At 71.1% G+C, this 57,281-nt stretch carries 52 protein-coding genes and 1 riboswitch (1 of these 53 running past the window's edge); of the genes, 23 read left to right on the top strand and 29 right to left on the bottom strand.

Translation table 11 applies throughout. The annotated features are described in order from the left end of the window. Positions 1–1,342: the 3' portion of a Stk1 family PASTA domain-containing Ser/Thr kinase gene (gene pknB, locus ACZ4FV_RS30830; RefSeq protein WP_465323800.1), read on the top strand. The gene continues 695 nt to the left of window position 1, outside the view; the window shows 1,342 of its 2,037 coding nt (coding positions 696–2,037); the start codon falls outside the window, past its left edge; it ends in the stop codon at positions 1,340–1,342. 79 nt (positions 1,343–1,421) lie between these two features. On the opposite strand, the gene ACZ4FV_RS30825 is transcribed toward pknB, so the two are convergent. Beyond that, a complete protein-coding gene (locus ACZ4FV_RS30825; protein ID WP_395862375.1) occupies positions 1,422–2,066 on the bottom strand; it encodes a sulfite oxidase-like oxidoreductase in 645 nt (214 codons plus the stop codon). Positions 2,067–2,322: 256 nt separating this feature from the next. On the opposite strand from ACZ4FV_RS30825, the gene bfr reads away from it, so the two are divergent. Further along, complete coding sequence (gene bfr, locus ACZ4FV_RS30820) at positions 2,323–2,805, top strand: bacterioferritin (protein ID WP_395862373.1); 483 nt, start codon at positions 2,323–2,325, stop codon at positions 2,803–2,805. Positions 2,806–2,949: 144 nt separating this feature from the next. After that, entirely contained in the window at positions 2,950–3,261 is a 312-nt protein-coding gene (locus ACZ4FV_RS30815; protein ID WP_395862793.1) for a (2Fe-2S)-binding protein, read from the top strand. A 14-nt stretch (positions 3,262–3,275) separates the two neighbouring features. On the opposite strand, the gene ACZ4FV_RS30810 is transcribed toward ACZ4FV_RS30815, so the two are convergent. Together ACZ4FV_RS30810 and ACZ4FV_RS30805 are read right to left on the bottom strand one after the other, a co-directional pair. Then, positions 3,276–4,301 (bottom strand): threonine aldolase family protein, encoded by a 1,026-nt coding sequence (locus ACZ4FV_RS30810; RefSeq protein WP_395862370.1) that lies wholly within the window; start codon positions 4,299–4,301, stop codon positions 3,276–3,278. 78 nt (positions 4,302–4,379) lie between these two features. Continuing rightward, entirely contained in the window at positions 4,380–5,714 is a 1,335-nt protein-coding gene (locus tag ACZ4FV_RS30805) for a class II 3-deoxy-7-phosphoheptulonate synthase (RefSeq protein ID WP_395862368.1), read from the bottom strand. A 295-nt stretch (positions 5,715–6,009) separates the two neighbouring features. Here ACZ4FV_RS30805 and ACZ4FV_RS30800 point away from each other — a divergent pair, with 295 nt between their 5' ends. From ACZ4FV_RS30800 to ACZ4FV_RS30785, 4 genes are all read left to right on the top strand, one after another. Further along, a complete protein-coding gene (locus ACZ4FV_RS30800) occupies positions 6,010–7,872 on the top strand; it encodes an anthranilate synthase family protein (protein ID WP_402231780.1) in 1,863 nt (620 codons plus the stop codon). A 426-nt stretch (positions 7,873–8,298) separates the two neighbouring features. After that, the gene (locus tag ACZ4FV_RS30795) at positions 8,299–9,192 is read left to right on the top strand and encodes a phosphotransferase (RefSeq protein WP_402231781.1); all 894 of its coding nucleotides are present in this window, start codon (positions 8,299–8,301) and stop codon (positions 9,190–9,192) included. Positions 9,193–9,245: 53 nt separating this feature from the next. Beyond that, the gene (locus tag ACZ4FV_RS30790; RefSeq protein WP_395862363.1) at positions 9,246–9,695 is read left to right on the top strand and encodes a nitroreductase family deazaflavin-dependent oxidoreductase; all 450 of its coding nucleotides are present in this window, start codon (positions 9,246–9,248) and stop codon (positions 9,693–9,695) included. A gap of 228 nt (positions 9,696–9,923) precedes the next feature. After that, positions 9,924–11,192 carry a hypothetical protein gene (locus ACZ4FV_RS30785; protein WP_402231783.1) on the top strand — a complete coding sequence of 423 codons (1,269 nt, stop codon included), beginning with the start codon at positions 9,924–9,926 and terminating at the stop codon, positions 11,190–11,192. A 98-nt stretch (positions 11,193–11,290) separates the two neighbouring features. Here ACZ4FV_RS30785 and ACZ4FV_RS30780 read toward each other — a convergent pair whose 3' ends face one another. From ACZ4FV_RS30780 to ACZ4FV_RS30765, 4 genes are all read right to left on the bottom strand, one after another. Then, complete coding sequence (locus tag ACZ4FV_RS30780) at positions 11,291–12,316, bottom strand: 6-phosphofructokinase (protein WP_395862360.1); 1,026 nt, start codon at positions 12,314–12,316, stop codon at positions 11,291–11,293. Between the two features lie 137 nt (positions 12,317–12,453). Further along, complete coding sequence (locus tag ACZ4FV_RS30775; RefSeq protein WP_395862358.1) at positions 12,454–13,158, bottom strand: response regulator transcription factor; 705 nt, start codon at positions 13,156–13,158, stop codon at positions 12,454–12,456. Further along, positions 13,155–14,303 (bottom strand): MacS family sensor histidine kinase, encoded by a 1,149-nt coding sequence (gene macS, locus ACZ4FV_RS30770; RefSeq protein ID WP_395862356.1) that lies wholly within the window; start codon positions 14,301–14,303, stop codon positions 13,155–13,157. Before macS ends, ACZ4FV_RS30775 begins: the two co-directional genes overlap by 4 nt. 32 nt (positions 14,304–14,335) lie before the next feature. Then, a complete protein-coding gene (locus tag ACZ4FV_RS30765; protein WP_395862354.1) occupies positions 14,336–15,130 on the bottom strand; it encodes a lysophospholipid acyltransferase family protein in 795 nt (264 codons plus the stop codon). Positions 15,131–15,502: 372 nt separating this feature from the next. Between ACZ4FV_RS30765 and ACZ4FV_RS30760 the strand changes: the two genes are divergently transcribed. The 3 genes from ACZ4FV_RS30760 (at position 15,503) to ACZ4FV_RS30750 (ending at position 19,013) form a co-directional block, all read left to right on the top strand. Then, a complete protein-coding gene (locus ACZ4FV_RS30760) occupies positions 15,503–16,282 on the top strand; it encodes an alpha/beta hydrolase (RefSeq protein ID WP_465323799.1) in 780 nt (259 codons plus the stop codon). 7 nt (positions 16,283–16,289) lie between these two features. Then, complete coding sequence (locus tag ACZ4FV_RS30755; RefSeq protein WP_395862350.1) at positions 16,290–17,114, top strand: hypothetical protein; 825 nt, start codon at positions 16,290–16,292, stop codon at positions 17,112–17,114. A gap of 84 nt (positions 17,115–17,198) precedes the next feature. After that, entirely contained in the window at positions 17,199–19,013 is a 1,815-nt protein-coding gene (locus ACZ4FV_RS30750) for a serine/threonine-protein kinase (RefSeq protein ID WP_465323798.1), read from the top strand. Positions 19,014–19,067: 54 nt separating this feature from the next. Here ACZ4FV_RS30750 and ACZ4FV_RS30745 read toward each other — a convergent pair whose 3' ends face one another. From ACZ4FV_RS30745 to ACZ4FV_RS30730, 4 genes are all read right to left on the bottom strand, one after another. Then, positions 19,068–19,778, bottom strand: coding sequence for an endonuclease/exonuclease/phosphatase family protein (locus ACZ4FV_RS30745; protein WP_465323797.1), 711 nt, complete (start codon positions 19,776–19,778; stop codon positions 19,068–19,070). 131 nt (positions 19,779–19,909) lie between these two features. After that, the gene (locus ACZ4FV_RS30740) at positions 19,910–20,848 is read right to left on the bottom strand and encodes an ROK family glucokinase (RefSeq protein WP_395862344.1); all 939 of its coding nucleotides are present in this window, start codon (positions 20,846–20,848) and stop codon (positions 19,910–19,912) included. 165 nt (positions 20,849–21,013) lie between these two features. Further along, positions 21,014–21,469, bottom strand: a complete 456-nt coding sequence (locus tag ACZ4FV_RS30735) for a DUF5304 family protein (protein ID WP_465323796.1) — start codon at positions 21,467–21,469, stop codon at positions 21,014–21,016. 211 nt (positions 21,470–21,680) lie between these two features. Further along, positions 21,681–22,949 carry a glycosyltransferase 87 family protein gene (locus ACZ4FV_RS30730; protein ID WP_465323795.1) on the bottom strand — a complete coding sequence of 423 codons (1,269 nt, stop codon included), beginning with the start codon at positions 22,947–22,949 and terminating at the stop codon, positions 21,681–21,683. Positions 22,950–23,222: 273 nt separating this feature from the next. On the opposite strand from ACZ4FV_RS30730, the gene ACZ4FV_RS30725 reads away from it, so the two are divergent. Continuing rightward, positions 23,223–24,371, top strand: coding sequence for a glycosyltransferase family 4 protein (locus tag ACZ4FV_RS30725; RefSeq protein WP_402231793.1), 1,149 nt, complete (start codon positions 23,223–23,225; stop codon positions 24,369–24,371). Between the two features lie 95 nt (positions 24,372–24,466). Here ACZ4FV_RS30725 and ACZ4FV_RS30720 read toward each other — a convergent pair whose 3' ends face one another. Continuing rightward, positions 24,467–26,272, bottom strand: coding sequence for an AMP-dependent synthetase/ligase (locus ACZ4FV_RS30720; protein ID WP_395862336.1), 1,806 nt, complete (start codon positions 26,270–26,272; stop codon positions 24,467–24,469). A 449-nt stretch (positions 26,273–26,721) separates the two neighbouring features. Between ACZ4FV_RS30720 and ACZ4FV_RS30715 the strand changes: the two genes are divergently transcribed. From ACZ4FV_RS30715 to ACZ4FV_RS30705, 3 genes are all read left to right on the top strand, one after another. Continuing rightward, the gene (locus ACZ4FV_RS30715) at positions 26,722–27,489 is read left to right on the top strand and encodes a metallophosphoesterase family protein (protein WP_395862334.1); all 768 of its coding nucleotides are present in this window, start codon (positions 26,722–26,724) and stop codon (positions 27,487–27,489) included. Positions 27,490–27,615: 126 nt separating this feature from the next. Beyond that, positions 27,616–28,050, top strand: coding sequence for an SRPBCC family protein (locus ACZ4FV_RS30710; protein WP_395862333.1), 435 nt, complete (start codon positions 27,616–27,618; stop codon positions 28,048–28,050). A 7-nt stretch (positions 28,051–28,057) separates the two neighbouring features. Next, positions 28,058–29,242 carry an ArsA family ATPase gene (locus ACZ4FV_RS30705; protein ID WP_465323794.1) on the top strand — a complete coding sequence of 395 codons (1,185 nt, stop codon included), beginning with the start codon at positions 28,058–28,060 and terminating at the stop codon, positions 29,240–29,242. Between the two features lie 59 nt (positions 29,243–29,301). Here the strand turns inward: ACZ4FV_RS30705 and ACZ4FV_RS30700 are convergent, their stop codons facing one another. From ACZ4FV_RS30700 to ACZ4FV_RS30675, 6 genes are all read right to left on the bottom strand, one after another. Next, complete coding sequence (locus ACZ4FV_RS30700) at positions 29,302–30,570, bottom strand: M48 family metallopeptidase (protein WP_395862791.1); 1,269 nt, start codon at positions 30,568–30,570, stop codon at positions 29,302–29,304. 16 nt (positions 30,571–30,586) lie between these two features. Continuing rightward, positions 30,587–31,975: a hypothetical protein gene (locus ACZ4FV_RS30695; protein WP_465323793.1), complete on the bottom strand. Its 1,389-nt coding sequence runs from the start codon at positions 31,973–31,975 to the stop codon at positions 30,587–30,589. Positions 31,976–32,065: 90 nt separating this feature from the next. Further along, positions 32,066–33,145 (bottom strand): C40 family peptidase, encoded by a 1,080-nt coding sequence (locus ACZ4FV_RS30690; RefSeq protein ID WP_465323792.1) that lies wholly within the window; start codon positions 33,143–33,145, stop codon positions 32,066–32,068. A 166-nt stretch (positions 33,146–33,311) separates the two neighbouring features. Beyond that, a complete protein-coding gene (locus tag ACZ4FV_RS30685; protein ID WP_465323791.1) occupies positions 33,312–33,635 on the bottom strand; it encodes a hypothetical protein in 324 nt (107 codons plus the stop codon). 87 nt (positions 33,636–33,722) lie between these two features. Further along, a complete protein-coding gene (locus ACZ4FV_RS30680; RefSeq protein ID WP_402231805.1) occupies positions 33,723–35,396 on the bottom strand; it encodes an NYN domain-containing protein in 1,674 nt (557 codons plus the stop codon). 164 nt (positions 35,397–35,560) lie between these two features. Next, on the bottom strand, positions 35,561–35,797 hold the full coding sequence (locus ACZ4FV_RS30675) for a hypothetical protein (RefSeq protein ID WP_020552989.1): 237 nt from the start codon (positions 35,795–35,797) through the stop codon (positions 35,561–35,563). A 255-nt stretch (positions 35,798–36,052) separates the two neighbouring features. On the opposite strand from ACZ4FV_RS30675, the gene ACZ4FV_RS30670 reads away from it, so the two are divergent. Then, on the top strand, positions 36,053–36,691 hold the full coding sequence (locus ACZ4FV_RS30670; RefSeq protein ID WP_395862323.1) for an exonuclease domain-containing protein: 639 nt from the start codon (positions 36,053–36,055) through the stop codon (positions 36,689–36,691). Between the two features lie 86 nt (positions 36,692–36,777). Further along, a complete protein-coding gene (locus ACZ4FV_RS30665; RefSeq protein ID WP_020552991.1) occupies positions 36,778–37,056 on the top strand; it encodes an Lrp/AsnC ligand binding domain-containing protein in 279 nt (92 codons plus the stop codon). Between the two features lie 410 nt (positions 37,057–37,466). On the opposite strand, the gene ACZ4FV_RS30660 is transcribed toward ACZ4FV_RS30665, so the two are convergent. The 5 genes from ACZ4FV_RS30660 to ACZ4FV_RS30640 all read right to left on the bottom strand — a co-directional run bounded on the left by ACZ4FV_RS30660 (position 37,467) and on the right by ACZ4FV_RS30640 (position 42,675). Next, a complete protein-coding gene (locus tag ACZ4FV_RS30660; RefSeq protein ID WP_465323790.1) occupies positions 37,467–38,873 on the bottom strand; it encodes an aminotransferase class V-fold PLP-dependent enzyme in 1,407 nt (468 codons plus the stop codon). 234 nt (positions 38,874–39,107) lie between these two features. After that, a riboswitch (SAM riboswitch) is annotated at positions 39,108–39,224 on the bottom strand. Positions 39,225–39,353: 129 nt separating this feature from the next. Continuing rightward, positions 39,354–40,457, bottom strand: coding sequence for an anthranilate phosphoribosyltransferase (gene trpD / locus ACZ4FV_RS30655; RefSeq protein ID WP_395862319.1), 1,104 nt, complete (start codon positions 40,455–40,457; stop codon positions 39,354–39,356). A 64-nt stretch (positions 40,458–40,521) separates the two neighbouring features. Next, a complete protein-coding gene (locus tag ACZ4FV_RS30650) occupies positions 40,522–40,935 on the bottom strand; it encodes a response regulator (RefSeq protein WP_020552994.1) in 414 nt (137 codons plus the stop codon). A gap of 204 nt (positions 40,936–41,139) precedes the next feature. Next, complete coding sequence (locus ACZ4FV_RS30645) at positions 41,140–41,550, bottom strand: hypothetical protein (protein WP_395862317.1); 411 nt, start codon at positions 41,548–41,550, stop codon at positions 41,140–41,142. A gap of 9 nt (positions 41,551–41,559) precedes the next feature. Further along, positions 41,560–42,675: a cytochrome c oxidase assembly protein gene (locus ACZ4FV_RS30640; RefSeq protein ID WP_395862315.1), complete on the bottom strand. Its 1,116-nt coding sequence runs from the start codon at positions 42,673–42,675 to the stop codon at positions 41,560–41,562. Positions 42,676–42,750: 75 nt separating this feature from the next. Here ACZ4FV_RS30640 and ctaE point away from each other — a divergent pair, with 75 nt between their 5' ends. Genes ctaE through qcrB form a run of 4 tightly spaced genes read left to right on the top strand, consistent with a single transcriptional unit; the run spans position 42,751 to position 46,952 of the window. Continuing rightward, entirely contained in the window at positions 42,751–43,380 is a 630-nt protein-coding gene (gene ctaE / locus ACZ4FV_RS30635) for an aa3-type cytochrome oxidase subunit III (protein ID WP_360304941.1), read from the top strand. Between the two features lie 46 nt (positions 43,381–43,426). Beyond that, positions 43,427–44,227, top strand: a complete 801-nt coding sequence (gene qcrC / locus ACZ4FV_RS30630; protein WP_395862313.1) for a cytochrome bc1 complex diheme cytochrome c subunit — start codon at positions 43,427–43,429, stop codon at positions 44,225–44,227. Next, positions 44,224–45,309 carry a cytochrome bc1 complex Rieske iron-sulfur subunit gene (gene qcrA, locus ACZ4FV_RS30625; protein WP_395862311.1) on the top strand — a complete coding sequence of 362 codons (1,086 nt, stop codon included), beginning with the start codon at positions 44,224–44,226 and terminating at the stop codon, positions 45,307–45,309. The genes qcrC and qcrA overlap by 4 nt, the downstream gene beginning before the upstream one ends. Beyond that, on the top strand, positions 45,309–46,952 hold the full coding sequence (qcrB, locus tag ACZ4FV_RS30620; RefSeq protein ID WP_465323789.1) for a cytochrome bc1 complex cytochrome b subunit: 1,644 nt from the start codon (positions 45,309–45,311) through the stop codon (positions 46,950–46,952). Before qcrA ends, qcrB begins: the two co-directional genes overlap by 1 nt. Before the next feature lie 176 nt (positions 46,953–47,128). On the opposite strand, the gene ACZ4FV_RS30615 is transcribed toward qcrB, so the two are convergent. The 5 genes from ACZ4FV_RS30615 to ctaC all read right to left on the bottom strand — a co-directional run bounded on the left by ACZ4FV_RS30615 (position 47,129) and on the right by ctaC (position 53,024). Beyond that, positions 47,129–48,355, bottom strand: coding sequence for a L,D-transpeptidase (locus tag ACZ4FV_RS30615; RefSeq protein ID WP_395862308.1), 1,227 nt, complete (start codon positions 48,353–48,355; stop codon positions 47,129–47,131). 196 nt (positions 48,356–48,551) lie between these two features. Beyond that, entirely contained in the window at positions 48,552–49,835 is a 1,284-nt protein-coding gene (locus ACZ4FV_RS30610; protein ID WP_402231815.1) for a L,D-transpeptidase, read from the bottom strand. A gap of 208 nt (positions 49,836–50,043) precedes the next feature. Further along, positions 50,044–50,442, bottom strand: a complete 399-nt coding sequence (locus ACZ4FV_RS30605; protein WP_395862304.1) for a cytochrome c oxidase subunit 4 — start codon at positions 50,440–50,442, stop codon at positions 50,044–50,046. Next, positions 50,439–52,157 (bottom strand): aa3-type cytochrome oxidase subunit I, encoded by a 1,719-nt coding sequence (ctaD, locus tag ACZ4FV_RS30600; protein ID WP_395862302.1) that lies wholly within the window; start codon positions 52,155–52,157, stop codon positions 50,439–50,441. Before ctaD ends, ACZ4FV_RS30605 begins: the two co-directional genes overlap by 4 nt. 3 nt (positions 52,158–52,160) lie before the next feature. Then, on the bottom strand, positions 52,161–53,024 hold the full coding sequence (gene ctaC, locus ACZ4FV_RS30595) for an aa3-type cytochrome oxidase subunit II (RefSeq protein ID WP_395862300.1): 864 nt from the start codon (positions 53,022–53,024) through the stop codon (positions 52,161–52,163). A gap of 235 nt (positions 53,025–53,259) precedes the next feature. Between ctaC and ACZ4FV_RS30590 the strand changes: the two genes are divergently transcribed. Then, entirely contained in the window at positions 53,260–54,660 is a 1,401-nt protein-coding gene (locus tag ACZ4FV_RS30590) for an aminotransferase class V-fold PLP-dependent enzyme (RefSeq protein ID WP_465323788.1), read from the top strand. 409 nt (positions 54,661–55,069) lie between these two features. Here the strand turns inward: ACZ4FV_RS30590 and ACZ4FV_RS30585 are convergent, their stop codons facing one another. Next, positions 55,070–56,047 carry a carbohydrate kinase family protein gene (locus ACZ4FV_RS30585; RefSeq protein ID WP_395862296.1) on the bottom strand — a complete coding sequence of 326 codons (978 nt, stop codon included), beginning with the start codon at positions 56,045–56,047 and terminating at the stop codon, positions 55,070–55,072. Between the two features lie 180 nt (positions 56,048–56,227). Between ACZ4FV_RS30585 and ACZ4FV_RS30580 the strand changes: the two genes are divergently transcribed. Both ACZ4FV_RS30580 and ACZ4FV_RS30575 read left to right on the top strand, forming a co-directional pair. Continuing rightward, positions 56,228–56,440 (top strand): hypothetical protein, encoded by a 213-nt coding sequence (locus ACZ4FV_RS30580; RefSeq protein WP_395862294.1) that lies wholly within the window; start codon positions 56,228–56,230, stop codon positions 56,438–56,440. A 48-nt stretch (positions 56,441–56,488) separates the two neighbouring features. Further along, on the top strand, positions 56,489–57,157 hold the full coding sequence (locus ACZ4FV_RS30575) for a hypothetical protein (RefSeq protein WP_395862292.1): 669 nt from the start codon (positions 56,489–56,491) through the stop codon (positions 57,155–57,157). The last annotated feature ends 124 nt before the right edge of the window (positions 57,158–57,281 follow it).

Raw genomic sequence — 57,281 nt, 5'->3', positions numbered from 1 at the left:
CGCGGACGTGCCGGCGCCCTCGCTCGCGGTGCCGGGCCTGTCGCACGCGCTGGACACGCTGGTGCGCACCGCCACCGTGCGCGACCCGGAGCAGCGGCCGAACGACGCCGAGACCCTGCTGAGCCTGGTCCGCCGGACCCGGCACGCGATGCCGGACACGGAGCTGGACTTCGGCGCGGCGCTGCGTCTGCCGCCGCCGCCCGAGCCGATCCACGACAACGCCACGAGCGTGTTCCGGGCGGGCGAGGTGATGTTGCCGCCGCATCTGGCGCCGCTCGGACTGAGCGTGGACTCGATGGAGGACGAGCAGGCGCGCTACGGCGGCGGCGCGTACGACGAGCCCTATGCGGCGGAGCACCACGAGTACGCCCCGGCCACCGAGGCGCCCCCGACCGGCACCCCCGGCGGCGGCTATCCGCAGCAGCCCAAGCTGCCCGGTCGGCGCCGCCGGCGCGGGCCCTCGCGCGGGATGATCGTGCTCGCGGTGGTACTGCTCGTCGCCGCCGCGATCGGCGGCGGTGCGTGGTGGTACGGCGCGGGTCGCTACTCCGATGTGCCGGGTGTGCTGAACATGACCCAGGCCGACGCCGAGCGCAAACTCGAGTCCGCGGGCCTGAAGGTCGAGTACGTCGGCGACGGGGAGTTCAGCGAGATCACCGCCAAGGGCTCGGTGTTGTCCACCGACCCCGCCCCGGGCAAGAACGTGCTCAGCGGCTCGAAGGTCAAGGTCAAGCTGTCCAAGGGCCCGGAGCGGCACGTGGTGCCCGCGCTGGTGAACCTGAAGATCGAGGACGCCAAGAAGGCGCTCGCCGACGCGAGCCTGAAACCCGGCACCGAGACCAAGACCGCGAGCAACAAGCCGCCCGGCACCGTGGTCGGCAGCCAACCGGCCGCCGGCGAGCCGCTCCAGCGGGACAGCGTGGTGGCCCTGGTGGTCAGCCGCGGCCCGGACACCGTGGTCCCGGACCTGACCGGGCTCAGCGTGGACGAGGCCAAGGCCAGGTTCCAGCCGGCGACCGGGGTGAGCGTCGAGGTGGATCCGACCCAGCAGTTCTCGGACACCGTGCCGGTCGGCCGGATCATGTCCTTCGCCCCGGGAACGAACGCGACCGTGCCCTTCGGCACCCGGATCACCGTGGTGTTGTCCAAGGGACCGGACCTGGTCCAGGTGCCGCCGGTGACCGGGATGAACCCGGACGACGCGGCCCGGGCGCTGCAGGCCGTCGGGCTGCGGGTGAACAACCGAATGATCCCGCTGATCCCGGCCAACGTCGGCAAGCAGGATCCGGCGGCGGGTTCGATGGTCAAGCGCAACAGCGAGGTCTTCATCTCGAACTTCTAGGGCGGCACCGCGAAGGCCCCGCTCCCTCGACACGTCGTCGGGGAAGCGGGGCCTTCGGTCGTTCGCCCGCGGGCACGGCTCAGGTCAGCGCGGGGCCCTCGCCGCTCTCCTCCTGGTAGGAGTAGCGCTGCTCCCGCCACGGGTCACCGATGTTGTGGTAGCCCCGCTCCTCCCAGAAGCCGCGCTTGTCGGCCACCATGTACTCGATCCCGCGCACCCACTTGGGGCCCTTCCAGGCGTACAGGTGCGGCACGATCAGCCGGACCGGGAACCCGTGCTCGGCGGTGAGCGGCTCGCCGTTGTGATGGGTGGCCAGGATGGTCTGGTCGTTCGCGAAGTCGAACATGCGCAGGTTGGAGCTGAAGCCGTACTCCGCCCACACCATCGCGTGGGTGACCTCCGGCGCCGGCGGGGCGATCTCCAGGAGCTTGGCGACGGTCAGCCCGCTCCACTCGTTGCCGAGCATGCTGAACTTGGTCACGCAGTGGAAGTCGGCGACGACGGTGTCGTGCGGCAGCGCCGAGAACTCGTCGTAGTTCCAGCAGTGCTTGTCCCCCGAGGCGGTCGCGCCGAAGACGCGGAAGTCCCATATCTCGGGCTTGAACCGAGGGACCGGTCCGTAGTGCAGAACGGGCCATCCGCGCTGGATTCGCTGGCCCGGCGGAAGTCGCGGATCGCGGTCCGGAGCCTCGGTTCCACCTTGTGCCGCTTCCGTATGCCCCATACCTCACATGGTCCCAGACGCCCCGACCAACTCACGACCGCCCCCGCGCGCCCCGGACCCCGCGCGCGGCACCCGATCCGGTCCTGGGCCCGGGAATCCCGGGCCGACCGACCCTGGTGGGACATGTTCGACATTGCAAGGCAAGGCTGCCCTTCGTGGCGGATGAGCTACCAAAAGTGACAGGATTCGAGGGAAAACCGCCTCATGCGCGCTCGGGGTTCCCCCGTGTCCCACCCACACCGGAAGGTGCGTCGCGATGCACAGTGACCCGCAGATCATCGAGCTCCTGAACGAACAGCTCACGGCGGAGCTCACCGCGATCAACCAGTACTTCCTGCACGCGAAGATGCAGGAGCACCGGGGCTACATCAAGCTCGCGGCCTGGACCCGCCACGAGTCCATCGACGAGATGAAGCACGCCGAGAAGCTCACCGACCGCATCCTGATGCTCGAGGGACTGCCGAACTACCAGCGACTGAACGCGCTGCGCATCGGCCAGAACCTGGAGGAGATGTTCCGCGCCGACCTGGCGGTGGAGATGGAGGCCGTCGAGCGGCTGCGGCGCGGAATCCCGTTGATGCGCGAGAAGGGCGACGTGACCTCGGCCAACATCTTCGAGGAGATCCTGGCCGACGAGGAAGAGCACGTCGACTACCTGGAGACGCAGCTCGCCCTGCTCTCCGAGGTGGGCGAGCAGCTCTACATCGCGGGCCTGCTCAAGCAGCCGAACGAGAGCTGACCGGCGGCTCGGGACATTCCCGGATGCGATCGGGCAACCGCTCGGATTGTGTTACCGATCACCCGGTATTCCCCCCGGCGAACGCTGAGGTTACCCTTACCTAAGTAGCCTCGCCGCTGGGGGGAAATCTCCGTGTACGTCTGCATGTGTTTCGGTGTCACCGACAAACAGGTGAACGACCGGATTGCCGATGGCGCGCGCACCATGCGTGAGATAGCCCAGTCCTGCGGCGGTGCCGGCACCGACTGCGGGCGTTGCGTCAAGAGCATCACCGCGATGTTGCCGCGTGACGAGTCGCGCCGCCGCCGGCGCGAGTTGTGCGGCGAGACCGAGACGTGCGCGACCCCCTGCGGGACCGCCCCGGCCCCAGAGCCGGTCCCGCTGCCGATGCCCGCGGTCGCCGCGTCGGCGCTGCCCGACAACGTGGTCCCGCTGCGCCGGCACTCCGCCGCCTGACCGGCGCCCCCTGATCAGCCCTTCGCCGCCTGCGCGATCGCCGTCGCGGCACGCGCGCAACCGGCCGCGTCCACGTCCATGTGCGTGACCAGCCTGATCAGCCGAGGCCCGAACGGCGACACCAGTACACCCTCCACACGGCAGCGCTCCGCCACCGCCGCCGCGTCCGGCTGCCCCTCCCCCAGTTCGACCAGCACGATGTTGGTCTCCGGGTCGGGCACCGCGAAGCCCGCGTCGCGCAGCAGATCGGCCAACCCCCGCGCGTGCTCGTGGTCCTCGGCCAGCCGCTCGACGTGGTGCTCGAGCGCGTACAGGCCGCCCGCCGCGAGGATGCCCGCCTGGCGCAGCCCGCCGCCCATCCGGTGCCGCATCCGGCGCGCCTCGGCCTCGTACTCGGCGGGCAGCAGCAGCACCGAGCCGGCCGGCGCGCCCAGCCCCTTGGACAGACACACGCTGAGCGTGTCGAACAGCGCGCCGTAGGCCCGCAGCGGCGTACCGGTCGCCACGTGCGCGTTCCAGATCCGCGCTCCGTCGCAGTGCAGCGGCAGCTCGTACCCGTGCACCAGGTCGCGGATCGCGGTCAACCGCTCCAGCGGGTACACCGAGCCGCCGCCCCGGTTGTGCGTCTGCTCGACCGCGACCATGCGGGTGCCGACGGTGTACGCGTTGTCCACCCGGATCAGCCGGGCCAGGTCGGCGACCTCCAGCAGACCGCGCGGGCTGAGCGTGGTCCGGGTCTGCACACCGCCGTGCCAGGCCGCCGCGGCGTCCTCGTGCGCGACGATGTGCGCGTCGGCGTCCAGGACGAGTTCGCCACCCGGCGGCACGGCCAGCCGCACGGCGAGCTGGTTGGCCATCACCCCGGTCGGGGCGAACAGCGCGAAGGAGTGCCCGAACAGGTCGGCGACGTACTCCTCCAGCGCCCGCACGGTCGGATCCTCGGCGTAGACGTCGTCGCCGACCTCGGCGTTGGCCATCGCCGCGCGCATCGCGGGGCCGGGCTTGGTGACGGTGTCGCTGCGCAGGTCCGTGAAGGTCATACCGGCAGCATTACAGACGCGCCGAAGGGCGGACCCGGGGAGGGTCCGCCCTTCGGCGATCGTGGTGATCGCGCGCGGTCAGCTCTTGCGGTACATCTCCGCGACCAGGAACGCCAGGTCGAGCGACTGGCTGCGGTTCAGCCGCGGGTCGCACGCCGTCTCGTAGCGCTGGTGCAGGTCGTCGACGAAGATCTCGTCGCCGCCGCCCACGCACTCGGTGACGTCGTCACCGGTGAGCTCGACGTGGATGCCGCCCGGGTGGGTACCGAGCGCCCGGTGCACCTCGAAGAAGCCCTTGACCTCGTCGAGGACGTCGTCGAAGCGGCGGGTCTTGTGTCCGCTGGACGCCTCGAACGTGTTGCCGTGCATCGGATCGGACACCCACACCGGATGGGCGCCGGCCGCGGCCACCTTCTCCACCAGGGCCGGGAGGTTGTCCCGGACCTTGCCCGCGCCCATCCGGACGATGAAGGTCAGTCGGCCCGGCTCGCGGTTCGGGTCCAGCTTGTCGATCAGCGCGAGCGCGTCCTCGGGCGAGGTGGTCGGGCCGAGCTTGACGCCGATCGGGTTGCGGATCCGGGAGGCGAACTCGACGTGCGCGCCGTCGAGCTGCCGGGTCCGCTCGCCGATCCAGACCATGTGGCCGGAGACGTCGTACAGGTCGCCGGTGCGCGAGTCCACCCGGGTCAGCGCGTCCTCGTAGTCCAGGATCAGCGCCTCGTGGCTGGCGTAGAACTCCACGGTGCGGAATTCCTCGGGGTCGGTCCCGCACGCGTGCATGAACCGCATCGCGCCGTCGATCTCGGCCGCGAGCCGCTCGTAGCGCTCGCCCGAGGGCGAGAGCGCGACGAAGTCCTGGTTCCACGCGTGCACCTGGCGCAGGTCCGCGTAACCGCCCGTGGTGAACGCGCGGACCAGGTTCAGCGTCGCGGAGGACGAGTGGTACATGCGCTTGAGCCGCTCGGGGTCCGGCGTGCGCGCGGCCTCGGTGAAGGCCAGCTCGTTGACCGCGTCGCCCCGGTAGGACGGCAGGGTCACCCCGTCGCGGGTCTCCATGCCGCTGGAGCGCGGCTTGGAGTACTGACCGGCCATCCGGCCGACCTTGACCACCGGCACCGAGGCCGCGTAGGTCAGCACGACGGCCATCTGGAGCAGGGTCTTGAGCTTGTTCTTGATCGCGTCGGCGGTGTTGCCGGCGAAGGTCTCCGCGCAGTCGCCGCCCTGGAGCAGGAACGCTTCGCCCTTCGCCACCGACGCGAGCCGACCACGAAGCTGGTCGCACTCGCCGGCGAAGACGAGCGGCGGATAGGAACGGAGGTCCGCGAGGGCGGAGCCCAGGGCCTCGTTGTCCGGCCACTCGGGCTGTTGGGCCGCCGGGAGGGTACGCCAGGATTCGATGTCGTTCAGGGTCACCGCTCAAGACTAAGCGGAGAGGCAACCCGATTGAGTCCACCGCCCGGAGAGCGAGACGCCGACTCGGCCCGCCCGATATGGTGAGGCCGTGATCGCGATCAATCTCCATCGGAGCTCCTGGTGGCCCGTCCCTGCGGCGGCCCACTGACTTCGCGATCACCTTGACGATCCGACGGCCGCCCGGCAGGGCGGCCCTTTGTTTTTCCCGGACCGGGCGGACCTCCGCCCCGGCCGGGGCGGACAACCGGCGGATCGCCCGGTCGGGAGGGCGTCTCTTCCCCACCGAGGAGCACCCATGCGCACCGCCGACGCCCTGTCCCCGCTGTTCCGCGACGCCCCACCGCCCTTCGCGCTGATCCGGCGCGAACACTCGGCCGAGGTCGAACTGCTCACCGGCGAGATCGTCGACGTCCGAGACCTCGACGACCTGCCGCTGCCGGCCGCCGGCGGACCCGGCCACGAACTGCTCGCCCTGGTGCCCTACGCGCAGATCCGCGAGCGCGGGTTCGAGCATCACCAGGACGGCACACCGCTGCGCTGCCTGAAGGTCACCGAGCAGCGCCTGCTGCCCCTGGACGAGGTGCTGGCGGCGTTGCCGCAGGTGCCGGTCGAACTGCGCGGCGGCGACTTCGACGTGGACGACGAGACGTACGCCACCATCGTCAAGCGGGTGATCGAGGACGAGATCGGCCGCGGCGAGGGCGCCAACTTCGTCATCCGGCGCGACTACCGCGATCACATCGAGGGGTACACGCCGGCCGCCGCGGGCACCCTGCTGCACCGGCTGCTGACCCGGGAGAGCGGCGCGTACTGGACCTACCTGATCCACACCGGTGACCTCACCCTGGTCGGCGCCAGCCCGGAGCGGCACGTCAGCTCGGTGGGCGGCGAGGTGGTGATGAACCCGATCAGCGGGACCTACCGGCACCCGGCCGAGGGGCCCTCCCGCGAGGGGCTGATGGCGTTCCTGCGCGATCCCAAGGAGATCGACGAGCTGTTCATGGTCGTCGACGAGGAACTCAAGATGATGAGCGCGGTCTGCGACCTCGGCGGCGCGGTCGAGGGCCCGTTCCTCAAGCCGATGGGCCACCTCACGCACACCGAGTACCTGCTGCGCGGGATCACCTCGCACGACGTCGCCGCGGTGCTGCGCGGCACCATGTTCGCGCCGACGGTGACCGGGAGCCCGCTGGAGAACGCGTGCCGGGTGATCCGCCGACACGAGCCGACCGGGCGCGGCTACTACTCCGGAGTGCTCGCGCTGATCGGGCGCGACGACCAGGGGCGGCGCACGCTGGACGCGCCGATCCTGATCCGGACCGCGTACATCACCCCCGACGGCGGCCTGCGGGTGCCCGCCGGCGCCACGCTGGTCCGGCACTCCAGGCCCGAGGACGAGGTCGCCGAGACGCACGCCAAGGCGGCCGGGGTGCTGGCCGCGCTCGGTGTGGTGCCGGCCGCCGAGCGGACGGCGGGCCCGGCGCTCGCGGCCGATCCCGAGGTGGCCGCGCTGTTGGCCGCGCGCAACACCGCGCTCGCGCCATTCTGGCTCCGGCCACGGGACGAGAGCGCGCTGCGCGCCCCGGAACTGGCCGGCCGCCGGGTGCTGGTGGTGGACGGCGAGGACACCTTCACCGCGATGCTCGCGCACGTGCTGCGCACCCTCGGCCTGCACGTGGAGCTGCGCTCGTACGACGACGTCACCTCGCGTCGGGTGCGCGCCGCGGAACTGGTCGTGCTCGGCCCGGGTCCGGGCGACCCCAGGGACACCGCGCACCGCAAGATCCGGCTGATGGGCGCGCTGCTGCGCACCCGCCTGGACGCGGGCGGACCGCTGCTCGCGGTCTGCCTGGGCCATCAGCTCCTGGCGCACGAGCTGGGTCTGGACCTGGTCCGCAAGCCGCGGCCGTATCAGGGCAAGCAGGTCGAGATCGACCTGTTCGGTCGGCCGGAGCGGGTCGGCTTCTACAACGCGTTCGCGGCCGTGCGGACGGCCGGCGTCGTACCCAACGTCGAGTTCGCCGCGGACCCGGAGAGCGGACAGGTGCACGCGCTGCGGTCGAGCCGGATGCGGCTCGCGGGCGTGCAGTTCCACCCGGAGTCGGTGCTCACCCACAACGGCCTGGGCATCGTGCGGGAGTTGCTCGCCGGGCTGTGAGGTCCGCCGCGCGTGCGCGCACGCACCCGCCCGAGGCGCCCGGCCCGCGACGGCCGGGCGCACGGGGGACGCGGCCGAACCCGGCGGTCGAAAATGGTCCCAGGCGATCCGAGGCGATTCGAGGCGATATGAGGCGATATGAGGCGATATGAGGCGATCGGTCCCAGGCGCGCCCGCGGGGGTCGCCAACCGGCCGCACCGGCCCCTTCGTCGCACCGGCGTGCGACCATAATCGCGTTGCTCGCCGCGGTACGACGGAGGATGCTCGACCCCGTTCGTTGACCGGTTTTCCAGTGGAGGGGGTTCCCGTGGGCTCCGATTGTCCGCCGCACGACCCCGTCGACTGGAGCGGTCGCAAACGTTGCCGCAAATGCGGAGTGACCTTCGGCGGGCCGCGCCCGCTGCCACCGTCACCACCGGAAGCCGATGGCTGATCCGCCGCTTCCGCCGCCGAACTTCCATACGGCGCCGCGTACCCTGTGGGACGAGCTGCCCACGGACGCGCGCGCCGCGGTCGAGCGGTGTGCGGGACGCGTGCTGGCCGTCGCCACCGTGTGGGCCGGATTCAACTGCGAGTTCGCCGCGATCGTGACCACCGAGCACTCCCGCTACTTCGTCAAGGGCGTCCCGCGCGATCACCCGGCGGTGTCGCAACAGCGCGTCGAGGCCCGGATCGCGCCGCACGTGGGCGCCGTGTCGCCGAGGTTGCGCTGGGAGATCCGGCTCGACGACTGGGTACTCCTGGGCTTCGACCACATCATCGGCCGACACGCCGACTTCGCACCGGGCACGGCGGATCTGCCGCTCGTCGCGGACGCGTTGCGCCGACTCGGCCGGGTCGCCGTCCGCGATCTGCCGCTGCCGCGGATCGAGGAGCGCTGGCGTCCGCTGCTCACCAGTCGTCAGCTCGAACTCCTGCGCGGCGAGAGCTTGTTGCATACCGATCTGCACCCGCACAACGTGTTGATCAACGATCGCGGCCCCCGGGCCTACCTGGTCGACTGGGCCCAGCCCGCCCGGGGCCCCGCCTGGATCGAGGTCACCTTGGTGGCCAGCCGGCTGATGGACGAGGGGCACACGGCCGAACAGGCGGCCTCCTGGGCGGATCGGTTCGCCTGCTGGCGCACGGTCTCCCGGGAGGCGATGGAGACCTTCGTGTTCGCCGCCACCAACCAGTGCTCGCGCGGGATCGGCGCCGCCCACGCGGCCCCGTGGAACGCCCGGTTGACCGCGCTGGCCGAGGCCCGCGCGGCCCGCGCCCACCTGCGGGCCTGCCCACCGCGCACAACCCGCTCCCCCGCCCACCGCACGGCGGAGTGACTCGAATCCCCCGAACCACCCGAACCCACGCGCACTCACCCTCGGAGGTACGAATGCCCGAACTCGACGCAACGACCAGTCCCCGCAAGTGGGTTGCCGACCAGGCCCGGCGCTACGAGGAATCCGGCGGCACCAAGGGCATCACGATGCAAGGCGCGCCGTGCCTGCTCCTGGACACGCTGGGCCGCAAGAGCGGCGTCTGGCGCCGCACCGTGCTGATCTACGGGCGCGACGGCGAGGACTACCTGATCGTGGCCTCGCTCGGCGGCTCGGACCACCACCCGCTGTGGTACCTGAACCTGACCGCCGAACCCCGAGTCCGCCTGCGAGTGGCCACCGAGCGCTTCGCCGCCACCGCCGAGACGCTGACCCCCGCCGAGAAGGCGCGGGTGTGGCCGGGTCTGGTCGAGGTGTTCGCGCCCTACGCGGGGTACCAGGACAAGACCCGGCGGGACATCCCGGTGATCCGGCTGCGCCGCGCGGACGATCCGCACGGCTCCTGAGCGGCGGCTTGGGCGTCGGGAACCGACGGCCGGCCCGCATCGCTATATCGGTGTGGCCCGGCCCGTACCGCCCGGTAGGCTCCGGCCGTTCGAACCTACGGTCGAGCAAGCTCCTTCCTACGACGGGTACCCCGCATGCGCCTGCGCCGCTGTCTCGCCTCGACGGCCCTCCTCGTGCTTCTCGGGTCGCCGACCGGGCACGCGGCGCCGGTCCCCGATCCCACGCCCGTGGCGGAACCGCCGATCGGGCAGGTGGTCGAGGTGCGCGGAATGCCGGACCGGATCCGACCCGCGACTCCCGTCGAACTCACCGCGAGCGCGCGCAACTTTGGCGAGGTCCCGCTGCTGCTGGAACCGCGGGTGGAGATCATCGGCGCCACCGGGCACCTGGCCCCCGACCAGGTGCGCCTGGAGATACCGGATCCGGTGCACGCGGGCTGGACCCCGACCCCACTGGACCCGCAGGGCGGCGCACGACTGCCCTTCCCGGGTCCGGGCGCGATCGACGCGACCTCCGGTCGCCTGGCGCCCGGTGCCTCGGTCGAGTTCCGGGTGCGCTTCACCATCGCCGCGAACGTGCCCGCGCAGTTCGTGCAGGTGCTGGTGGGCGGCCGACCCGTGTCCCCGGGCACCGGCGACGAACCGCGCTTCGTGAGCGGCTACATCGCCGACTCCGCGCTGCTGGGACCGGACGGGGCCATGCCCACGCGTCCGCCGGATCCCGGTGGGACCCGCTCCCCGTCGGTGCCGGACGCGGGCACGGAGCACCTCGGCGGCACCGCCAAGGTGGTGCCGACCGCGCGGCGCTCCGACGGGCCGACGTTCGACCTGGTGGGCGTGCCCGGTTGGCTGCGCGCGGGCGCCGGCGCCGCCGAGTTCCGGGTCACCTTCGGCAACGACACCGACCGGATCATCCCCGCGGTGCGTCCGGAACTGGTGTTCACCAGCGGCCAGTCCCCGATCACGCCGCAGCAGTTGGTGGTCGAGGCGTACGACGACCACGACCGGGGCTGGTTCCCGGTGCCGCTCGCGGTGCTCACCGACCCCGCCAACGGACGCGACGCGCACCTGGTCGGCGAGTTGACGCCCAAACCGTGGGACGGCCGCCGGCCGCTGCCGCCGGGCGAGCTCACCGCGATCACGGTGCGCGTGTCGATCCCGACCGGCTCGCCGGTGGCGGGCGGCGACCTCGCGGTGCTGGTCGGCGGCGGCGCCCCGGAGGGAACCGACCGCGCACTCGCCTCGCGCAGCGACTTCCGGGTGTTCCACGTGCCCAACGCCGGGGTGCCGCCCCGCCCGCCCAAGCTGCGCCCGGAACTGCCGCCGACCGCCCCGGACTCGGCGGCCGGGCAGCGTGAGGAGGACGAGGACGACACCTCCACCCTCGCCACCGTCGCGATCTGGGTCATCCTGGCCGGCGTCGGGGCGACGATCGTGTACTTCGCCCGCAGGAACCGCCGGCAAGGCGCCGGAATCGAGCCCGATCCCGGCGCCTGACCGAACCCGCCCGTCGCGCGCCCCGCGCGACGGGCGGGCGGTGGTAGGCCGTGGTTCGCGAAGGATCCGCGAAGAACCCGCGGTGGTTCGGCGACGGATCAGCCGAACAACACCTTCGCCTCCTCGTACAGGGCCGGCGGCACGGTCTTGAGCTCGCGGGTCGCCGCCTCCAGCGGCACGGTCACCACGTCCGTCCCGCGCAGCGCGACCATCTTGCCCCAGTCCCCCGCGTTCACCGCGTCGATCGCGTGGAAGCCGAACCGGGTGGCCAACCACCGGTCGAACGCCGTGGGAGTGCCGCCGCGCTGCACGTGGCCGAGCACCGTGGTGCGCGCCTCGTGACCGGTGCGCTTTTCGATCTCCGAGGCCAGCCAGTCGCCGATGCCGGACAGCTTGACGTGGCCGAACGCGTCCAGCGTCTGGTCCTTGGTGACCATCTGACCGGCCAGCGGGATGGCACCCTCGGCGACCACGATGATCGGCGCGTAGTTGGTGCGGAACCGGCTGTCCACCCAGGCGCAGACCTCTTCGACGTCGAAGTTCTGCTCCGGGATCAGGATCACGTTCGCGCCGCCGGCCATCCCGGAGTGGATCGCGATCCAGCCCGCGTGCCGGCCCATCACCTCGACGATCAGCACCCGGCGGTGCGACTCGGCGGTGGTGTGCAGTCGGTCGATCGCCTCGGTGGCGATGTTGACCGCGGTGTCGAAGCCGAACGTGTAGTCGGTCGCGTTCAGGTCGTTGTCGATGGTCTTGGGCACACCGACGACCTTGACGTCGTGCTCGTGCAGGCGGGTCGCGACGCCGAGGGTGTCCTCGCCGCCGATCGCCACGAGCGCGTCCACCTCGAGCTTGGCCAGGTTCTCCCGGATCCGCTCGATGCCACGATCGACCTTGATCGGGTTGGTCCGGGACGAGCCCAGGATGGTCCCGCCGCGCGGCAGGATGCCGCGTACGGCCTTGATGTCGAGCGCCATGACGTCGCCCTCGAGCGGCCCGCGCCACCCGTCCCGAAAGCCGATGAAGTCGTACCCGTAGTCCTGGACGCCCTTGCGGACGACCGCCCGGATCACCGCGTTCAGGCCCGGGCAGTCGCCGCCGCCGGTCAGTACTCCGACACGCATCGAAATCTCCGATTTCTTCCGTCCGGTACGATTCGCGGCCCACGCTACCGGTGCGAGAAGCCACCTCGACTCTTCCCACCACCCGTTCGAGGTACCCGACTTGATCGGATCGAGCAGACCCGGATCCACACCGACGCCTAGTCGTCCAGACCCTTCTCGATGGCATAGCGCACGAGTTCCACCCGGTTGTGCAACTGCAGCTTGTTCAAGGTGTTCTGTACATGGTTCTGCACCGTGCGATGGGACAGGAACAGGCGCTGGGCGATCTGCTTGTAGGACAGGCCCTTGGCGACCATCCGCAGCACCTCGGTCTCGCGGTCGGTCAGCCGCGGCGCGGCCGGGCCGCCGGTCGCGTCCTTGCGCGGCGGGTCGGTGGCCATCCGGCGGAACTCGCCGAGCACCAGACCGGCCAGCCCGGGGGTGAACACCGGATCCCCGACCGCGGTCCGACCCACCGCGTCCACCAGTTCCTCGCGGCTCGCCGACTTGACCAGGTATCCGGTCGCGCCCGCCTTGACCGCCTCCAGCACGTCCTCCTGCTCACCGCTGGCGGACAACACCAGGATCCGCACCGACGGGTCGTGCCGGACCAGTTCGCGCGCCACCTCGACGCCGGGCAGCTTGGGCAGGTGCAGGTCCAGGATCACCACGTTCGGCGAGGTGGCCCGGGCCCGCCGGACCGCCTCGGGGCCGTCGCCGGCGGTGGCGACCACGTCGTGGCCCGCCGCCGCGAGGTCGCGGGCCACCGCCTCGCGCCACATCGGGTGATCATCGACGACCAGGACCTTCAGCGGCGTCGGGGCCGGCTCGGTCCCCGGTGTGGGTGTACTCGTCTCGCTCATCCGCTCCCCTGCCTCGGCACCCGGAACTCCAGCTCGGTGCCTTCTCCCGTCACCGACGACCACACCACACTGCCGCCGAGATCCCGCACCCGGCCCTCGATCGACTGGGCCACGCCCAACCGGCCCTGGGCCCGGGCCGCCTCCAACCGGCCCGGAGCCATCCCCGAACCGTCGTCCCGGACGCTGACCACGATCTCGTCCGGCTCGTCCTCCACCAGGATCCACGCGTTGGCCTGCTCACCGGCGTGCCGGCGCACGTTGTCCAGCGCCGCCGCGACGGCCGCGGTCACCTCGCGCGCCGCCGGGGTCGGCAGCAATACCGGCGTACCCGGCGAGGACACCGTCACGCGCGCGCCGGCGAAGCCGCCCAGCAGCACCCGCAGATCCTGCCGGGCCGGGTCGCCGTCCTCCCCGGATCCGGGCAGGTCGGCCGACTCGACCCGGGCGGGCGTCGCGGAGATCAACTGCCGCAGCGCCACCTCCTGCTCACCGGCCAACTTGCCCAGGCCCGCGGCGTCCCCGCCGATCTCCGCCCCGCGCCGTTGCACCAGCGCGAGCACCTGGAGCACGCTGTCGTGGATGTCCCGGGCCAATCGCTCGCGTTCGCGCGTGGCCGCCTCCAGTTGCAGCGCGCGGGTCAACGCCTGTTCGCTCACCCGGGCGATCTCCACGACGTAGCCGACCGCGCCGCCCGCGAGCAGCAACAGCACGATGTTGTGCTGGTTGTCGGCGGTGAGCGCGCTGCGTTCGAAGATGTCGGCGGCGCCTATTGTCAGCGCCGCCGCCGAACCGGTCCGCCAACCGCCCTTGATCGCGCACGCCAGCACCGGTGCCGAGGCCCACACCGTGGGCAGCGTCATCGTGCCCTGGGCGATCCGCTCCGGATCGTCCAGCCACCGGGTCGCGACCAGGCACCCGACGGCCACGCACAGGTCCAGGATCAGCAGCGGAGGTTCGCGGAAGGCGGGCTTGCGGAAGCCGTACGCGGTCACCGCCGTCCAGACCACGAGCAGCGCCATCACGGCCCACCCGCCGACCGGGTGCCGATACTCGTCCGCGACCTGGGCGTACCGCACGACCGCGTAGACGAGGGCGAGCGTGCGAAAGACCGTGAGCGCGCGCCACAGCGACTGCTCGACCCCCACGTGAACCCCCAGGTGTGCCGGGTGCCGCCCGGTCAGGCGGCGGGTCGGCCGGAACCGCCCGAGTCGTCGTTCGGGGTCGGCGCGGCGTCCGGGCCGGCGGCGTCCGTCGGGTCCGCCGGCTTGTCGGCCGCCTTGGACGCCTGCTTGCGCGCCTCGTCGATCCGCTTCTTGGCGTCGGCCGCGTACATGTCCACGTACTCCTGGCCGGACAACTCCATCAGCGCGTACATGATCTCGTCGGTGATCGCGCGCAGGATGAAGCGGTCGTCCTCCATGCCCTCGTAACGGGAGAAGTCCAGCGGCTCGCCGACCCTGATGCCCACCCGCATCACCTTGGGCACGATCTTGCCGGGCGGCTGGATCTTCTCGGTGTCGATCATCGCCACCGGGATCACCGGGGCGTGCGACTCCAGCGCGAGCCGGGCGATCCCGGTCTTGCCCCGGTACAGCCGACCGTCCGGCGAACGGGTGCCCTCGGGGTAGATGCCGAACAGGTGGTCCTCGCGCAGCACCTTGAGGCCGGCGTCGAGCGCGGCCTCACTGGCGCGACCACCGCTGCGGTCCACCGGGAGTTGGCCCACGCCCTTGAAGAACGCGGCGGTGAGCCGGCCCTTGACCCCGCGGCCGGTGAAGTAGTCCGACTTCGCCAGGAAGGTGATCCGGCGCGGGACCACGACGGGCAGGAAGAACGAGTCCGAGAACGAGAGATGGTTGCTCGCCAGAATCGCCGGGCCCCGGTCCGGGATGTGCTCCTCACCCTCCACCCAGGGGCGGAAGAAGAGCCTCAACACGGGGCCGACGATGATCTTCATCAGCCGGTAGAACAACCCTGACCTCCTCCTCGGGACAGGACGAACCCTAGAGCATGCCCCCGGGCCGGGACCCGTGTACGGCCCGGTCGGGCAAACCGCCCGACCGGGCCCGGGAACCCGCCCCGGGCCGCTCGCGGTGGATCCTCGGCCGGGTTGTGCGGGCCGCCTCCCGGGCCGGCCGCCGGCCACACGGCGCCGCTGTACGCATCGCGCACCCCCGTGGGACGATTCCGAGGTGTCCAGGTGTTAGGGGGTAAGAGGCGGAACCACTCGCCTGTCGACCCCGTTATGGAACCTGTATCGCCGTCGTCCACCGGTCGCCACAACCTCGTGGTGCCCACCCGGCCGGCTGGTCCCGCCAAGCCCGTCACCCGAAGGAGCCCGTTGGTGTCGATCCTGCCCGGTGCCGAGCCCCACCACCACGACGGCGGTCCCGTGGGCGTCCTGCTCTGCCACGGCTTCACCGGCACACCGCAGTCGCTGCGACCGTGGGCGGAACACCTGGTCGCGGCCGGGCTGAGCGTGTCGCTGCCGCTGCTGCCCGGTCACGGCACCCGCTGGCAGGACATGAACCTGACCACATGGCAGGACTGGTACGCGACCGTGGACCGCGCGTTCGACCGACTGCGCGAGCGCTGCGACACGGTGTTCGTGATGGGCCTGTCGATGGGCGGCGGCCTGGCCCTGCGGCTGGCCCAGCAGCACGGCGACAAGGTGGCCGGCCTCGTGCTGGTCAACCCGTCCGTGCAGGCCGACGATCCGAAGATCAAGCTGCTGCCGGTATTGCGCCACGTCATATCATCGGCGCCCGGCATCGCGTCGGACATCCGCAAGGAGGGCTCGGTCGAGCTCGCCTACCCGCGCACGCCGGTCAAGGCGGCCTATTCGTTGTCCCGCTTCTGGCGCGTGGTCTCCGCCGATCTGCCGCAGGTCACCCAGCCGGTGCTGCTCCTGCACAGTCCGCACGACCACGTGGTCTCGCCGGCCAACTCCGAGACGGTGCTGGCCAGGATTTCCTCCACGGACGTCACCGACGTCCTGCTCAACGACAGTTATCACGTGGCGACGCTCGACCACGACGCGGAACGGATCTTCGCATCCAGCCTGGAGTTCGTACACCGGCTCGCGCCGGACGCGCGAGCCCCGGAGACGGCCGAGAGGGACTGAACGAACGGTGCGCGGACGTGGCAACGGACTCGACGCGGAGTCCTTCAAGCCCCTGACCGACCTCGATCCCGAGGCGGCGGACGTGATGCTGGTCGCCCTGCGGGACGCGGGGGTCGCGGCATACGTCTCGACGTTGGAACCCCGGGATCCGGACGAGGAGCCCGAGGAGATCGAGCGCCTGTGGGTGGACGCGACGGCGACGTCGCGGGCCCGGGCGATCCTGCGCTCGCTGACCGAGCCGTCCTCGCCCCGGACCCGTGCCAAGGAGGCGGCGACCGGACCGGCGGACATCCCGCAGGTGGATCCGCCGCGCGCGGAAGGCGCCGAGCGGGGCGAACCCGACGCGCCCGCCGACCGGCCGGGCGACGACGAGGTGTGGGCGCAGATCGTCGCGTCCTTCGACAACGACGTGGCCGACCCGGTCCCGCGCTGGCCGGTGGCCGAGGACCTGGGCGGCGAGCGGTCGGACCGGGACGAGCCGGGCGAGGGATCGTTCAAGGTCGGGCTGCCCGCGGCCGCGGGACCGCGCGACTACTCGCTGGCGCCGCCCGGGCCGCCGGTGATCGACGAGTTGCACGAGGACCCGGAGGAGCACTTCGTGCCGCCTCCTCCGCCGCCGCTGCCCAAGACCGACGCGGCCACCAAGATCGCCTGGATCGCGCTGGTGGGCGGTCCGCTGTATCTGCTCGTGTCGGTGCTGCTCGGCCGCGCGGTCGGACCGTGGACCTCGTTCGCCGCGTTCGCCGCGTTCACCGGCGGATTCGTCGCGTTGGTGGCACGGATGCGACGAGATCGGGACGAGGACGACCCGGACGATGGCGCCGTGGTCTGATTCGACCTCATGTGCCTTGTTCGCGACCGGTTCTGACGGGACATCATTCCGCATTCGAGGTCCGGGTCCGGGTACCTTCCTTGCGTGGACGCGGATAACGAGGGACGCCTGATCGGCGGGCGCTACCTGCTCGCCGACCGACTCGGGCGAGGCGGCATGGGTGCGGTCTGGCGAGCTCGGGACGAGGTCCTGGGGCGCGAGGTCGCGGTGAAGGAGATGTTGCCGCAGCCCGGCGCGGACGAGGCCGACCGGGCCCGGCTGCGCGAGCGCGCGGCGCGTGAGGCCCGGGCCGCCGCGCGGCTGAGCCATCCCTCGGTGGTGCGCGTCTACGACGTGGTCGAGGAGGACGATCGGCCCTGGATCGTCATGGAGTTGGTCCCCTCGCGCTCGCTGGCCGAGGTGATCCGCACCGACGGCCCGATGGCCGCCGACCGGGTCGCCGAGATCGGGCTGACCATGATCGACGCGCTGCGCACCGCGCACGCGGCCGGGATCCTGCACCGCGACGTCAAGCCCGGCAATGTGCTGATCACGCTCGACGACCGGGCCGTGCTCAGCGACTTCGGCATCGCGGTGGTCGAGGGCGACTCGTCGGTCACCCAGTCGGGTGTGGTGCTCGGCGCGCCGGCGTACATCCCGCCGGAGCGGGCCAAGGGCCTGAGTCCGACGGCGGCCTCGGACCTGTGGTCGCTCGGCGCGACGCTGTACGCGGCGGTCGAGGGCAAGGCGCCGTTCGAGCGCTCCACGCCGCTCGCGACGCTGACCGCGATCGTCAGCGAGGACCCGGCGCCCGCCAAGCACGCGGGCGCGCTCGACCCGGTATTGCGCGCGCTGTTGGCCCGCGATCCGCAGGAGCGGCCGGACGCGGCGGAGGCCGAGGCGATGTTGCGCGACGCGCTGCGCGAGATCCGGGAGGAGAACGCGGCCACCCGGGCACTACCGCTGCCGCCCGCACCGCTGCTGCCCCGGCCCGCGCCGGCGGCGGACCCGAAGGTGGAGTCGAAGGCGGAGTCGATACCCGCGGTGGTGCCCGCGGTGCGCGTCACCGACCCGGATTCGGACGAAATACCCCGGGGCGACGTGGAGTTCGCATCGCCACTCGTCGCCCCGCCCGCGAAACCCGCCAAGCCGGTCCGAGAGGACCGCCCGGCGCGCACGTTCCCGTGGTTGCCGCTGCCCGCCGCGATCGCCGCCCTGGTGGTCTTCGGCGTCGTGGTGGGCCTGATCCTCTTCCTGATCGTCCCGGCCGACGACAAGAAGCCCAACGCGAAGGCCGGCGCAGGCGACTCGGCCGGCCCGCAGACCACTCCCTCTCCGCCGGCCTCGCCGAGCTCCGCCGCCTCCGCCCCGGCCGCGGGCAATCTCACCCAGCCGCCGAGCACCGAGCCGGAGCAGAGCCCGAGCGGCCCGCCGGCGCAGACCACGCAACAGCAGCAGCCGCCCCCCGAGACGAACGGCCTGCCGGCGGGCTGGACTTCGTACACGGGATCGACCACGCCCTACCGGATCGGCCTGCCGCCGGGCTGGAGCAAGGTCAAGACCGAGGGCTCGCAGGAGTTCTTCGCCAACGCGGAGCGCACGCTCAAGCTCAACGTGGACACCGTCGCCAGCTCGCCGACCGATCCGGTCGAGGACTGGAAGAACCTGGAACCCGACGTGCGCGGCAATTTCCCGAACTACCAGCGGCTGAGCATCGAGAAGGCCGACTACCGCGACTACCGCGCCGCCGCCTGGCACTTCACCTACGGCAGCACCGTCAAGCACCACGTGCTCAACCTCGGCTTCACGGTCCCGTCCGGGCGCGGCTATTCGCTGTACATGGACACTCCGGACGCGGTCTGGAACGACCCGGCCACCCAGGAGTTGCTGGCCGGCTTCAAGGCGAGCTTCCAGCCCTGACCCGTCCGAACGCCCGGCCCGCCTCCCGGTTCACCCGCGCCGCCCGATCCGCTGTCAGGCGGTGGGCACCCGCAGGTCGGCCAGCACCGGGCGGTGGTCGGAAGCCGCGGTGTAGTCGGCGTCCGTGACGTCGTCGGGGACGCCGCACCCGAGCACCTCGATGCCCTTGGACACGAACACACCGTCCACCCGGCGACCGGGATCGCGGCGCGGCGAGGTGAACTCCGAGCCGTTCGGCGCGGTCGCGTAGCCGTCCTGCAACTCCTCGGCCAGCCGGTCCCACGCCGGCCGGCCGGCCGACTCGTTGAAGTCCCCGGCCAGCACCCGGTGTTCGACGCCGAGGCCGGCCAGCCGGCGAAGCACCAGTTCGGCCTGTTCGAGCCGCTCGGCGGCGTCCAGGCTCAGATGTGTACTGGCCACCGCGAACTCGGCGCCGCCGACCTCGACCACGGCGGTGGCCATGCCACGCTGACGCAGCCCGGGCGTCCGCGGCAACAGCACGTCGTTCGCCCGGCGTACGCTCACCCGCAGGCCGCCGAGCAGCAGCAGACCGGACGCGGTGCCGCCGCCGGTGATCACCACCAGGCCGCACTCGCGCGCGAATCGGGCCACCGCGTGCCGCCGGCGCAGGAACCGGGGCGCCTCCTGGACGCAGAGCAGGTCGGGCGCGCAGTGTCGGACGATCCGCACGAGGGCCTCGCGATCGTCGCGCAACGAGCGCACGTTGTACGACATGACCCGGATCTCACCGGTACCGACAGTCACTGGAGCCCCCTTGCCCGGATCGGACCGCCCGGCCCGAACCACGATCGACCAGCCATGCGCCCGCCCGCTCGTCGGGCGGCGATTGTCCGCGCGTCGGCGCGGCACCGGTATCGCGCGTCGTCGCGAAACCGTCAGCGACGGGCCAGGTCCGCCGCGCCGACCAGTCCCGCGTCGCTGCCCAGCGTGGCCACCACGACCTCGGCACCCAGCCGGTGCCCCCGGCGCAGCACGCTGCGATAGGTCTCCAGGGCCGGGACCAGCAGCAGGTCGCCCGCGTCGGAGACGCCGCCGCCGATCACGAACGCGGCGGGGTCCAGCACGGCGGACAGATCGGCCAGCCCCTGGCCCAACCAGGTGCCGAGTTCGCGGAAGGCGGCCAGCGCGACCGGGTCGCCGAGCAGCGCGGCCTGGGTGACGTGCGGGCCCTGGATCCCGGCGGGCGTGCCGTTCCCGAGCGCGAGCAGCTTCTCCGCCGCCTCGGGGATGCCGGCCGCGCGGTCGCGGGCGTAGCGGGTCAGCGCGCTGCCGCTGGCGTACTGCTCCCAGCAGCCGTAGTTGCCGCACGGGCAGGCGATGCCGTTCGGGACCACCCGCATGTGTCCGGGCTCACCCGCTATCCCGCCACCGCCCCGGTACAACTCGCCGCCGAATACGATCGCGCCGCCGATGCCGGTACCGACGGTCACACACATCACGTTGGTGTGGCCCGCGGCCGCGCCGAAGCGCACCTCGCCCCACGCGGCCGCGTTGGCGTCGTTCTCCACCACGACCGGGAGGCCGATCAGCGCCTCCATCCGGTCGCGCAGCGGCTCGCCGACCCACGCGCCGACATTGGCCGAGAACAGCACGGTCGATCGGTCCGCGCCGATGAAACCTGCCGCGCCGAGCCCGACCGCCTCCACGACGTGGTTCCGGCGCAGGGTGTTGACCGCCTCGGCGATCACCCGCGCGGTGCCATCGGCGTCCTTGGGGGTCGCGACCTTGAGCCGATCGAGGATCACCCCGTCGGCATCGACCACGCCCGCGAGGATTTTGGTGCCACCGATGTCGACACCGATCGTGAGTCCCATGTCGTCCCAAGCTCGTTCGCGTGCATTGCCCGCAACGGATCGTACTGGTCCCTTCCCCGGGTCCACCCCACCCGTACGCCCGCAGGTCATCGTGGGGATACCCGGAAACGGGCGGCCGACCGGGGGACGACGGCGCCGGCGACGCGGCCCGGCGCGCAGGGCCGGTTATTCGTCGTCGAGCCGAATCCGCTCGGTCTCCGCCGGCCGCGCGGCCCACCGGCGCTCCCGGTCGCCCACGAAGGCCCGGTACGCGGAGGCCAGCTCGGATCCGGCCGCGGCCAGGTGCGCGGCGACCTCGGGATGCCTGCGCACCACCTGCTCGCGTACCGCGCCCGCCTGCTCCACGAGCGTCTCGGCCAACCTGCGCGCCTCCTCCGCCAACCGGGCGGCGGGCGCCTCGTCCCCCTTGTCGGCCCCGCTCAACGATTCGGCGAGCCTGCGAGCCTCCTCCCCGAGCCGCGCCCAGGGATCGACCCGCTCGCCGTCACGCTCCGTGTGTGCCCCTTCGTCGGTGGAGCCGGCATCCGCCTCGTCCGACAGCACCCGGTCCGTGTTGTCCGCCCACGCGTCCGCACCGTCGCCGGCCGCGCCCTTGCCCGTCACCCGCTCGTCTCGGTCCATCCGACGCATTGTCCGCGCTCGCGCACCCCGACGCGAACAGAACCCCGCGCGAACGATCCGAGACCACGAACCCGACGAGGCCGTCGCCGAACCCGCGCACCCTCGCGAGGCACGAAATCGAGCCCCGGAATCGAGCCCTCGCATCGAGCCCCGGAATCGAGCCCGGGAAACGAGCCTCGGGATGGCGACGGCTCCCCCGTACCCAGCCTGCCTAGACCGGGCTCTCCGCCGGCCGCCGGCCGGCACCGACCGTCGCGGCCGGATCCGGCGCCCGGGCCACGACCGCGTCCTCGACGGTCCGACCGGCCCGCCACAACCGCCGTCCCGACACCACCGTCGCCGCCATCAGCAGTGCGTTGCGCAGTCCCAGGGCCAGCACCGCGTGCGGCTGGGAACCGAGCAACTCGCCGAACCAGATCGGGAATTCGAGCATGGTCAACGGCATCGCACAGAGCAGCAGTACGGCCGTCGGACGCTGCGTGGTGTCCCGCCGCACCAGGCACACCGCCGCCAGGCCGATCAGCCACACCAGGTACTGCGGGCTGATCACCCGGCTGGTCACCACGAAGATCAGCAGCGCGCACAGCGCCGCGTCGCACGCCGTCGTGTCGGTGAACCGGCGGGCCTGGACCCGCCACAGCAGCAGCCAGCCGAAGCCGAGCACGGTGGCGACCAGGCTGAGTCGGCCCACCGCCGAGACGTACGGGCCGTGGAACTCCAGCGAGCCGTAGCTCTCCTGGACCCGGCCGCTCCAGCCCAGCCGGGCCGCGATGTGGAAGGGCATGGCGAACACCGACTCGACTTCGATGCCGCGTTCGCGCTGGTAGCCCAGGAACGCGAAGGCGCCGGGCAGCGCGGCGGCGAAACCGAGCACCACGGCCGCGCCGCCGAGCAGGGTCCAGCCGTACACCCGGGCCATCGGGCCCCGCCCGCGCAGTCCGACGAAGATCAGCACCGGCCATACCTTGATCGCGGCCGCGACGCCCGCGAGCAGGCCCGCGAGCCGGTTGCGGTCCGTGCGCCGCCCGCCGATCAGCAGCAGCGCGGCCACCGTCGGCGCGGTCACCGCGAGGTCGTAGCGAGCCAGGACTATCGGCCCCAGCAGCGGCACCGCCAGCACCCACAGGGCCGCGCCGTACGGCGAGCCGCCGCGCGGGATCGTCCGAGCCAGCAGCCACAACACCACCGCGTCGGCGGCGAGCATCAGCAGGTAGACCGACGTCGCGTAGTCGAACGGCAACACTCCGGGCAGCAGCAGCACCCCCGCCGCGCCCGGCGGGTACTGCCAGCGCACGTCGTCCACCGGGAAGGTCCCCGAGCGCAGCACGTGGAACCACTCGCGGTAGATGGCCCGCGCGTCGCCGGTCACGAACGGCCACGGGTTGGGCAGCACGTCCATCGCGGTCAGCAGCAACAGGACTCGGGTCGCCGCCCAGACGAGCGCGATGGTCCACAGGACACCCGACGGGCTCCGAAACACGTTCCGGACACGGTGTGACTGTGGAGGGCTCACCGTCGGATCGTATCGAGGCGCCCGGGTCGATCCGGGCGGATCGGCGACGCGGCCGGATCCGCGCGTCGCGGTCGGGGCGCCCCGGCCATGCCGTCCCGGACCCTCGAGCGTGCCGTCTCGGAGCCCCGAGCGTGTCGTCCCAAGCCTCGATCGGGCGATCCGCGGCGCTCGGTTCGAACGACCCGGGATCCTCGTTCGTGCGGTCCGCGGCAAGGATTCCCCGGTCTGGGATCCTCGTTCGTGATGAAGACCTTGATCGTCACCAACGACTTCCCGCCGCGCCCCGGCGGCATCCAGTCCTTCGTGCACTCCATGGCCCTGCGGCTGCCGGCGGACGGCGTCGTGGTCTACACGTCGTCGTGGAAGGACCGGGCGGAGATGGCCGCGTTCGACGCGGAGCAGCCCTTCCCGATCGTGCGCGACCGCACTCCGATGCTGGTGCCCACTCCCGGTGCGGTCCGCCGAGCCCGCGAGATCGCCCGCGCCGAGGGCTGCGACACCGCGTGGTTCGGCGCGGCGGCACCGCTGGGCCTGATGGCGCCCCGGCTGCGCGCGGTCGGCGTCGAGCGCCTGGTGGCCACCACACACGGGCACGAGGCCGGCTGGGCGGTGCTCCCGGGCGCGCGGCAATTGTTGCGGCGGATCGGCGAGGGGGTGGACACGGTCACCTTCCTGGGCGAGTACACGCGCGGCAGGATCGCGCCCGCGCTCACCCCGGCTGCGGCCGCCCGGATGGTGCAACTGCCGCCCGGCGTGGACGAGAAGGTCTTTCGCCCCGACGTCGGCGGGGCCGAGGTGCGGGCCCGGCACGGGCTGAGCGATCGTCGCGTGGTGGTGTGCGTGTCCCGGCTGGTCCCGCGCAAGGGCCAGGACGTACTGATCCAGGCGCTGCCCCGGATCCGGCGCCGGGTGCCGGACGCGGCACTGCTGATCGTGGGCGCCGGGCCGTACCGGGACCGGCTGGAGGCGATGGTCGACGAGGTCGGCGTACGCGACTCGGTGGTGTTCACCGGCGCGGTGCCGTGGGCCGAGTTGCCCGCGCACCACGAGGCCGGCGACGTGTTCGCGATGCCGTGCCGGACCCGGCGCAAGGGGCTGGACGTCGAGGGCCTGGGCATCGTCTACCTGGAGGCGTCCGCGGTGGGTCGGCCGGTGGTCGCGGGCGACTCGGGCGGCGCCCCGGACGCGGTCCTGGACGGCGAGACCGGTTACGTGGTGAACGGCCGCTCGCCCGCCGCGGTCGCCGACAAGGTGGCGGGCCTGCTGGCCGACCCGGCGAAGGCGGCCCGGATGGGCGCGGCGGGACGGCGCTGGGTCGAGCGGGAATGGCGCTGGGACCTGCTGTCGGGGCGGCTGCGCGGGCTGCTGGACCCGGACCGGGCGGGCTGAGCCGGGACACGTCGAAGGCGGGTGGCCCAAGGAACCCCGGACCACCCGCCTCCGCTGTCGCGAGCGCCTGCCGACGACGTCGACAGGCTCGGGGCTCAGCCCTCGTAGATCTTCTCGATGTCCTGCTCGAAGTCCCGCAGCACGAGGTTGCGCTTGAGCTTGAGGGACGGCGTCACATGGCCGCTCTCCTCGGTGAAGTTGATGGTCAGCACGCGGAACCTGCGCACGCCCTCGGCCCGCGAGACGGCCTTGTTGCCCTCGTCGATCGCGTCCTGGACGGCGGCCAGCAGGTCCGGGTCCTCGGCGAGGTCGGCGACCGTCGCGTCGGCGGGCTTGCCGTGCTGCTCCTTCCAGGTCGGGAAGGCCTCCGGGTCGATGGTGATCAGCGCGCCGACGAACGGGCGGCGGTCGCCGACCACCATGCACTCGCTGATCAGCGGGTGCGCGCGGATGCGGTCCTCGATCACGGCCGGCGCGATGTTCTTGCCGCCCGCGGTGACCAGGATCTCCTTCTTGCGTCCGGTCACGGTCAGGAAGCCGTCGTCGTCGAGCACGCCGATGTCCCCGGTGCGGAACCAGTCGCCCTCGAACGCGTCGGCGGTGGCCGCCTCGTTCTTCCAGTAGCCGGTGAACACGTTCGGGCCCTTGGCCAGGATCTCGCCGTCCTCGGCGATCCGTACCGCCGAACCGGGCACCGGCCGGCCGACCGAGCCGATCCGGATCCCGACCGCCGGGTTGACCGTGTGCGCGGCGCACGTCTCGGTCAGGCCGTAGCCCTCCAGGACGGTGAAGCCGATGCCGCGGAAGAAGTGCCCGAGGCGGGTGCCCAGGGGTGCGCCGCCGGAGATCGCGTGGGTGGCCTGGCCGCCCAGCGCCGCGCGCAGCTTGCCGTAGACCAGCTTGTCGAACACCTTGTGCTTGAGCTTGAGGCCCAGGCTGATGCTCGCCGCGTCCATGCCCTCGCTGTAGGCGATCGCCGTCTCGGCGGCCATGTCGAAGATCTTGCCCTTGCCGTCGGCCTGCGCCTTGGCCGAGGCCGAGTTGTAGACCTTCTCGAACACGCGGGGCACCGCGAGCACGAAGGTCGGCCGGAAGGACGCGAGTTCCGTGGTCAGCTCCTTGACGTCCGGACAGTGCCCGACCCGCACGCGTGCCATCACGCAGCCGATCTCCAGGATCCGGCCGAGCACGTGCGCGAGCGGCAGGAACAGCAGGCAGCTCGACTTCTCCGGAATGAAGAGTTGTTCGAGCAGCGCGACCACGTTGCCCAGCTCGGCCTGAAAGTTGCCGTGCGTGAGGATGCAGCCCTTGGGCCGCCCGGTGGTCCCGGAGGTGTAGATGATGGTCGCGACCGAGTCGGCCCGCAGCGTCGCGCTGCGCTCCTCGACCACGGCGTCGGCCACGTCGCGCCCGCCGGCGGTGAGCGCGGCCACCGCGGCCTCGCCGTCGCCCTCGTCGATCCGCCATACGTGCTTGAGCTCGGGCAACCGCTCGCGTGCCCGCTCGACCGCGCCCTCGTGCGCCGTGTTCTCCACGATCACCGCACGCGCGCCCGAGTCGGACAGGATCCACTCGAGCTGTTCGGCCGAGGAGGTCTCGTAGATCGGGACCGAGATCGCGCCCGCGCACCAGATGGCGAAGTCGATCAGCGTCCACTCGTAGCGTGTCCGCGACATCAGGCCGATCCGGTCGCCGGGCTCGATGCCCGCCGCGATCAGGCCCTTGGCGACTTCGTACACCTCGGCCAGGAACCGGGTCGAGGTCACGTCGGTCCAGCGTCCGCCCACCTTGCGGGCGAGCGCCGCGGCATCCGGTGCCTCCGCGGCGTTGCGCTTGATGAGGTCGGTCAGGTTGCCCTCGGCGGGAACCTCGGCCAGGGCCGGGACGCTGCACTCGCGCACTGATGCTCCTCGTTGCGGTCTCGGCGCCGGGGGTTCGGCGCTGCCGTTTGCCGTTGTCTGTGTCGCCGGCGGGTCGTACTCGCCGGTGGCTCGCCGGTCCGTCCGCGGTCCGTTTCCGCGGTCCGTCGCCGGTCCGTCTCTGCGCTGGGTCTCTTCGGGTCTCGTCGGTGCGGCTCGTTGGTGGCTCTTGCCCGTTTCGTCGACGGGGGCAGACGTTACTGGCAAGTAGGTCCGGGGGACAGAGGTCCCGATGATCCTGTGCCCCGTCTCACGCCACGGACAAGCCCACGCCCGGATCGACTCGGATCCCGTGCGGGCGCCCGGGGCCCATCCGTCCCGATTCGGTCGTGCATGTCGAGAGTATCGATTCGTCGCCGAGGGCGGGTGTGACGGAGGCAACCCCACCGCGCCGTCGGTTTCGGTTCCGGCCCGTCAGTACAGTGACCGACATGCGGGTCCACGTGGTGAGCGACGTCCACGGCGCTGCCGAGGCACTCGCCCACGCGGGCGACGGCGCCGACGCCCTGGTGTGCCTGGGCGACCTGGTGCTCTTCCTCGACTACCACGATCTGGACCGGGGCATCTTCACCGACCTGTTCGGTGTGGAGAACACCCGCAGGCTGCTCGCGCTGCGCAACGCCCGCCGGTTCACCGAGGCCCGGGAGTTCTCCGGGGCACTGTGGGCGGGCGTGCCGGGTGGGGCCCGCGCGGCGATCGAGGAGGCGGTGCGCCGGCAGTACGCCGCGCTGTTCGCGGCCTTCCCGACGCCCACGTACGTGACCTACGGCAACGTCGACGTGCCCGACCTGTGGCCGGACTACGCGCGTGAGGGTGTGACCGTGCTGGACGGCCAGGTGGTCGAGATCGGCGGTCGCACCTTCGGCTTCGTCGGCGGCGGGCTGCGCACCCCGATGCACACGCCGTACGAGATCTCCGACGAGGAGTACGCGGCCAAGGTCGCCGCGGTCGGCCGGGTCGACGTGTTGTGCTGCCACATCCCGCCCGCGGTCCCGGACCTGACCTACGACGTGGTCGCGCGCCGGTTCGAACGCGGCAGCGAGGCGGTGCTGCGGGCCATCCACGAGACCGGGCCGGATCTGGTGCTGTTCGGTCACGTGCACCAGCCGCTGCGGGCGCGGATGCGAATCGGGCGTACCGAATGCGTCAACGTGGGGCATTTCCAGGCCACCGGGAAACCGTACGTCCTCACCTGGTGAGCCGGTGCCGCGTACGCGCAGGTCGGGCACGATAGCCTTCGAGCGGATCGGCTGTACCCAAGCATCCGGTGATGTTTGTCCGGGACAGCCACAACGGCTACGCGAGCTTCCGGAGGACTCCTCACGATGGCTGAACGGACCAGCTCGACCATCACGATCGACGCCACGCCGGCCGAGGTCATGGCCGTCATCGCGGGGTTCGAGGGCTATCCCGAGTGGACCGGCGAGGTCAAGGAGACCGAGGTCCTCGAGATCGACGAGGCGAGCGGGCGCGCGGTGCGCGTGCGCTTCAAGCTCGACGCGGGCGTGATCAGCGACGAACACGTGCTCGGTTACACGTGGGACGAAGACCGCGAAGTGCGCTGGACCCTGGTGACCAGCCAGATGCTCAAGGCGCTCGACGGTCGCTACGCGCTGCGCCCGATCAGCGGCGGCACCGACGTCACCTACGAACTGACCGTGGACGTCAAGATCCCGATGCTGGGCATGCTCAAGCGCAAGGCGGAGAAGGTCATCATCGATCGCGCCCTGACCGGGCTCAAGAAGCGCGTCGAGAGCTGACCCGGCGGTGACGCGGGTCCTGTTGGTCACCGGCCTGCCGGGAGCCGGACGCACGACCGTCGCGGCGGCGACGGCGGTCGCCTCGGCACGGGCCGGGCGACGCACGCTGCTGCTCGCCGCCGACGGCACCCGGGACATGGACGCGGTCCTGGACGTGCCGGTGGGTACCGACGCGTCCGACGTGCTGCCGGACCTGACCGTGCAGCGAGTCGGCGCGCGGGCCGAGTTCGAGCGCGAGTTCCTGCTGGTCCAGGGCCAGTTGGGCGCGGCGCTCGCGGTGGTCGGGGTGGATCCGCTGGATCCCGAGGAGATCACCGTGCTGCCCGGGGCCGGCGATGTGCTGGCGTTGCGGGTGCTCGCGCGGGCGGTGAGCGCGCGGCGCCACGAGCTGATCGTGGTCGACCTACCGGCCGTCGAGCGCGCGGTGCCGGCGCTGGCGCTGCCGGAGGGGCTGGCGCGCTACCTGGACCGCCTGCTTCCGGTGGAGCGGCAGGCGGCCCGGGCGTTGCGGCCGGTGCTGGCGGCGGTCGCCGGTGTGCCGATGCCCGAGGACTGGGTCTACGACACGGCCCGGCGGGTCACCGCCGAATTGGCGGTGCTGCGCTCGCTGGTGGCCGCGCCGACGACCACGGTGCGTGTGGTGCTGCGACCCGGGACGGTCGCGCTGGCGGCGGCGCGGCGGGCCGCCTCGGCGCTCGCGCTGTACGGGCACCGGATCGAGGACGTGATCGTGAACGGGGTGGGCGCCGCCGACTCGCCCGATCCGGCGGTGCGTTCGCGGGCCGAGGTGGCCCGGGAGACGGTGGACGCGCTGTGCGCGCTGTTCCCGCGGGTGCCGTTGGCGCAGATCCCGACGCTGACCGCCGAGCCGCTGGGCGCCGCCGAACTCGCGGACGTGGCGGCTCACTTCGGCCCGGTGCGGCCGGGCGGCCCGGCCGAGGACGAGCACCTGATCGAGCGCGACGGCGAGCGGCTGTCGCTGCTGCTGCCGCTGCCGGGCACCGATCGCGACGACCTGGACCTGCTGCGGCGCGGCGACGAACTGGTGATCACGGTGGGCCCGAACCGTCGCCTGATCAAGCTCCCCTCGGCGCTGCGACGTTGTGTCATCGAGGGCGCGGGGCTGCGGGACGGCATGCTGCGCGTGCGCTTCGTCCCGGACCCGGCGGTGTGGATGCGCTCGTCGACGTAACGGCGACGAGGACGCCGACGCCGGTGATCGACGCGGATCCCGGGCCGGCCGCGTCCGACCTACCCCTTGCCGTGCAGCCGCTCCCAGTCGCGCGCGAGCGCGATGCGCTCGGGAGCGGACGGGTGTGAGGCGAACAGGAACTGCAGGATCGGGTTCGGGGTGACGTTGGAGCGGTTGGCCACCGCCAGGCTGTGTTGCATCCGGATGAAGGCCGCCGGGTCGCGGGTCAGGTCGAGCGCGTGCACGTCGGCGCGCGCCTCCAGGCGGCGGCTGATCAACATCTCGCCGGGGCCGGCCAGTGTGCCGATCACGGCGACCGCCGCGAGCAGCAGGGCCAGCGAGCGCGGATCGCCCGCTTCGTCCGCGCCCGCCCGGCGCAGCAGCGGCGCGCACGTCATCAGCAGGCCCAGCGCGCAGACGCCCGCCGCGAGCGCCGCCGCGCCGATCAGCGTGCCGTGCAGCACGTCGTTGCGCTTGGCGTGCCCCAGCTCGTGCGCGGCGATCAGCTCCACCTCGCGCGGATCCGCGTCCCGCACGGTCGTGTCGTAGACCACGATCCGCCGGGTCGAGCCGAATCCGGACACGTACGCGTTGAGCGCGGTGGTCCGCCGCGACGCGTCCGCGACCAGGACGTCGCGTACCGGCACCCCGTCCCGCTCCGCCAGTTGCATCAGCGACGTGCGCAACTCCCCGTCCGGCATCGAGTGGAACTTGTTGAACGCCGGTTCCACCACCAGCGGGTACAGGAACGAGATCGCCACCACCAGCAGCGCGCCGGCGCCCGCCGCGAGCAGCCAGCCGGCCCGGGGCAGCGCGCGGATCAGCGCGTACAGCCCGAGCACGACCACCAGCAACAGGCCGGTGGACATCGCGAAGCCCTTGGCCAGGTCCAGCCACCAGCTCCCCCACGACTGCACGGACAGGCCGTACCGTCGCCGGACCACCTCCAGGCGCGCCGCGAACGGCAGCGTCGCCAGCCGGCCGATCAGGGCCAGCGCCAGGCCGCCGAGCAGGATCCGCCACACCCATCCGCCGCCGAGCGGGCGGGCGACCGCCTCGATGATCCGCGCGCCGGCGGGGGTGAGCCCGAGCACGAGGGAGACCACCAGCGACAACGCCATGGACAGGTAGGCGGGCGGGCGCGCGGCCCGGGCCAGCGAACGACCCCGGGCGATCTCGGCGGCGGTGAAGTCCCGGGCCGCGTCCGGGTGGGTGAAGCCGCCGGGCGGCTCGGCCAGCGGGCGCCACGGCGTGGTCACCACGACCGCCACCAGCAGCAGCACGCCCGTGCACACCAGGCAGATCAGCAACAACCGCTGGACCGACATGCCCGCCACGCCCCCGTCATCCGGCCTGCGTCCGCAGGTAGTCGAGCCAGGTCCTGGTGAAGGAGTCGGGGTTGGTGCCCAGGACGGACACCATCGCCGACGCGAGCGCCGAGACCGAGTCGGGCGCGTCGACCCCGGGCGGCCGTTCGGCGCCGACCGTACGGTACAGGTCGACCAGCTTGGCCTGGCCCCACCGCTCCGCGATCAGTTTGCACGCCAGCCAGCCCATCTCGTACGCCTGGGGCAGGTCCTCCTGCGTGGTCTCGAAGCTCGCGTCGGCCGGCAGCCGCTCGGGCACCTTGCCCGCCTTGACGTCGCGGCGCAGTTCGGGAGCCGCCGTGCGCATCGTCTGCGCCGAGTCGAGGTAGCCGACGTAGTCCGCGAAGCCCTCGGAGAGCCAGGTCGGCGTCCAGGCCCGGGTGAACGCGCGGCTCGCCACGTGGGTGATCTCGTGCGTCATCACCACCCGGCGCTCCAGGTCGCCCAACTCGCGGAACGCGTCCGGATTGACGATCACCCGGTCGGCGGCCGCCGCGTCCGCCGCCGCGCCGCGCTCACCGGTGGTCACCGCCGCGATCCTGGCGTACTTGCCCGGTTCGGCGCCCAGCAGCCGGGCCATCTGCACCTGGGTGCCGGGCACCACGACGACCGTGCGCCCGGGCCAGGACTCCCCCCAGACCGCGCTGACCCGGGGTACCGCCTGGTCCGCGATGTCGGCGAACTCGCGCATCACGTCGCGCGTACCGATCCCGAGCACGGTGCTGTGCGTGCCCTGCACGACGGTGACCGGGCCCAGGTCCCACACCTGGGCGGGAGCACGCATCCCGGCCCCGGCGCCGTCGGTGTCGGCCGCGAGGTACCACGTGCCCGCGCGCAGCACGAAGGTCAGGTATTGCGGCACCCGCACGGGAGTCACGTCGTGTCCGGTGATCCGGTAGAGGAGGTCGACGTGCGCGGTGAGCACCGGGGCGCCCAGCGCGCTCTCGCGCCCGGCGGAGAGCTCGAACGCGTCGGGGGTGACGACCTCGTACTCCCAGCCGGCGAACGGCACCTCGGCGATGTTGTCGAAGACGCCGATCTGGGACTGCCGGAACTCGGCGCTCTGCGGGTCCAGGGTGCTCGTGAACGCCTCGCGATCGCGGGACAGGACCGCGCCCGAACGCCGCTCCAGCAGCGCCCCGATCGCTATCCGGCGCGCGTTCGCGTGCTGTTCGTCGCCGTCCGCGGTGGTCCGGCCGGGGGTTTTCGAGGCCCCGGAGTGGACGCCCGGAGGCGCATCGGTCACCGTGTCCGCGATGAACCGGGTGACCCCGAGGACGGCCCCGAGCTGGGCGAGCGCACACACCACGATCAGGACCGGCAGCAGGCTGCGGATCCGGCGCGCGGCCCGATTCGGGTCATCCACCGGTCGATCGTAACGTGGGCGCGACCGGCGCCCGGTCCGCGCCGGGACCGGGCCTGCGACGAACGTGGTCCCCCGACGGGCCGGGGGCGGTCAGGCGGGGCGAACGACCTTGGCGATCGGCATCGACCTCAGCGGCGCGTAGCGCACGTTCGTCCCGGGCTTGGGGGCGTGGATGATCCGCCCGGCGCCGACGTAGACGCCCACGTGGGTGTATCCGCCGAAGTAGACGACCAGGTCGCCGGGCCGGATCTCGGCGATCGGGACCGCGCGGCCCGCGCCGGCCTGCGCCTGCGACGTGCGCGGCAGCACGACGCCGGCCTGCCGCCACGCCCAGCCGGTCAGCCCGGAGCAGTCGAACGAGTCGGGGCCGCCGGCGCCCCAGACGTACGGCTTGCCCAGCGCCCTCGTCGCGGCGGCCACCGCGATCGCCGCACGGCCGTCGAGCGGGGCCGTCCGGGCATCCCGCGCCGACCCCGTCCGGGCCTCGTCGCGCGAGGCGCGGTTCGGATCGGTGCCATCGGCGAACGCGCCCGCGGACCCCTCGGCCGGCCCGTCGGCAGCCAGGAACCGGGCCCGATCCGACGCGTCGAGCGTGTTCAGCAGTTCCCGGGCCCGGGTCAATTTGCTCTCGACGTCGGCCCGCTTGGCCGCGAGATCCCTGCGACCAGCCTCCAGCGCGGCGAGCGTGTCGGCGGCCTCGCGACGCTCCTGGTCCAGCGTGCGCCGGGTGGACCGGGCACGGACGACCGCGGCTTGCTGCCGCTCGGCGAGCCGATCCAGGGCGGACGCCCGGGACAGGTACTCGTCCGGGTTCTCGGACATCAGCAGCGCGAGCGTGGGATCCACGCCGCCGCCGCGGTACCGCGCCGCCGCCATCGAGCCCAGGTCGCCCTGGAGGACCACCAGCTCGGCCTGCGCGTCGGCGATCCGGCCCTGCGCGCGAGCCACCTGCTCGCGCAACCGCTCCTGCCGCTCGGCGAGGCCGTTGTACTCCTCGGTGGTCGCCTCGGCCTGGTGGTACAGCTCGCCGATCCGCTGCCGCACCTGCTCCTGGGAGGGCGCCGGGTCGGCGTACGAAACGTTCGACGCGAACGCGACCGCCGTGACGGCGGTGGCGGTCAACACGGTGACCCGGGTCTTGCCGGCCCTCGGCCTGCGATGGGACGCCACGGAGGTGGGCTCCTTCTCCGAGCCCGGCTACCCGCCGTCCGGGCCGGACGGTCGAGTGCTCGGGCGCTCGACCGGCGACCTTAGTGACCCAAACATGATCACTTCAAATCAATCGGCGAATTCCGTGTCGCTCTTCGCCAATTCTCCGAAAAAGGTCACCCGACGGTCACCTTTCGCGCTCGACCGATCGACGGACGCTCGGCATCTCGCCGTTGTCGCGCAGTTGCGCGCCGGCCGCCGCGAGCATCCCCTCGGCCGCGAACAACCGCAGCGCGGTGAGGGTTTCCTCGTCCAACTCGGCGTAGTCGAGCTGATCGGCGTGCTCGCCGTACTCCCCGGAGTCGGCGTATTGCGAAATAAATGATAATTCGGACGATATACCGGAATCGATCGAACGAACGCTGATCAACGCCGGCCCGATCGAGGCCGGAATCGCGCAACCGGCGCCGGCGCGCCCTCGGCCGCGGTGCGTACGACAGGCGATGCGCATGTGGCTTCTCCCCTTTCGTCGACTTTCCTCGTCAACGGTAGGGAGCGGCACCGACACGCGGTGCGAACGGCGCCCGGGCGCCAGGGGTCAGCCGCGGGTGAGCCGGCGCAGCAGCATCGTGGAGGGCACCGGGCGGGCCCCGGCCTTGCGCACGCCCTCGGCCACCTCGCGGTCGGTGGAAACCACCACGACCGGGCGGCCCGGCGGCTCGGCCCGGACCAGCCGGCGAATCAGCTCGTCGGCCGTCTCGCCCGGCTTGCTGAACATCACCCGCACCCCGCGTGCGGGGGCCAGCAGCACCGGCGCGTCCAACTGCGCGCCGTCGAACACGCACGTCACCTCGCAGCCGGTCTGCGCGGCGAGCCCGGTCAAGCCGCCGACCAGCCGGTCGCGCTGCTTGTTCAGCGCGAGCGTGGGATAGCCGGTCTTGGTCACGTTGTAGCCGTCGATCACCAGGTGCGCCTGCGGCAGCGCGAGCAATTGGTCGAGCAGCGCCGGGTCGTCGCCCTCCAGCGCGCGCTGCGCGATGTCCTTTATCCCGGACGCGCCCGGCACCACCGCGTCCACCATGTCGGCGGGCCGGATGCCCACCGGCGGCAGCGCGAGCTCGCGGCGCAGCCCCTGGGCGGCCTCCAGCACGGTGTCCAGGAGCAGCCGGACCCGGGTGTCCTCCATGCTGCGTCCCTCGCGGGCCGCCCGACGGCTGGCCTCCAGGGCCGATTCGACCTCGGCGACGCGACCGCGCAGGCGGCGCGCCTCCTTCTCCGCGGCGGCGACCGCAGCCTGCGCCTCGACCCGCACGGCGTCCAGCTCGGAGCGGGCCCGACGGGCCTCCTTCTCCTCGTGCTTGGCGCTGCCCTGGAGGCCGCGGACCTGGCGGCGCAGGTGGTCGGCCTCCTTGCGGGCGGTCTCCAGCTCCGCGCGCAGCCGTTCGTGCTCGGTCTTGGATGCCGCGCGCAGTACGCCGACCTCGTGCTCGAGGCGGGACAACGTCTCGGCGGCCTCGGCCTCGGCGCGATCGGCGGCGGCCTCCTTGGCCGCGTCGCCGGCGGTCTCGATCAGTCGGACCCAGCCGCGCGGGCGCAGCAGGTACGCGGCGGCGGCCACGTCGAGCGGGTCGGCCGCGGCGGGCACCTTGCCGGCCTCGAGCGCCTCGGAGATCTCCGGCAGGCCCTTGCGAAAGCGCTCCGCTATGCGCTGCCGGAACACCGGGTCGTTCTCCAGCGCGGCGGCCAGCGGCGTCGCGGCGAACTTGGCCCGGCGCTGGTGGGTGAACCGGGCGAACCGGCGCAGCGGTCCGGGCACCTCGTCCGCGGTCATCGTGCCGAGCGCGTCCGCGGCCACCGAGATCACCCGCACCCGGACCGCCTCGGGCAACGGCCCGGACAACACCTCGGGCTCGACGACCTGCGGATCACCCCGCTCCGGGTCGGCCCCGACGGCACCGGGTTCGGCGCAGGCGTCGGCATCCGCGCCGGCGGCGACACGGGGTTCGGCGGTGGGGTTCGGATCGGCCTCGGCGCTCGCCGGCCCGGCCGGATGCGCGTGGGCCGCAGGGGCGGCGGGCCCGTGCGGCTCCGGATCGACCGCGTGGTCGACGGGTGCCTCCGGGGCGGCCTCGGAGTCGACGGACACCGGGTCGGTCTCCGCCTCGGCCCGGGGTTGCGCGTCGAGGTCGGGCTCGGCGGCCGGCACCGCCTCGGCGGCCTCGGCGGCGTGCGCAGGCGTGACCTCGTCCGCGCGGGTATCCGGTCCGCTCACTGCTCCTCCGGTCCTTCCCGTTCCCTTGAGGCCCCTCCCCGCGTCACCGTTGCCGGGACGCCGACGCCTTGATCATGGCGTGTTCCGGAGCGGGGACGGCCGCGCCGGGCCGCCCCGATGCCGAAACGATGCACAGTCCCATTGTCGCCGCACGGTCTCGGCACTCAGCTCGCGTCGGGTCGCGCCACCAGCTCGACGGAGTCGGTCGCGTTGCACCAGCGGCAGCGCACCGACTCGATCTCGTCGGAAACGATCTCGCGCTCCTCGACCCGGGCGACGCCCGCGAGGTCGAGGTGGGTGAACTCGACCGCCTTGGTGGTCCGCGTCACGTCGAACCGGGTCAGGTTGCCGCACAGCGAGCAACGCCACCGGGTGTCCTCGGTGGGGGCCTGGATCGACATGCGTGTTCCCTTCCTGTCTGGTCTGCGAGCGTCTGCCGGTCCGCGAGCGGCCCGCGTACACCCATGATGCCGGGCGGCGAGAGGTACCTGGGCGCGGCCGTGTCGGGCCGGAAACGTACCGTCCGGTACATGAGCAGCACCGCGCACCGGGATTGCCGGTCACGAGGTTCGGCGAATCAGGGCTTGCCGGCGGCCGACCGGCCGCGGCGTTCCCGCCCGCCGGACAGTATCGCCCCGGGCCACGAGTTGCGAACCATGCCCGGGTCCCGAGCGATTCGTGACGAGGTGGAGCGCCAGGTGTTCACGGTCGTCGATCTGGAGACGACCGGCCTGGATCCGCAGGAGGCGCGGATCACCGAGATCGCCGCCGTACGCCTGCGCGGATCGGACCGTCTGGGCGAGTTCGCGACCCTGGTCGCGCCCGGCGTACCGATCCCGGAGTTCATCACGGACCTGACCGGGATATCCGACGATCTGGTGGCCGACGCGCCACCGCTGCGGCTGGTGTTGCCGGCGTTCACCCGGTTCGCCGAGGACGCCATCCTGGTCGCCCACAACGCCCCCTTCGACGTGGGCTTTCTGCGTGCGGCGAGCCTCGCCTGCGACGCGCCGTGGCCCGATCTGCGGGTCGTGGACACGCTCGCGCTGGCCCGCGCGTTGCTGCCGCCGGGGACGGTGCCGAACATGCGTCTGGGCACGCTCGCGCGGTACTTCGAGGCGCCCACCGACCCGACCCACCGAGCGCTCGCCGACGCCCGGGCGACCGCGCACGTCCTGCGCGCCTTCATCGGCCGGATGCACGCGAGCGGCCGGCACGAGCTGTCCGACCTGCTCACCCTGGGCCGGCCGGCCGCACCCAGGGTGTGGCCGGAGCAAACCACTCCGATCGGGTGAAGCCGCGGTCTCGCCACCGACACTCCCCGGCGCACGTGCGCCGACTAAGCTCGGGCACCTTGTCGTCGAGAGCCGGAGGACTACCCGTGATCACCGCGATCGTGCAGGTCAAGACGCGTGTGGACCAGACCCCGGAAATCGCGGAGGCGATCGCCGCGATCGAGGGCGTGAGCGAGGTCTACTCGGTCACCGGAGAATTCGACCTGATCGCCATGGTGCGCGTCCGCGCCCACGACGACCTGGCCGACGTCATCCCCGGCCACCTCAACAAGGTCCCCGGCGTGGAGGCCACCACCACCCACATCGCCTTCCGCACCTACTCCCAACACGACCTCGAAGCCGCCTTCGCCATCGGCCTGGAATAACCCCCGGTCCGGGCGCCCCCAAAGCGCCCGGACCCACCCCGCCCAACACTCGAACCCACCCCCGGCAAGGCCACCCCACCCCGGGCCGATTCCAGCCCACCCGGCGCACCCGAAACCGCAGCCCCACCGCCCAACAACACCAAACCCAGCCCACCCGGCGCTCGAGGACACCCACCCCGGCGCACCCAAAACCGCAGCCCCACCGCCCAACAACACCGATCCAGCCCGTCCGGCGCTTGAGGACACCCCCGGCAGGGCCGCCATCCCCCGGGCCCGGGCGCAATCAACACCCCAGCCCCACCGCCCAACAACACCAATCCAGCCCGTCCGGCGCTTGAGGACACCCCCGGCAGGGGCCACCCCAGCCCGTCCGGCGCTTGAGGACGCCCGGCCGGCGAGGCCAAAACCCCCTACGCCGCAGGCAATTGCCGCACAGAGCGCGGGTCCGCGTCCGGAACGCACCGCCCCCCATCGACCGTGTAGCTCCACAACGCCCCACGCTCCACGATCTCCCGCACCGCCCCCGCAAAGCGGTCCAGGTGCTCGACGGGCGTGCCCAAGCCGAAGCTGACCCGGATCGCGTTGAGGTTCTGCTCACCCTCGGGCGCGTCCGGAGACCCGCACTCGCTCGGCTGGTCGGCCCGCCCGCCCAACAGGTGCCGCACCAGCGGATGAGCGCAGAACAGCCCGTCCCGCACACCGATCCCGTACTCCGCCGACAACACCGCCGCGAACCGCGAGCTGTTCCACCCCTCGACCACGAACGAGAGCACCCCCACCCGGGCCGACTCCGGCCCGAACAGCTCCAGCGTCCGCACCGCCGGAATCTGCGCCAGCTGCGCCCGAAGGCGCGCGAGCAGCGCCTCCTCGCGGGCGACCAGCGCCGCCGGCCCCGCCTCGGTGATCGCCCGACACGCGGACGCCAACGCGTAGGCGCCGATCACATTCGGCGATCCCGCCTCGTGCCGGGCCGCACCGCGCTGCCACTCCACGTGGTCCCGACTGACCGCCTTGCTCGCCCCGCCACCGGCCAGGTACGGCTCGGCCGCGTCCAGCCAGTCGCCCCGCCCGGCCAACACGCCGGAGCCGAACGGCGCGTACAGCTTGTGCGCCGACAGCGCGATCCAGTCCACGTCCAGGTCGGCCACCGACACCGGGTGGTGCGGCGCCAGTTGCGCGGCGTCCAGCACGATCCGCGCGCCGTGCCGGTGCGCGACCTCGGCCAGTTCGGCGACCGGGAAGAGCTCACCGGTCACGTTCGAGGCACCGGTCACGCACACCAGTCGGGGCCCGTCGCCGGACCCGGCGAGCGCCGCCTCCAGCGTCGCGACGGCCTGCGCCGGCGAGGACGGCGCGGCCAACTGGGTCACCCCGGCGTGCCGGCGCCACGGCAGCAGCGCGGCGTGGTGCTCGGTCTCGAAGACGAACACCCGCGTGCCGCGCGGCAGTACCGACGCGAGCAGGTTGAGCGAGTCGGTGGTCCCGCGGGTGAACAGCAGTGTGTCGTCGGCCCGCAGCCCCAGGAAGCTCGCGACCGTGGCCCGGCTCTGCTCGTACAGGTCGGTGGACAACTGGGACAGGTAGCCGGCACCGCGGTGCACGCTGCCGTAGTAGGGCAGGTATGTGGACACGTCGTCCCACACCCGCTGAAGACACGGCGCACTCGCCCCGTAGTCGAGCGCGGCGTACTCGACCTCGCCACCGGTCACCAGCGGAACGAGCACGTCCCGCCCGACCACGGGCAGCGGCGCGGCGATCGCGACGTCACAGTCGAAGGCGGCGGAGGAGGCGGAGGCGGAAGCGGTGTCGACGGTCATGGCGAAACTCCTCGGCAGGCACGGAACACCGAGGCGAATGTCGCTGAATCGACATTGAAACGCACCGGGTGATCCGCTGGTGAAATGTGGTCTCGGAAAAGCGACGCGCGACGACTCAGCGCGTACGGATCAGGGCGATTAGCCCGTTTCGAGAAAGAGATTTCACGCCATCACATGCTCCCCAGGTACAGGACCCCCGGGTCACATGGAGCAATTGCCTGCCGTCATGCAAGGGGTCCGCGCTTGCCGGGGCGCCTTACGACGCCCGGCCGTGTCATCACCCGGGGCACCCCACCGCGGAGCGAGGGTTGCCGGACAGCAAGCCGGGGCTTTCCACTGTCACTCGTGACCTGCGCAGAATTATTACCAGACGGAGCGCCCCGCGCAACGACGGCCCCACCATTCCCACATCCTGGACGGCACGACGCCGGGCGGGTCGGCCACGACCACGCCCGGCGTACGGTCTCCCGCCCGGACCCGCTATCCCCGCGCGAACGACCGGGTCGTGGCCACCCAACGATCCAGCGCGGCCTGCGCCGCGCCCGAGTCGATCGCCTCGGCGGCCCGATCGATCCCGGCCGCCAACTGCTGGGTCAACGATCCCTCTCCCGGGCCCAACGCGGCCAGCGCCGCCGCCGAGTTCAACAACACCGCGTCGCGCACCGCGCCCTGCTCGCCCGCGAACAACTTCCGGGCCACCTCGGCGTTGAACGCCGCGTCGCCGCCGCGCAACGACTCGATCCCGTTCAGCGGGATGCCCAGGTCCCGCGGGTCCACCCGGTCCTCGCGCACGTCGCCGTCCCGCACGATCCACACCTGCGACGTGGTCGTGACGGTCAACTCGTCCAGCCCGTCGTCACCCCGGAACACCAGCGCGGTCGCACCCCGATCGGCCAGCACACCGGCCACGATCGGCGCCATCCGCAGATCCGCGACCCCGACCGCGTGGAACCGCACACGAGCCGGATTGGTCAACGGCCCCAGGAAGTTGAACGTGGTCGGCACCCCCAGCTCGCGCCGCGCCTGCGCGGCGTGCCGCAGCGACGGGTGGAAGCGCTGGGCGAAGCACAGCGTGATGCCCGCCTCCTCGGCCGTCCGGGCCACCTGCTCCGGGGTCAGGTCCAGCACCACACCGAGCGCCTCGAGCACGTCGGCGGCACCGCTGGACGAGGACGCCGCCCGATTGCCGTGCTTGACCACGGTCTCGCCCGTGCCCGCGACCACGATCGCGGACATCGTCGAGATGTTCACCGTCCGCGCGAGGTCGCCACCGGTGCCGACGATGTCGACCGTACGGCCGGGCACCTCGATCGTCGACGCGTGCGCGTACATCGCCCGCACCAGACCCGAGACCTCGTCCACGGTCTCGCCCTTGGCCCGCAGCGCGATCACGAACCCGGCCACCTGCACCGGCGTCGCCTCGCCGGTCATGATGTGGTCCATCGCCCACGCGGTCGCGTCGGCCGGCAGGTCGTCGCCGCGCATGAGCGTCGCCAGGAGGTCCCGCCAGGAACGGGCCGCCGGGTTGCCGCCGCTCTTGTTCGTAGAGGCCGAGGCGCCCATGGTCCGCTCCCGCTGTGTCATCGGATGAGTCCGCGACAGCGTACCCACCGCGCCCGTCGCGGCCGGGTGGTTATCCGGGATGCGGTCAGGCCGGCTGGCGTCCGGCGATCCGACCCCGGATCAGGTCGGCCGCCGCGTCCGCGAGCGTGCGCGGATCCAGCGGGTGGGCGACCACCGCGTCCGCCCGGCACCACGTGGCCAGCCACGCGTCCTGCGGACGGCCGACCAGGGTCAGCACCGGCGGGCAGTTGTAGATCTCGTCCTTGAGCTGACGACACACACCCATGCCACCGGCCGGGGCGGTCTCCCCGTCCAGGATCACCAGATCGATGCCGCCCTTGTCCATCGCCTCGATCACGGCGGGCTCGGTGGCGCACTCCAGGTATTCCACGAACGGCACGTCGACGGCGGGCCTGCGCCCGAGCGCGAGGGTGACCTTCCGTCGGGTGTTGCGGTCGTCGCTGTACACGAGGACGGTCATGGTCTCGCCGCGCGTCATGTCCACCTGCCTGTGTCTGGGCTGCGTGTGTTCAGGGCTGCATATGTTCAGGCTGCGCATGTTCGGTACGGGCAACACTCGGATCGACCCGGATGTTAGCGCTTTTCGGCACGAAAATGTGTGCCTCGTCACGCGCTCGTCCCGCTCCCGGCCGGCCACGGTCCGGCCCGGGCGACACCGACCGCACCCCCGACGCGCCCCGAATCACCCGCGCGCGAGCACCTCGTAGCCCTCGGCGTCGCCGCCCAGGCGCTGGGCCAGCCCGGCCATCCGGGTCCGCTCCCGGGCCGGCTCCAGGCCGGTGATCACCTGCTGCCGGGAGATCAGCACCCGCAGCGGCCGCTCGTCGGGGGCCGGCGCCACCACCCGCCAGCCGTCCGGCGTCAGGATCCGGGCCGCCTCGTCGGCCGCCGCCAGATCCGGCAGCGTCAGCACGTGCCGCATCACGAACCGTCCGGTCTCCACCGCGACTCCGTCCGCCCGCATCTGCGCGACCACCGCCGAATCGGCGCGCGAGGGGTCGAAGCAGGACCCGACCACCACGAGCGTGCCGTCGTCGACGAGCACGGGATCGGGTTCCGGTCGCCGCCGGCGCAGGAAACGTTCCAGGATCATGCCGCGACGCTACTCGGCCGCGTCGGCCAACCTCGGCTCGGGCCCGCGGGCCACCCGGACGGCCGAGTCGGCCTCCTCCGTTCGGGCAGAGTCACCCGGAAGAGTGCTCTTCGACACGGGTTTTCCGGCGTCGTCCAAGCCCTGCTCCACACCGCCGCCGGCCTCGGCCGCCTCGCGCGCCAACCGCTCCTCGCGCGCCTTGCGGCCGGCCTCGATCAGTTCGAGTCGATCCAGCCGGCGGTCCTCCCGGACCGCCTCGCGCTCCGACGCCCGGGCCCACTGCACGAACAACACCAAGAAGACGAGCAGTCCGATGATGTCGCCGCTGCCCCACAGGATTCCGCCCGCCGTGCCCTGGTCCGAGAGCGGACTGGCGCCCCAGTCGCGACCGAGGTCGTTGTACCAGTCACCGGCGAGCACGTTGGACGAACTCATGATCGCGATACCCAGCCACGCGTGGAACGGCAGCGTCGCGAACACCGCGAGCAGCCGCATCGGATAACTCGCGCGCGGCATCGGGTCCAGACCCAGCAGCGGCCAGAACCACATGCAGCCGATGATCACGAAATGCACGTGATTCATGTCGTGCATGAAGGTGTTCCGCAACGTCAGCTCGTACCAAGGGGTGAAGTACAGGGCGAACGGGTTGAGCACGAAGATGAACCCGGCGAAGGCCGGGAAGGTGACCACCTTCGCGTATCTGCTGTGCAGCAGCGCGTTGAGTCGATTACGCCACTTGGTCGGCAGGGTACGCAGCGCGAGTGTGATCGGCGCTCCGAGCGCCAGGAAGATCGGCGTGATCATCGCCAGCACCATGTGCTGAACCATGTGCACACTCAGCAACACGGTGTCGTACGCGGCCAACGCGGACTCGGTCGCGAGCAGGAACGTGCCCAGCCCCAGTCCCAGGAAGGAGAAGCTCCGCCACCGCGACCACGAGTCCCCACGGGCCCTGAGCTTGTGCACCCCGTACAGATAGAGGCCGCCGAAGAGCATCGCGACCAGGATCGGGATCGGCTCGAACACCCACCCGGTCAGGAGCCGAATGGGGGTCAGTTCCGGCGGTACGTTCCCAGGGGTCGCGTGCGCCAGAAACACCCCGGCGTCGCCTGCAGAGCCACTCACGGAACCAGAGCCTAACCCGGACACGTTGTACAAAGGTTGCCCCCCGAAGTGTGGGCAGATCCGGCGACCGCAATAATGGCCGCCGTGGCGACAGCAACTTCACTAGAAACCGGGCCCCCCTCACACGGGACACACGGGACGCTCAACCGTCCCAACTTGGTCAGCATCGGCACGATCGTCTGGTTGGCGTCCGAGCTGATGTTCTTCGCGGCCTTGTTCGCGATGTATTTCACGATCCGCTCCGTCACCGGCGCGGACGCTTGGCGTGAGCACGCCAGTGAGCTGAACATCCCGTTCTCGACGGGCAACACGACGATCCTCGTGCTGTCCTCGCTCACCTGCCAGCTCGGCGTCTTCGCGGCCGAACGCGGTGACGTCAAGAAGCTCAGAATGTGGTTCGTCATCACCTTCGTGATGGGCGCCGTCTTCGTCGGCGGCCAGGTGATGGAGTACACGGAGCTGGTCAAGGAGGGCACGACTCTCTCGTCGTCGGCTTACGGTTCGGTCTTCTACCTGACCACCGGCTTCCACGGCATGCACGTGACAGGCGGTCTGATCGCCTTCCTGCTGATCCTCGGACGCACCTACGCGGCCCGACGGTTCACGCACGAGCAGGCCACGGCCGCAATCGTCGTCTCGTACTACTGGCATTTCGTCGACGTGGTCTGGATCGGTCTGTTCTTCACGATCTACGTCATCAGGTAGACGTCCCGACACTTACTACGCAGACGACATTGGACCGGGGTTTTCCGTGAAAAAGCTCTCCGCGCGGCGACGCCACCCCTTGGCGGCGATCGTCGTACTCATCTTCGCGCTCGCGGCCACGGGGGGTCTGTACGCCGCGTTCGCGCCTGCCAAGAAGGCGGAGGCCGACGATTCCGCCTCCATCGCCGTCGAGGCGGGCAAGAAGCTCTACCTGAGCGGATGTTCGACCTGCCATGGGCTCGACGCCCAGGGTTCCACCGACGGTCCGTCCCTGATCGGCGTCGGCGCGGCCGCCGTCGACTTCCAGGTGGCGACCGGCCGGATGCCGCTTCAGCAGCCCGGCGCCCAGGCGCCGCGCAAGCCCGAGGTCTACACCCAGGCGCAGATCGACCAGCTCTCCGCGTACGTGGCCTCCCTCGGCGTCGGACCCAAGGTCCCGACGGCGAACATGTACGCGCCCGACGGCGACATCGTCAACGGCGCCGAGCTGTTCCGCACGAACTGCTCGCAGTGCCACAACTTCTCCGGTGAGGGCGGCGCCCTGACCGAGGGCAAGTTCGCGCCGCCGCTGAAGAACGTGGACCCGAAGCACATGTACGAGGCCATGCTCACCGGCCCGCAGAACATGCCTTCGTTCCCGGACAGCACGATGCCCGAGCAGCAGAAGAAGGACATCGTCACGTACGTCAACGAGACGACCAAGAAGGAGCCGAACCCCGGCGGCCTGGGTCTCGGCCGGCTCGGCCCGGTCTCCGAAGGTCTGTTCGGCTGGATCATCGCGCTCGGTCTGCTCATCGGATGTGCGATCTGGATTGCCGCCCGGACCCCCAAGGCCAGGACCAAATGAGTAGCCAGGACAAGTCTGAAGTGCCTGAAGAGCACCTGCCCGAGGTCCACGCCTCGGCACATGTTCCGGCGGAAGGCGACCCGTTCGCCGACCCCGGCCTGCCGGCCCACGAGCCGCGCGTCACCGACATCGACGAGCGGGCCGCCAAGCGCGCCGAGCGTCAGGTCGCGTTCCTCTTCGTGATCTCGATGTTGTCCACGATCGGTTTCATCTGGGCGTACGTCGGCATCGACAAGTACCGCATCATCGACATCTTCTTCTTCGGGAAGATCGGTGCCCAGAACCTCGCGCTCGGCGGCTTCCTCGGCCTCGCGCTGTTCTGCATCGGCGCCGGCGCGATCCACTGGGCGCGCACGTTGATGACGGACGAGGAGATCGTCCAGGAGCGGCACGAGTTCACCTCGGACCCGGAGACCCGCGAATACGCGATCCGGGAGTTCACCCAGGGTGCCGCGGACTCGGTGATCGGTCGCCGCCCGCTGATCCGGCGCACGATGATCGGCGCGATGGCCCTGGTGCCGCTGTCCGGCGTCGTGCTGCTGCGCGACCTCGGTCCGCTGCCGGGCACCAAGCTGCGGCACACCGACTGGAAGCCGGGCGTCGAGCTGATCAACGAGGCGACCGGCCTGCCGATCAAGCCGGACGACATCGTCAAGGGCTCGCTGACCATGGTGCTGCCCGACGGCCTGGTCGAGAAGTACGGCCCGGCCGGCGAGAAGGAAGAGCTCTCGCACGGCTGGCTGGAGAAGGCGGGCATGTCCGCGGTCCTGGTGGTCCGGCTGGAGCCGGAGGACATCAAGTCCAAGAAGGAACTGGACTGGGGCTACGAGGGCATCGTGGCGTACTCGAAGATCTGCACCCACGTGGGTTGCCCGATCGGCCTGTACGAGCAGCAGACGCACCACCTGCTGTGCCCGTGTCACCAGTCCACCTTCGACCTGGCGGACGACGGCAAGGTCGTGTTCGGTCCGGCCGCGCGCTCGCTGCCGCAGTTGAAGATCCATGTGAACGAGGCGGGTAACCTCGCCGCGACGCAGGACTTCGCCGAACCGGTCGGCGCGAGCTTCTGGGAGCGTGGCTGATGTCGAGCGAACAACCCAAGGGCGGGGCGAACAAGAGCACCCCGATCCCGAACAACGCGGCCGTTCGCGCGGCCGACGCCCTGGACAGCCGGCTGGGCATCTACGGCGCGGCGAAGAAGAACCTGCGCAAGGTCTTTCCGGACCACTGGTCCTTCATGCTCGGTGAAGTGGCGCTGTACAGCTTCATCGTGCTGCTGCTGACCGGTGTCTTCCTGACGCTGTTCTTCAAGCCGAGCATGCAGGAGGTCGTCTACGACGGCTCCTACGTGCCGCTCCAGGGCATTCACATGTCCCAGGCGTACGCCTCGACGCTGGACATCAGCTTCGACATCCGCGGTGGTCTGGCGATGCGTCAGATCCACCACTGGGCCGCGCTGATCTTCGTGTCGTCGCTGTTCGTGCACATGTTCCGGATCTTCTTCACCGGGGCGTTCCGCAAGCCGCGCGAAATAAACTGGCTGTTCGGCTTCCTGCTGCTGATCCTGGCCATGGTCAACGGCTTCACCGGCTACTCGCTCCCGGACGACCTGCTCTCCGGTACGGGTCTGCGGATCGCCGAGGGTGTGGTCCTGGCCATCCCGCTGGTCGGCACGTACGTGCAGTTCTTCCTGTTCGGCGGGGAGTTCCCGGGCGAGGACATCGTGCCCCGCCTGTTCACCATCCACGTGCTGCTGATCCCGGCGATCATGGTCGGCCTGGTGACCGTGCACCTGATCCTGGTCTTCTACCAGAAGCACACCCAGTTCCCCGGCCCGGGCAAGACCGAGAAGAACGTGGTCGGCCTGCCGCTGCTGCCGGTCTACGCGGCCAAGGCCGGTGGCTTCTTCTTCATCGTGTTCGGCATCACCGCCGCCCTCGGCGGCATGGTGCAGATCAACCCGATCTGGGCCTACGGTCCATACAACCCGGGTCAGATCACGGCGGGCTCCCAACCGGACTGGTACATCGGGTTCCTCGAGGGATCCCTGCGCATCATGCCGAACTGGGAATGGAACATCTGGGGCCACACGCTCAGCTTCAACGTGCTGATCCCGTCCCTGGTCCTGCCCGGCGTGCTGTTCACGTTCCTGGCGATGTACCCGTGGATCGAAGGCTGGATCACCGGCGACAAGCGTGAGCACCACCTGCTCGACCGCCCGCGCAACATGCCGGTGCGCACCGGCCTGGGCGTCGCCTGGATCATCTGCTACGGCGTGTTGTGGGTCTGTGGTGGCAACGACATCATCGCCACCCACTTCCACATGTCGATCAACACGATCACCTGGATCGGCCGCGTCGCGTTCTTCGTCGCGCCCGTGCTGGCCTACCTGGCCACGGTGCGCATCTGCAAGGGTCTGCAACGGCGCGACCGGGACAAGGTCCTGCACGGTCGCGAGACCGGTGTGATCAAGAAGCTCCCGCACGGCGAGTTCGTGGAGATCCACGAGCCGCTGGACGCCGGGGTGCGGCACACCCTCACCGCGCACGAGCAGCCCAAGCCGTACCAGCTCGAGCCGGCCGAGGACGAGAACGGTGTGGCCCGCAAGGTCAAGCGTTCGCAGAAGCTGCGCTCGAGGATGTCGCACTGGTACTTCGCCGAGCCGATCGAGAAGCCGACGGCCGAGGAGTACAAGGAACTGACCAGCGGACACGGTCACCACTGACGCGACCGGGGCCGGGCTGCTGACGCCACATCGGCACGACCCGTAGGACGCGCAGGAACGACGAAGGGCCCCACCGGATCTTCCCGGTGGGGCCCTTCGCGTCGCGCCCCGCAGGCGGCCGTACAGCGCCTTCACGGGAGCGCCGGGCGGCGGGCCCGGAGTTGCCGGACGGCCCGTCAGAGCCGGCGGGTGGTGGCCGGGCCGGTCGTGCTGTGGGTCAGCCACTGCGACCAGTCCAGGTTCCACTCGCCGTAGCCGTTGCCGATCGGCTCCATGCTCTTGGCGTCGCCCGTGTTCACCACGGTGACCACGTCGCCGACCTTGACCTGGTCGTAGAACCACTTGGCGTCCTCGTCGCTCATCCCGACGCAGCCGTGGCTCACGTTCTCCCGGCCCTGCGAGCTCACCGACCACGGGGCCGCGTGCACGAACTCGCCGCTCCAGGTGACCCGGGTGGCCCAGTAGACGTCCAGCCGGTAGCCGTCGCTGCTGTCCGCGGAGATGCCCACCGTGGTGCCGTCCATCAGCACGTGCGGCGCCTTGCCGAGCACCACCTTGATGCCCGACCGGGTGGTGAAGCCGGGTTTGCCGGTGGTCACCGGCATCGTCTTGATGTCGACGCCGTTGCGCTCGAGGGTCAGCGTGTGCGCCGCGGAGTCCACGGTGGCGACCACGGCGTCGCCGACCTCGAAGTCGACCACCTTGCCGGGGCCGCCGTAGACGCCGTTCCCGAAGTCGACGCCGAGCAGACTGGTGGCCACCGAGACCCTGGTGTTCACCGGCCAGTAGTCCTTGGGCCGATAGCGCACGGTCGTGTCGTCCACCCAGCCCCACGCGCCCTCGACCGGCGTGGACGCGGATACCTGGAGTCGCCGCTCCACCTCGGCACGCCGCGCCGGGTCGGTGACCGGCCGCTCCAGGGTGACCGTGATCGGCATGCCCACGCCCACCTTCGAGTCGGCCTCCGGCAGCACCGACTCCACGTGCGTCTCGGCGTCCGGCGTGAGCGTGGTGAACGACTCGGTCCGGGTCGAGGTCAGCCCGTACACGTCGACGGCGGACGCGGTCAGCGTGTACCTGCTGCCGTAGGCCAGCGGTTCGGAGTTGGACCACGTCGTGTCGCCGGCCGCGTTGCCGCCCGGCACCGGCTTGCCGTCCGGGCCCACCAGGCTCACCGCGTACAGCCGCCCGTCGCCGGCGGTGACGGTGATCGGCCGGCCCGGCTGGGCGGGACGATCGGTGCGCACGTCCACCGCGAGGCGGGCGACGCTCTCGGCGGGTCGGTCGATCTCGGCGGTGCGCTGCTTCTCCCACGTCCCGCATCCGGCCACGAACACGAGTGGCAGCGCCGACGCGAGGGCCCAGCCGAGCCGGCGGACGCGAACAGCTCTGTCCCGATTCACTCATGACCTCCAGCCGTACCGGCCGATCACCGTACATCCGTGCTCGCCGAGCGCGGATGGCGCGGAGTTTGGTGCATCGAGAGTGGCCGGGAACGACCCACTTCATTCAGATAAAACGACAAACCGCCCGATCGCCTGACACCGGCCGCCGGCCGGGTCGCGCGATCGGGCGGTTCGCCCTACCGTGTGGGACTTGCTACGCCGCCGGGGTCCCGGCCGCGCCACCGCCGGTGAGCGCGCTGCCCTTGAGCCAGGTCGCCCAGTCGACGCTCCAGCCGCCGAGCCCGTTGCCGGCCTTGACCGTCTTGTCGGTGCTGTTGAGGATCTCCACCGGGTCCCCCTGGGTGACCAGGTCGAAGAACTTCTTGGCGTTGGAGGCGCTCAGCCCGATGCACCCGTGGCTGTCGTTCTGCCGGCCGAACTTGCCCTCGTTCCAGGGCGCGCCGTGCGCGTACGTGCCGGACGCGGTCAGGTGCACCGCGTGCCGCACGTTCTTCATGTTGTACGCGTCGCCCAGGCCGACCGTCTCGGAGTCCATCGTGATGCCGTCGACCTTGTCGAGCACGACCATCGTGCCGCCCCAGGTCGGGAAGCTGGGGCCGCCCGCCGAGATCGGCAGGTCCTCGATCTGGGCCCCGTCCTTGGTGACCACCATGTGCTTGGACTTGAGGTCCGCGGTGGCCACCAGCGAGCGGCCGATGGTGAACTTGATGTCCTTGGTCTGCTTGCCGTAGACACCCGGCGCCGCCTTCGCGCCGGTCAGGTTGGCCTTGAGGTTGACCTTCGTACCGCTCGCCCAGTACTTCTCCGGGCGGTAGTCGATCCGGTCGTTGCCGTCGAGGTCCTTGAGCCAGGACCACGAGCCCTGCACGGCGGGCTCGGAGACGACCTTGAGGTTGCGCTCGATCGCGGCCTTGTCCTTGATCGGCTCGTTGAACTTGAGCGAGATGATCGCGCCGACGCCCCACGTGCTGTCCGGCTCGATGTTGAAGTCGGCCACGAACGTGTCGTCGGCGGCCTTGGTGTTGAACTTGCTCTGCGCGGTGACCTCGGCGCCGTCGGCGTTGGCGGCCTTGGCCGCGACCGTGTAGGCGCCGCCGTTGGCCAACGGGGCGTCCGGCTTCCAGCCGATGCCGTCCGGGCTGATCTGCCCGTCGACGGTCTTGCCCTTCGCGTCGGTGACCACGACCGAGGTGAGCTTGCCGCCGGTCGCGTCGACCTTGAGCGCGCCGTCGGTCTCCACGCTCTTGGTACCGTCGGCGGGAGTGATCGCGATCGTGGCGGGTGCCGCGGCGACCTTCTTGTTCGGACCGCCACCGGAGCCGCCGGAGTTGCCACCGGTCGAGCCGCCGGGGTCGGTCTTGCCGCCGTCGGACGAGCAGCCTGCAATGAATATGAGCGGCGCCACCATGAGTCCCGCGAAGAGGCGTATGCCGCCGCCCGCTGCCCCCGTGCGCGATGCTCCGTGTATCCGGGGCACGCGTGTTCCTCCCTCGTCCTGGTACTCCCTTGCGTCCATTTGACGCGTCGACCCCCGGTTCGGGTTGCTACAACCGCCGAACGGTCACACACCGGTGACATTCGGGGGCGTCAGGGAGTCCTCTGTAGATATCACACAAGGCCGACCACCCATCAGGGTGATCGGCCTTGTGGCAAAACCGTGTTGCGAAGGTTGCGAATCGGTGGCGCTAGTAGCGCTGGTCCGCACCCCGGTAGAACTCGAAGACCCAGCCGAAGACACCGATCGCGACGAACGGCGCGGCGAACATCGCCAGCCACCAGCCGAAGATGACGCCCAGGAACAGCAGCGCCGAACCGGTCGCCAACAGCAGCGGCTGCCAGCTGTGCGGGGCGAAGAAGCCCAGCTCGCCGGCGTCGTCGGCGATCTCGCCCTCTTCGTTGTCCTGCGCGAGCAGGTCCATCCGGCGCGCGGTGAAGATCAGGTAGAACCCGATCATCAGCGCCAGGCCGAACGTCAGCGCCAGGGCGGTCGTACCGGTCGGGTCCTCGGACAACAACCAGTAGATGATCGTCACCGGCAGCAGGAACACGGCCAGGACTGCGAACAGGACACCGTTGAACTTCACTTCTCGGCTCCCTTCGCCAGCTCGGGCGACGCCTCGGAACGCTCGTCGGTGAGGTACTCCAGCGCGGCGATCTCCGGGTGGTGGAGGTCGAACGCGGGAGCCTCGGAACGGATCCGCGGAATGCTCGTGAAGTTGTGCCGCGGCGGCGGGCAGGAGGTCGCCCACTCCAGCGAACGGCCGTAGCCCCACGGGTCGTCCACGGTGATCTTCTTGCCGTACTTGTGCGTCTTCCAGATGTTGTAGAAGAACGGCAGGATCGACAGACCCAGCAGGAACGAGCCCAGGGTCGAGATCGTGTTCAGCGTGGTGAAGCCTTCCGAGTCCAGGTAGTCCGCGTACCGACGGGCCATGCCCTCGGCACCCAGCCAGTGCTGCACCAGGAACGTGGTGTGGAAGCCGATGAACAGCGTCCAGAAGGTGATCTTGCCCAGCCGCTCGTCGAGCATCTTGCCGGTGAACTTGGGCCACCAGAAGTGGAAGCCCGCGAACATCGCGAACACCACGGTGCCGAACACCACGTAGTGGAAGTGCGCCACCACGAAGTAGGTGTCCGAGACGTGGAAGTCCAGCGGCGGCGACGCGAGGATGACGCCGGTGAGACCACCGAACGCGAAGGTCACCAGGAAGCCCACGGTCCACAACATCGGTGTCTCGAAGGACAACGAGCCGCGCCACATGGTGCCGATCCAGTTGAAGAACTTGACGCCGGTCGGTACGGCGATCAGGAACGTCATGAAGGAGAAGAACGGCAGCATGACCGCGCCGGTCGGGAACATGTGGTGCGCCCACACGGTGACCGACAGGCCCGCGATCGAGATGGTCGCGGCGATCAGGCTCTTGTAACCGAACATCGGCTTGCGCGCGAAGACCGGGATGATCTCCGACACGATGCCGAAGAACGGCAACGCGATGATGTACACCTCGGGATGGCCGAAGAACCAGAAGAGGTGCTGCCACAGGATCGGTCCGCCGTTGGCCGGATCGAAGATGTGTGTGCCGAACTTGCGGTCGGCCTCCAGCGCGAACAGCGCGGCGGCCAGGACCGGGAACGCCATCAGGACCAGGACCGAGGTCAGCAGCACGTTCCAGCAGAAGATCGACATCCGGAACATGGTCAGACCGGGCGCGCGCATGCAGATGATCGTGGTGATGAAGTTGACGGCACCCAGGATGGTGCCGAAGCCCGACATCGCCAGACCCATGATCCACATGTCGCCGCCGATGCCCGGCGAGCGCACCGCGTCGGACAGCGGCGCGTACGCGAACCAGCCGAAGTCGGCGGCACCCTGCGGGGTGATGAAGCCGGCCACCGCGATGATCGAGCCGAACAGGTAGAGCCAGTAGGCGAACATGTTCAGGCGCGGGAACGCGACGTCGGGGGCGCCGATCTGCAGCGGCATGATCCAGTTCGTGAAGCCCGCGAACAGCGGCGTCGCGAACATCAGCAGCATGATCGTGCCGTGCATCGTGAACGACTGGTTGAACTGCTCGTTCGAGATGAACTGCGTACCGGGGCGGGCCAGCTCCGCGCGCATGACCAGCGCGAGCACACCACCGATGCAGAAGAAGACGAAGGAGGTGATCAGGTACATCGACCCGATCGTCTTGTGGTCCGTGGTCGTCATCCACTTGATGACGATGTTCCCGGGCTCCTTGCGCCGGACCGGCGGAGGTCCGTCCGGGGCCACGGTCTGTGGCTCACTGAGGATTGTCACTCGTCACTTCTTCCCGTGCGCTTCAACGGGGGCAGGCTCGTTGATCTTGCTGCGCAGCCAGCCGGTCTGGCCCTTCGCGGCCAGGTCCTTCAGGTGCTGGACGTAAACGGCCTTGTCCACGATCTTCACGTTGAAGAGCATGCGCGAGTGGTCCACGCCGCACAGTTCGGCGCACTTGCCGCCGTACGTGCCCTTCTTGGTCGGAACGACCTCGAACTTGTTCGTGCGGCCCGGGATGATGTCCTTCTTGTACAAGAAGTTCGGGACCCAGAACGAGTGGATGACGTCCGGCGAGGTCAGATCGAACCGCACCGACTCCTTCACCGGCAGGTACAGCGTCGGCGGCTTGCCGGGCGTGCCCTGCTCGTAGACGTCGACCGTGCCGTCGGCCGGGTCGCCCTGATAGTTGAAGGACCAGCTCCACTGCACGCCGACCACGTTGATCGTGTTGTCGGGGTTCTTGGAGAGTTCTTCGAGCTTGGTCTCGTCACGCGCGGTGAAGTAGAAGAAGACCGCGATCATGATGCCGGGGATGACCGTGTACAAAACCTCGATGGGGAGGTTGTAGCGCGTCTGCGGCGGGATCTCGATCTTGGTACGCGACCGGCGGTGGAACGCGACGCTCCACAGGATGAGCCCCCACACCACGACCCCGACGATCAGCGCTGCAATCCAGGCGCCCTGCCAGAGCGACAGGACTCGCGGACCCTGCTCGGTGACAGGGTTGGGCAGGCCGAGTCTCGGCAGGTCCTTGGAATCGACGGAGCAGCCGGTGGCGGTCGCGGTGACGAGGCCCAGAGCCAGCAGCTGCGGCACCCTGCGCCGCATCCAGCGCCGCGGCGAGCGGTCGGAGCCGTAGGGACTCACGTAGCGCCTTCCCGAATGTCTCGCCCGCGCGCGAGTCACGGTGGGGAACTTTTCTTCCCTGACGACCCGTTGCGCGGACAGGTATGGATGTTTCTGCGGGCCAAACCCTACTCCAGCCCTATTCGGGTCGCGCGCGGAGGTCTGGTGTGGCGGGCCGGGTAGATGTGCCGGTGCGTCCGTTCGGGCGAACGGCCCGAACGCGTCCGGGATTCGGGTATTGGCTAACGTCCGACGCATGGCGTATTTCGACGCGGCCTCCACCGAGCCACTGCACCCGGCCGCGAAAGCGGCCTTCCTGAGCACTCTCGACGAGGGCTGGGCCGATCCCGCGCGCGGCTATTACGACGGCCGGCGCGCCCGCATGCTGCTCGACGCGGCGCGCGAGACGGTGGCGTCCGTTCTGGGCACCCGATCTGATGAAGTGTCATTCACCACATCCGGGACACAGGCGGTCCAGTTGGGCATGCTCGGCGTGCTCGCCGGCCGCCGCCGAGTGGGAACGCACGTGGTCCTCGGCGCGGTCGAACACTCCTCCGTATTGCACACCGCCGACACCCACGCGGCCCGTTCGGAGCAACTCGGAACGGTCGCGGAAATCACCCGGACGAGGGTGGACCGTACGGGCCGACTCGACGTAGCGGCGTTCGCCTCGGCGCTTCGTTCGGACACCGCGCTCGCGTGCGTGCAGAGCGCCAACCACGAAGTGGGTACGGTCCAGCCGCTCGCCGAGGTGGTGACGGCGTGTCAGGCGGCCGGTGTGCCCCTGCTCGTGGACGCCGCGCAGTCGGTGGGTCGGCTATCGGTGCCGGATGGCTGGTCGGTGCTGACCGCGAGCGCGCACAAGTGGGGCGGACCGGCGGGGGTCGGCCTGCTCGTGGTGCGCAAGGGCACCCGCTACGCGTCGGCCCTGCCCTACGACGAGCGCGAGGCGCGCCGCGTGCCCGGCTTCGAGAACGTCCCGGCGATCGTCGCGGCGGCGGTCGCGCTGGGTGCGGTGAGCACCGAGTCGGCCGACGAGGATCGCCGACTGTCCGGCCTGATCGACCGCATCCGCACCCGCGTTCGCGAAACGGTGCCCGACGTCGAGGTGGTCGGCGATCCGGTCGACCGACTCCCGCACATCGTCACCTTCTCCTGCCTGTACGTCGACGGCGAGGCGCTGCTGACCGAGTTGGACAAGGCCGGCTTCGCGGTGTCCTCGGGCTCCTCGTGCACGTCCTCGACGCTGACCCCCAGCCATGTCCTGGAGGCGATGGGCGTGTTGTCCCAGGGCAATATCCGCGTCTCCCTGCCCCGCGGCGTCCCCGAGGCCGAGGTCGACCGCTTCCTGGCGGTACTCCCCGGCCTGGTCTCGAACCTCCGCGCGGCGGTGTCCCACACCCGCACCCCCACGCCGACACCGACACCGCCGGAAGGCGTGATCGTCAACGCCCTCGGCCGCCGCTGCCCCATTCCGGTGATCGAACTGGCCAAGCGCATCCTCGACGTCGAGGACGGCACCCTGGTCACCGTCCTCTCCGACGACGAGGCCTCAGCCCTGGACATCCCCGCGTGGTGCGAAATGACCGGCCACGAATTCCTCCACACCACCCCCCACCCCCAGGGCACCGCCTACGTGGTCCGCCGCCGCTCCTGACCGGATCACCCTTGGCCGGGCGTACACCAAAACCCACCCGCCCCGGCCGGGCCACCCCTCAACCCAACCAACACCGAAACCACCTCACCCGACCGGGCAACCCCTCAGCCCGGCCGGCGCTTGAGGCCACCCAGCCCGTGCGGCGCCTGAGCACACCAGCCCGGCCAACGCTTGAGGCCACCCAGCCCGTGCGGCGCTTGAGCACACCAGCCCGGCCGGCGTTTGAGGCCACCCAGCCCGGCCGGCGTTTGAGGCCACCCAGCCCGGCCGGCGCTTGAGGCCACCCAGCCCGGCCGGCGCTTGAGGCCACCCAGCCCGGCCGGCGCTTGAGGCCACCCAGCCCGGCCGGCGCTTGAGGCCAACTCAGCCCGGCCGGCGCTTGAGGCCAACCACCACCCGGAGGCCGGGTTCAGATCGGAACGTGCGCCGAAACCTCAGCCGCAGCAACATCCCCATACGCGGCAGCAAACCGTCCCAGGAACGAGGCCCGCCGCAACGTGTACTCCTGCGTACCGACCGTCTCGATCACCAACGTCGCCACCATGTTCCCCACCTGCGCCGCCCGCTCCAGCGACAACCCCCACGAGATCCCCGACAGGAACCCGGCCCGGAACCCGTCCCCCACACCCGTCGGGTCGACCTTGGCGTCCTCCGCGGGACAAGGCACGACGATCGTCTCCTCGCCCGCCTGCTCGACCTTGACCCCGCTCGAACCGAGCGTGGTGACCCGGACGCCGACCTTCTTCAGGATGTCCGCCTCGGACCAGCCGCTCTTCTGCACGATCAGCGCGCTCTCGTACTCGTTCGTGAGCAGGTACGCCGCACCGTCGATGAGCCGCCGGATGTCCTCGCCGTCCATCCGGGCCAACTGCTGCGAGGGGTCCGCCGCGAACGGGTAGCCCCGGTCCCGGCACTCGTCGCTGTGCCGCAACATCGCCTCGGGGTCGTTCGCACCGATCACGACCAGGTCCAGCCCGCCGACGCGGTCGGCCACCGGCCGAAGTTCGATCTCCCGCGCCTCGCTCATCGCACCCGTATAGAAGGACGCGATCTGGTTGTGTTCCTCGTCCGTCGTGCAGACGAACCGCGCGGTGTGATGCGTCGGCGAGATGTGCACGGACTCGGTGTCCACGTGGTGCCGGTCCAACCACGACCGGTAGTCGACGAAGTCTGCCCCGGCGGCGCCGACCAGGATCGGCGACAGTCCCAGACAGCCCATCCCGAAGCAGATGTTCGGCGCCACGCCGCCGCGCCGGATGTCCAGCTTGTCGACGAGGAAGGACAGCGAGACCACGTGCAGCTTGTCCGAGACGAGCTGGTCGGAGAACCGACCCGGGAACGTCATCAGATGGTCGGTGGCGATCGACCCGGTCACGGCAATGCGCATGGCGCGTGTCTCCTAGTGGAGTACGGGGAGGGGTGACGTACGGGGTGTACGAGAGGGGGGAAACTCGCACACGTTATCCCACCGCACTCTGGCGGCCCTGTGAAAACTACCGGTCGGTACACCGTGCCGTCACGCTCCGTGCGACCTACTCTGGGGATCCCCAGTACAAGGAGTCGTGAAATGTCCCCGATGCCCGTGATGCCGTCGCAGGCCGAGCCCGAGACGCTCGAGGACCTGCGCGGTGACTGCCGTCACATCGACGCGTCGTGGACCACCCCGGGCCCGGAGCGCACGCCGATCAAGGCCGCGCCCGCCGGTTCGCACGCCCCCGCCACCGACGTCCCCGCGCACGGCGCGACCCTGGTCGCGGGCATGTCCGAGTACGGCGACTGACCGACACCCCGAGGGGAACCGCCCCGGCGCCGGCCGCGTCGAATCGTCATGCGTACACACGGTGAGCACGACGAAGGAATTCGACCCGAACCCACCGCACGCCGGCGGCCGTTGATCGTCGGGCTCGCGATCGTCGCGGTGCTCGGCGTGGGCGGCGGCACCTGGGCGGTGCTCGGCGGCGAGGAATCCCCCCGCTCGACCACCGCCGACCCCGGCGCCGGCGCGCCGGTCGAACCCGGCGCCCCGACCGGCGGGGACACCCGGCCGGGCGCAGCCGCGCAGCAGCCGAGCGGAGCCACAGAGCCCGGCGGAGGCGCCCAGGCCCGACCCGGCGCTCCCGCCGCCGGCGACAACGCCGCCGGCCCGGACACCTCGACGTCCTCGCCCAACCTGCCCACGGGCCCTCCGCACACCTACTACCCCGCCCAGGACAACACCCGGTTCAGCCGCTACACGCTGGCCCCGGACGGCCGCACGCTGACCGCCTGGTTGTGGGGCGGCCAGTGCGAGACCAACCGCCTGGTGATCGCGAGCGAGTCGGCGACGCAGGTCGCCATCCGCGTGGAGACCACCCGCACCGGCGACGTGTGCACGGAGATGGCCGTGGAGAACAAGGTGAACGTGACCCTTCCCACACCGCTGGGCACCCGCACGCTCGTCGACGCCGAGACCGGCGCACCCGTCACGCCGGGTGGCAAGCCCTTCTCCACCGGCTGACCCGAGGACCTCTCCGAGCCCGCACACGACGACGCCGGGGGGGAAAGGGGGGGGGGGGGGGGGGGGGGTGTGGGGGGGGGGGGGGGGGGGAGGGGGGGGGGGGGGGGAGGGGGGGGGGGGAGGG

Source organism: Embleya sp. NPDC025285, from assembly GCF_055558835.1.
Note: the sequence above shows the minus strand (reverse complement) of the source record. Positions and strands in the feature narration are given on the sequence as shown.

Excerpts from the sequence above, each read along its gene's own strand:
- qcrA (WP_395862311.1), top strand. The coding sequence starts at position 44,224 with ATGAGTAGCCAGGACAAGTCTGAAGTGCCTGAAGAGCACCTGCCCGAG.
- trpD (WP_395862319.1), bottom strand. The coding sequence starts at position 40,457 with ATGACACAGCGGGAGCGGACCATGGGCGCCTCGGCCTCTACGAACAAG.
- ACZ4FV_RS30780 (WP_395862360.1), bottom strand. The coding sequence starts at position 12,316 with ATGCGTGTCGGAGTACTGACCGGCGGCGGCGACTGCCCGGGCCTGAAC.
- ctaE (WP_360304941.1), top strand. The coding sequence starts at position 42,751 with ATGGCCGCCGTGGCGACAGCAACTTCACTAGAAACCGGGCCCCCCTCA.
- qcrB (WP_465323789.1), top strand. The coding sequence starts at position 45,309 with ATGTCGAGCGAACAACCCAAGGGCGGGGCGAACAAGAGCACCCCGATC.
- ACZ4FV_RS30775 (WP_395862358.1), bottom strand. The coding sequence starts at position 13,158 with ATGAGCGAGACGAGTACACCCACACCGGGGACCGAGCCGGCCCCGACG.
- ACZ4FV_RS30700 (WP_395862791.1), bottom strand. The coding sequence starts at position 30,570 with ATGTCGGTCCAGCGGTTGTTGCTGATCTGCCTGGTGTGCACGGGCGTG.
- ACZ4FV_RS30660 (WP_465323790.1), bottom strand. The coding sequence starts at position 38,873 with ATGACCGTCGACACCGCTTCCGCCTCCGCCTCCTCCGCCGCCTTCGAC.
- bfr (WP_395862373.1), top strand. The coding sequence starts at position 2,323 with ATGCACAGTGACCCGCAGATCATCGAGCTCCTGAACGAACAGCTCACG.
- ACZ4FV_RS30795 (WP_402231781.1), top strand. The coding sequence starts at position 8,299 with ATGGCTGATCCGCCGCTTCCGCCGCCGAACTTCCATACGGCGCCGCGT.
- ACZ4FV_RS30590 (WP_465323788.1), top strand. The coding sequence starts at position 53,260 with ATGGCGTATTTCGACGCGGCCTCCACCGAGCCACTGCACCCGGCCGCG.
- ACZ4FV_RS30790 (WP_395862363.1), top strand. The coding sequence starts at position 9,246 with ATGCCCGAACTCGACGCAACGACCAGTCCCCGCAAGTGGGTTGCCGAC.
- ACZ4FV_RS30810 (WP_395862370.1), bottom strand. The coding sequence starts at position 4,301 with ATGACCTTCACGGACCTGCGCAGCGACACCGTCACCAAGCCCGGCCCC.
- ACZ4FV_RS30735 (WP_465323796.1), bottom strand. The coding sequence starts at position 21,469 with ATGGACCGAGACGAGCGGGTGACGGGCAAGGGCGCGGCCGGCGACGGT.
- ACZ4FV_RS30650 (WP_020552994.1), bottom strand. The coding sequence starts at position 40,935 with ATGACGCGCGGCGAGACCATGACCGTCCTCGTGTACAGCGACGACCGC.
- ACZ4FV_RS30715 (WP_395862334.1), top strand. The coding sequence starts at position 26,722 with ATGCGGGTCCACGTGGTGAGCGACGTCCACGGCGCTGCCGAGGCACTC.
- ACZ4FV_RS30815 (WP_395862793.1), top strand. The coding sequence starts at position 2,950 with ATGTGTTTCGGTGTCACCGACAAACAGGTGAACGACCGGATTGCCGAT.
- ACZ4FV_RS30685 (WP_465323791.1), bottom strand. The coding sequence starts at position 33,635 with ATGCGCATCGCCTGTCGTACGCACCGCGGCCGAGGGCGCGCCGGCGCC.
- ACZ4FV_RS30800 (WP_402231780.1), top strand. The coding sequence starts at position 6,010 with ATGCGCACCGCCGACGCCCTGTCCCCGCTGTTCCGCGACGCCCCACCG.
- ACZ4FV_RS30710 (WP_395862333.1), top strand. The coding sequence starts at position 27,616 with ATGGCTGAACGGACCAGCTCGACCATCACGATCGACGCCACGCCGGCC.
- ACZ4FV_RS30670 (WP_395862323.1), top strand. The coding sequence starts at position 36,053 with ATGCCCGGGTCCCGAGCGATTCGTGACGAGGTGGAGCGCCAGGTGTTC.
- ACZ4FV_RS30580 (WP_395862294.1), top strand. The coding sequence starts at position 56,228 with ATGTCCCCGATGCCCGTGATGCCGTCGCAGGCCGAGCCCGAGACGCTC.
- ACZ4FV_RS30675 (WP_020552989.1), bottom strand. The coding sequence starts at position 35,797 with ATGTCGATCCAGGCCCCCACCGAGGACACCCGGTGGCGTTGCTCGCTG.
- ACZ4FV_RS30575 (WP_395862292.1), top strand. The coding sequence starts at position 56,489 with ATGCGTACACACGGTGAGCACGACGAAGGAATTCGACCCGAACCCACC.
- ACZ4FV_RS30585 (WP_395862296.1), bottom strand. The coding sequence starts at position 56,047 with ATGCGCATTGCCGTGACCGGGTCGATCGCCACCGACCATCTGATGACG.
- ACZ4FV_RS30740 (WP_395862344.1), bottom strand. The coding sequence starts at position 20,848 with ATGGGACTCACGATCGGTGTCGACATCGGTGGCACCAAAATCCTCGCG.
- ACZ4FV_RS30645 (WP_395862317.1), bottom strand. The coding sequence starts at position 41,550 with ATGATCCTGGAACGTTTCCTGCGCCGGCGGCGACCGGAACCCGATCCC.
- ACZ4FV_RS30825 (WP_395862375.1), bottom strand. The coding sequence starts at position 2,066 with ATGGGGCATACGGAAGCGGCACAAGGTGGAACCGAGGCTCCGGACCGC.